Annotated in this window: 49 protein-coding genes and 1 tRNA gene (2 of these 50 cut by a window edge); 23 read left to right on the forward strand and 27 right to left on the reverse strand. The window is 61.9% G+C overall.

What is annotated here, in order from left to right; genetic code table 11:
• Nucleotides 1–340 carry the 5' end (the start) of an alpha/beta fold hydrolase gene (locus FD715_RS01920; protein ID WP_147104356.1) on the reverse strand. The gene continues 515 nt to the left of window position 1, outside the view, so 340 of the gene's 855 nt are visible here — the first part of the coding sequence; it begins with the start codon at nt 338–340; the stop codon falls past the left edge of the window.
• Nucleotides 341–436: 96 nt separating this feature from the next.
• The gene (locus FD715_RS01925) at nt 437–1,807 is read right to left on the reverse strand and encodes a M20/M25/M40 family metallo-hydrolase (RefSeq protein ID WP_147104359.1); all 1,371 of its coding nucleotides are present in this window, start codon (nt 1,805–1,807) and stop codon (nt 437–439) included.
• Between the two features lie 217 nt (nt 1,808–2,024).
• Here FD715_RS01925 and hemA point away from each other — a divergent pair, with 217 nt between their 5' ends.
• The 3 genes from hemA (at nt 2,025) to ispG (ending at nt 5,794) form a co-directional block, all read left to right on the forward strand.
• Nucleotides 2,025–3,248 (forward strand): 5-aminolevulinate synthase, encoded by a 1,224-nt coding sequence (gene hemA / locus FD715_RS01930; RefSeq protein ID WP_147104363.1) that lies wholly within the window; start codon nt 2,025–2,027, stop codon nt 3,246–3,248.
• A 112-nt stretch (nt 3,249–3,360) separates the two neighbouring features.
• On the forward strand, nt 3,361–4,584 hold the full coding sequence (locus tag FD715_RS01935) for a helix-turn-helix domain-containing protein (RefSeq protein WP_147104366.1): 1,224 nt from the start codon (nt 3,361–3,363) through the stop codon (nt 4,582–4,584).
• Nucleotides 4,585–4,660: 76 nt separating this feature from the next.
• Nucleotides 4,661–5,794 (forward strand): flavodoxin-dependent (E)-4-hydroxy-3-methylbut-2-enyl-diphosphate synthase, encoded by a 1,134-nt coding sequence (ispG, locus tag FD715_RS01940; RefSeq protein ID WP_147104369.1) that lies wholly within the window; start codon nt 4,661–4,663, stop codon nt 5,792–5,794.
• A gap of 67 nt (nt 5,795–5,861) precedes the next feature.
• Here the strand turns inward: ispG and FD715_RS01945 are convergent, their stop codons facing one another.
• Both FD715_RS01945 and FD715_RS01950 read right to left on the reverse strand, forming a co-directional pair.
• Complete coding sequence (locus tag FD715_RS01945) at nt 5,862–6,608, reverse strand: DsbA family protein (RefSeq protein ID WP_147104372.1); 747 nt, start codon at nt 6,606–6,608, stop codon at nt 5,862–5,864.
• Nucleotides 6,609–6,611: 3 nt separating this feature from the next.
• The gene (locus FD715_RS01950; protein WP_147104375.1) at nt 6,612–7,952 is read right to left on the reverse strand and encodes a M48 family metalloprotease; all 1,341 of its coding nucleotides are present in this window, start codon (nt 7,950–7,952) and stop codon (nt 6,612–6,614) included.
• A 22-nt stretch (nt 7,953–7,974) separates the two neighbouring features.
• Here FD715_RS01950 and FD715_RS01955 point away from each other — a divergent pair, with 22 nt between their 5' ends.
• From FD715_RS01955 to FD715_RS01980, 6 genes are all read left to right on the forward strand, one after another.
• Entirely contained in the window at nt 7,975–9,117 is a 1,143-nt protein-coding gene (locus FD715_RS01955; protein ID WP_147104377.1) for a pyridoxal phosphate-dependent aminotransferase, read from the forward strand.
• A gap of 63 nt (nt 9,118–9,180) precedes the next feature.
• Entirely contained in the window at nt 9,181–10,389 is a 1,209-nt protein-coding gene (locus tag FD715_RS01960) for an N-acetylmuramoyl-L-alanine amidase (RefSeq protein WP_147104380.1), read from the forward strand.
• 103 nt (nt 10,390–10,492) lie between these two features.
• Nucleotides 10,493–13,003 (forward strand): penicillin-binding protein 1A, encoded by a 2,511-nt coding sequence (locus FD715_RS01965; protein WP_147104383.1) that lies wholly within the window; start codon nt 10,493–10,495, stop codon nt 13,001–13,003.
• A gap of 74 nt (nt 13,004–13,077) precedes the next feature.
• The gene (gene prfB / locus FD715_RS01970) at nt 13,078–14,202 is read left to right on the forward strand and encodes a peptide chain release factor 2 (protein WP_147104386.1); all 1,125 of its coding nucleotides are present in this window, start codon (nt 13,078–13,080) and stop codon (nt 14,200–14,202) included.
• Nucleotides 14,203–14,238: 36 nt separating this feature from the next.
• A complete protein-coding gene (locus tag FD715_RS01975) occupies nt 14,239–15,663 on the forward strand; it encodes an amidase (RefSeq protein ID WP_147104389.1) in 1,425 nt (474 codons plus the stop codon).
• Between the two features lie 2 nt (nt 15,664–15,665).
• Nucleotides 15,666–16,460 (forward strand): DUF2189 domain-containing protein, encoded by a 795-nt coding sequence (locus FD715_RS01980; RefSeq protein WP_147104392.1) that lies wholly within the window; start codon nt 15,666–15,668, stop codon nt 16,458–16,460.
• Here FD715_RS01980 and FD715_RS01985 read toward each other — a convergent pair.
• The 3 genes from FD715_RS01985 to FD715_RS01995 all read right to left on the reverse strand — a co-directional run bounded on the left by FD715_RS01985 (nt 16,457) and on the right by FD715_RS01995 (nt 18,293).
• Nucleotides 16,457–16,675 (reverse strand): hypothetical protein, encoded by a 219-nt coding sequence (locus FD715_RS01985; RefSeq protein ID WP_147104395.1) that lies wholly within the window; start codon nt 16,673–16,675, stop codon nt 16,457–16,459. The two genes, FD715_RS01980 and FD715_RS01985, sit on opposite strands and share 4 nt — an antisense overlap.
• Nucleotides 16,672–17,826: an aromatic ring-hydroxylating dioxygenase subunit alpha gene (locus FD715_RS01990; protein ID WP_223274701.1), complete on the reverse strand. Its 1,155-nt coding sequence runs from the start codon at nt 17,824–17,826 to the stop codon at nt 16,672–16,674. The genes FD715_RS01985 and FD715_RS01990 overlap by 4 nt, the downstream gene beginning before the upstream one ends.
• Nucleotides 17,827–17,927: 101 nt before the next feature.
• Nucleotides 17,928–18,293, reverse strand: coding sequence for a hypothetical protein (locus FD715_RS01995; RefSeq protein ID WP_147104401.1), 366 nt, complete (start codon nt 18,291–18,293; stop codon nt 17,928–17,930).
• Nucleotides 18,294–18,519: 226 nt separating this feature from the next.
• Between FD715_RS01995 and FD715_RS02000 the strand changes: the two genes are divergently transcribed.
• Nucleotides 18,520–19,317, forward strand: a complete 798-nt coding sequence (locus FD715_RS02000; RefSeq protein ID WP_223274702.1) for a helix-turn-helix domain-containing protein — start codon at nt 18,520–18,522, stop codon at nt 19,315–19,317.
• 28 nt (nt 19,318–19,345) lie between these two features.
• Here FD715_RS02000 and ilvN read toward each other — a convergent pair whose 3' ends face one another.
• From ilvN to FD715_RS02025, 5 genes are all read right to left on the reverse strand, one after another.
• Nucleotides 19,346–19,906 (reverse strand): acetolactate synthase small subunit, encoded by a 561-nt coding sequence (ilvN, locus tag FD715_RS02005; protein ID WP_039687338.1) that lies wholly within the window; start codon nt 19,904–19,906, stop codon nt 19,346–19,348.
• A 70-nt stretch (nt 19,907–19,976) separates the two neighbouring features.
• Nucleotides 19,977–21,728, reverse strand: coding sequence for an acetolactate synthase 3 large subunit (locus FD715_RS02010; protein ID WP_039687882.1), 1,752 nt, complete (start codon nt 21,726–21,728; stop codon nt 19,977–19,979).
• A gap of 282 nt (nt 21,729–22,010) precedes the next feature.
• A complete protein-coding gene (locus FD715_RS22980; RefSeq protein WP_147104410.1) occupies nt 22,011–22,784 on the reverse strand; it encodes a methyl-accepting chemotaxis protein in 774 nt (257 codons plus the stop codon).
• A 48-nt stretch (nt 22,785–22,832) separates the two neighbouring features.
• Entirely contained in the window at nt 22,833–23,477 is a 645-nt protein-coding gene (locus FD715_RS02020; RefSeq protein WP_147104413.1) for a response regulator transcription factor, read from the reverse strand.
• A complete protein-coding gene (locus tag FD715_RS02025; protein WP_147104416.1) occupies nt 23,474–24,895 on the reverse strand; it encodes a cache domain-containing protein in 1,422 nt (473 codons plus the stop codon). Before FD715_RS02025 ends, FD715_RS02020 begins: the two co-directional genes overlap by 4 nt.
• A gap of 282 nt (nt 24,896–25,177) precedes the next feature.
• Between FD715_RS02025 and FD715_RS02030 the strand changes: the two genes are divergently transcribed.
• The 3 genes from FD715_RS02030 to FD715_RS02040 all read left to right on the forward strand — a co-directional run bounded on the left by FD715_RS02030 (nt 25,178) and on the right by FD715_RS02040 (nt 29,759).
• On the forward strand, nt 25,178–26,263 hold the full coding sequence (locus FD715_RS02030; protein WP_039687331.1) for a TRAP transporter substrate-binding protein: 1,086 nt from the start codon (nt 25,178–25,180) through the stop codon (nt 26,261–26,263).
• Nucleotides 26,264–26,375: 112 nt separating this feature from the next.
• Nucleotides 26,376–27,332, forward strand: a complete 957-nt coding sequence (locus FD715_RS02035) for a TRAP transporter small permease subunit (RefSeq protein ID WP_147104419.1) — start codon at nt 26,376–26,378, stop codon at nt 27,330–27,332.
• Nucleotides 27,333–27,404: 72 nt separating this feature from the next.
• Nucleotides 27,405–29,759, forward strand: coding sequence for a TRAP transporter large permease subunit (locus FD715_RS02040; protein ID WP_147104422.1), 2,355 nt, complete (start codon nt 27,405–27,407; stop codon nt 29,757–29,759).
• Nucleotides 29,760–29,997: 238 nt separating this feature from the next.
• Here the strand turns inward: FD715_RS02040 and FD715_RS02045 are convergent, their stop codons facing one another.
• The 4 genes from FD715_RS02045 to FD715_RS02060 all read right to left on the reverse strand — a co-directional run bounded on the left by FD715_RS02045 (nt 29,998) and on the right by FD715_RS02060 (nt 32,403).
• Entirely contained in the window at nt 29,998–30,816 is an 819-nt protein-coding gene (locus tag FD715_RS02045; protein ID WP_147104425.1) for an arginyltransferase, read from the reverse strand.
• A 68-nt stretch (nt 30,817–30,884) separates the two neighbouring features.
• Nucleotides 30,885–31,319: an RDD family protein gene (locus FD715_RS02050; protein WP_223274703.1), complete on the reverse strand. Its 435-nt coding sequence runs from the start codon at nt 31,317–31,319 to the stop codon at nt 30,885–30,887.
• 68 nt (nt 31,320–31,387) lie between these two features.
• Nucleotides 31,388–31,795 (reverse strand): DUF2852 domain-containing protein, encoded by a 408-nt coding sequence (locus tag FD715_RS02055; protein WP_147104430.1) that lies wholly within the window; start codon nt 31,793–31,795, stop codon nt 31,388–31,390.
• A 140-nt stretch (nt 31,796–31,935) separates the two neighbouring features.
• Nucleotides 31,936–32,403, reverse strand: coding sequence for a YbaK/EbsC family protein (locus FD715_RS02060; protein WP_147104433.1), 468 nt, complete (start codon nt 32,401–32,403; stop codon nt 31,936–31,938).
• 76 nt (nt 32,404–32,479) lie between these two features.
• On the opposite strand from FD715_RS02060, the gene FD715_RS02065 reads away from it, so the two are divergent.
• The 4 genes from FD715_RS02065 to FD715_RS02080 all read left to right on the forward strand — a co-directional run bounded on the left by FD715_RS02065 (nt 32,480) and on the right by FD715_RS02080 (nt 37,319).
• Entirely contained in the window at nt 32,480–35,227 is a 2,748-nt protein-coding gene (locus FD715_RS02065) for a glutamine-synthetase adenylyltransferase (protein WP_147104436.1), read from the forward strand.
• Nucleotides 35,227–35,502: a hypothetical protein gene (locus tag FD715_RS02070; RefSeq protein ID WP_147104439.1), complete on the forward strand. Its 276-nt coding sequence runs from the start codon at nt 35,227–35,229 to the stop codon at nt 35,500–35,502. Before FD715_RS02065 ends, FD715_RS02070 begins: the two co-directional genes overlap by 1 nt.
• Before the next feature lie 66 nt (nt 35,503–35,568).
• Nucleotides 35,569–36,774, forward strand: a complete 1,206-nt coding sequence (locus FD715_RS02075) for an RSP_2647 family RNA methyltransferase (RefSeq protein WP_147104442.1) — start codon at nt 35,569–35,571, stop codon at nt 36,772–36,774.
• Nucleotides 36,771–37,319, forward strand: a complete 549-nt coding sequence (locus FD715_RS02080) for an RSP_2648 family PIN domain-containing protein (RefSeq protein ID WP_147104446.1) — start codon at nt 36,771–36,773, stop codon at nt 37,317–37,319. Before FD715_RS02075 ends, FD715_RS02080 begins: the two co-directional genes overlap by 4 nt.
• On the opposite strand, the gene FD715_RS02085 is transcribed toward FD715_RS02080, so the two are convergent.
• Nucleotides 37,316–38,011, reverse strand: a complete 696-nt coding sequence (locus tag FD715_RS02085; RefSeq protein ID WP_147104449.1) for a M48 family metalloprotease — start codon at nt 38,009–38,011, stop codon at nt 37,316–37,318. The genes FD715_RS02080 and FD715_RS02085 overlap by 4 nt on opposite strands.
• A gap of 129 nt (nt 38,012–38,140) precedes the next feature.
• Here FD715_RS02085 and FD715_RS02090 point away from each other — a divergent pair, with 129 nt between their 5' ends.
• The gene (locus FD715_RS02090) at nt 38,141–39,301 is read left to right on the forward strand and encodes a calcium-binding protein (RefSeq protein ID WP_189799388.1); all 1,161 of its coding nucleotides are present in this window, start codon (nt 38,141–38,143) and stop codon (nt 39,299–39,301) included.
• Here FD715_RS02090 and FD715_RS02095 read toward each other — a convergent pair.
• The 5 genes from FD715_RS02095 to FD715_RS02115 form a co-directional block, all read right to left on the reverse strand.
• On the reverse strand, nt 39,298–40,485 hold the full coding sequence (locus tag FD715_RS02095) for a VWA domain-containing protein (protein WP_147104455.1): 1,188 nt from the start codon (nt 40,483–40,485) through the stop codon (nt 39,298–39,300). The two genes, FD715_RS02090 and FD715_RS02095, sit on opposite strands and share 4 nt — an antisense overlap.
• A gap of 1 nt (nt 40,486) precedes the next feature.
• Nucleotides 40,487–40,657 (reverse strand): apolipoprotein acyltransferase, encoded by a 171-nt coding sequence (locus FD715_RS02100; protein ID WP_147104458.1) that lies wholly within the window; start codon nt 40,655–40,657, stop codon nt 40,487–40,489.
• A gap of 34 nt (nt 40,658–40,691) precedes the next feature.
• Complete coding sequence (locus FD715_RS02105) at nt 40,692–42,050, reverse strand: DUF2927 domain-containing protein (RefSeq protein ID WP_147104461.1); 1,359 nt, start codon at nt 42,048–42,050, stop codon at nt 40,692–40,694.
• 5 nt (nt 42,051–42,055) lie between these two features.
• Nucleotides 42,056–42,511, reverse strand: coding sequence for a GNAT family N-acetyltransferase (locus tag FD715_RS02110; RefSeq protein ID WP_147104464.1), 456 nt, complete (start codon nt 42,509–42,511; stop codon nt 42,056–42,058).
• A 192-nt stretch (nt 42,512–42,703) separates the two neighbouring features.
• Nucleotides 42,704–43,543, reverse strand: a complete 840-nt coding sequence (locus tag FD715_RS02115) for a MoxR family ATPase (protein ID WP_147104467.1) — start codon at nt 43,541–43,543, stop codon at nt 42,704–42,706.
• Nucleotides 43,544–43,692: 149 nt separating this feature from the next.
• Between FD715_RS02115 and dksA the strand changes: the two genes are divergently transcribed.
• Nucleotides 43,693–44,148, forward strand: coding sequence for an RNA polymerase-binding protein DksA (gene dksA / locus FD715_RS02120; protein ID WP_147104470.1), 456 nt, complete (start codon nt 43,693–43,695; stop codon nt 44,146–44,148).
• A 190-nt stretch (nt 44,149–44,338) separates the two neighbouring features.
• Here the strand turns inward: dksA and FD715_RS02125 are convergent, their stop codons facing one another.
• The 3 genes from FD715_RS02125 to rocF all read right to left on the reverse strand — a co-directional run bounded on the left by FD715_RS02125 (nt 44,339) and on the right by rocF (nt 47,594).
• Nucleotides 44,339–45,388, reverse strand: coding sequence for a hypothetical protein (locus tag FD715_RS02125; RefSeq protein ID WP_147104473.1), 1,050 nt, complete (start codon nt 45,386–45,388; stop codon nt 44,339–44,341).
• Nucleotides 45,389–45,615: 227 nt separating this feature from the next.
• Nucleotides 45,616–46,662, reverse strand: a complete 1,047-nt coding sequence (locus FD715_RS02130; RefSeq protein ID WP_147104476.1) for an ornithine cyclodeaminase — start codon at nt 46,660–46,662, stop codon at nt 45,616–45,618.
• 11 nt (nt 46,663–46,673) lie between these two features.
• Nucleotides 46,674–47,594, reverse strand: a complete 921-nt coding sequence (gene rocF / locus FD715_RS02135; RefSeq protein ID WP_147104479.1) for an arginase — start codon at nt 47,592–47,594, stop codon at nt 46,674–46,676.
• A 105-nt stretch (nt 47,595–47,699) separates the two neighbouring features.
• Between rocF and FD715_RS02140 the strand changes: the two genes are divergently transcribed.
• A complete protein-coding gene (locus tag FD715_RS02140) occupies nt 47,700–48,125 on the forward strand; it encodes an Lrp/AsnC family transcriptional regulator (RefSeq protein ID WP_147104482.1) in 426 nt (141 codons plus the stop codon).
• Here FD715_RS02140 and FD715_RS02145 read toward each other — a convergent pair.
• The gene (locus FD715_RS02145; RefSeq protein WP_147104486.1) at nt 48,106–48,576 is read right to left on the reverse strand and encodes a disulfide bond formation protein B; all 471 of its coding nucleotides are present in this window, start codon (nt 48,574–48,576) and stop codon (nt 48,106–48,108) included. The two genes, FD715_RS02140 and FD715_RS02145, sit on opposite strands and share 20 nt — an antisense overlap.
• Entirely contained in the window at nt 48,573–49,151 is a 579-nt protein-coding gene (locus FD715_RS02150; protein WP_147104488.1) for a YqaA family protein, read from the reverse strand. Before FD715_RS02150 ends, FD715_RS02145 begins: the two co-directional genes overlap by 4 nt.
• A gap of 91 nt (nt 49,152–49,242) precedes the next feature.
• Here FD715_RS02150 and FD715_RS02155 point away from each other — a divergent pair.
• From FD715_RS02155 to FD715_RS02165, 3 genes are all read left to right on the forward strand, one after another.
• Nucleotides 49,243–49,328, forward strand: a tRNA-Leu gene (locus tag FD715_RS02155).
• An 885-nt stretch (nt 49,329–50,213) separates the two neighbouring features.
• Entirely contained in the window at nt 50,214–55,931 is a 5,718-nt protein-coding gene (locus FD715_RS02160) for a cadherin-like domain-containing protein (protein ID WP_147104490.1), read from the forward strand.
• 313 nt (nt 55,932–56,244) lie between these two features.
• On the forward strand, nt 56,245–57,671 hold the 5' portion of the coding sequence (locus FD715_RS02165) for a Hint domain-containing protein (protein ID WP_147104492.1). The gene runs 445 nt beyond the window's last position; 1,427 of the gene's 1,872 nt are visible here — the first part of the coding sequence; the start codon lies at nt 56,245–56,247; its stop codon lies beyond the right edge, outside the window.

The following is a 57,671-nucleotide window of genomic DNA, read 5'->3' on the forward strand; positions in this document are numbered from 1 at the left end:
GGATCGCCTCCTGGCTGTCGAGCGCCATGCGGTGTGCCGTGCGCCCGCCCCGGTCGTGGCCGACGAGGTGGAATTGGTCGAAGCCGAGATATGCCATCAACGCGCGCTGGTCGGCGGCCATGTGGCGGAAGCTCATATCCTCCATTTGGGCGGGCTTTGTGCTCGCGCCGTAGCCGCGCAGGTCGGCGGTGACGACAGTGAAGTTGTGCGCCAGTGTGGGTGCTATCGCGTGCCACATCATGCGGGTCTGGGGAAAGCCGTGCAGCAGGAGGACGGGTGGGCCGTCGCCCGCGACGTCGTAGGCGATGGTGATGCCGTCTTTGGTCGTGAACTCTGCCATGGCGGTGGTCCTGATTGTGAGCGGTGGCGGGGGGCCAGCCCCCGCGCGCGTGTCGCGCGCTCCCACGGGATTTTTTCGAAACAGGGAAGAGGACCGTCAGGTCAGTGCATCGAGTATGCGGGCCCAGCTGCGGATGCCTTTGTGGAAGCTCTCCATGTCGTATTTTTCGTTGGGTGAGTGGATCTGGTCGTCGTCCTTGCCGAAGCCCAAGAGCATGGGCGTGGTGTCGAGGATGTTCTGGAAGTGGCCTGCGATGGGGATGGAGCCGCCGCAGCCGACATAGGCGGCGGGGATGTTCCATTCGTCGGTGAGCGCCTTGCGGGCGGCTTCGAAGGCCGGGTCCGAGGTTTCTGTGACCGAGGCGCGGCCGGCGCCGTGGCCGGTGAAATCGACCTTGCAATCGGCGGGCAGGGCGTCGCGCACCATCTGTCGGAAGCTTTCGCGGATCACGTGAGGGTCCTGATCGCCGACGAGGCGGAAGCTGACCTTGGCGTGGGCTTGGGAGGGCAGCACGGTTTTGAAACCTGCGCCAGTGTAGCCGCCCCAGATCCCGTTGACGTCGCAGGTGGGGCGCGACCAGATCATCTCGATCGGGGTGCGGTCCTGTTCGCCTGCGGGGTCGGACAAGCCCACGTCACCCAGGAACTTGGCGTGATCAAAGGCAAGGCCCTGCCACTGGCTGCGGATGTCGTCTGGCAGTTCGGGCACGCCGTCGTAGAAGCCCGGCACTGTGACGCGGCCCTGGTCGTCGTGCAGCGAGGCGAGGATGCGGGTCAGCACCCGGATCGGGTTCATCGACACGCCGCCATACATGCCGGAATGCAGGTCCTTGTCGGGGGCGGTGATGGTGATCTCTTCGCCCAGCAGGCCGCGCAGCATGGTGACGATGGCGGGCACGCGGGATTCGAACAGGCCGGTGTCGCAGATCAGGGCGAGATCGGATTTCAGCTCGGCCGCGTTCTCCTGCATGAAGGGCACGAGGGAGGGCGAGCCGGACTCCTCTTCGCCTTCGAAGAAAAAGGTGATGCGGCAGGGCAGGGTGCCGTGCTCGGCCTTCCACGCGCGGCAAGCCTCGACAAAGGTCATGAGCTGGCCCTTGTCGTCGGATGATCCACGACCGCGGATGACCTTGCCTGCTTGTGTATCCTCGATCTGCGGATCGAACGGGTCGCGGTCCCACAGATTGAGCGGGTCCACCGGTTGCACGTCATAATGGCCATAGAACAGCAAGTGCGGGCCGTCGCCCGCAACATGACCCACCACCATCGGATGGCCTGGTGTGGTGCGTTTTTCGACATCTGCCCCGATGCTTTGCAGATCGGCCACCAGCCAGTCCGCCGCCGTTTGGCAATGGTCGGCAAAGGCCGGGTCGGTCGAGATCGACGGAATGCGTAGCAGTTCCATTAGCCGTTCCGTGGCTTGCGGCAGATCGCGGTCAATGCGGGACAGAACGGCGTCGAGGGTCATGGCGGGTCCTTTGGTTCGCGTGCTTGCCGCCACACTACGGTGCCTCATGCCTGTGTCCAGTGCTTGATCTGGGTCAAGGTGATCACGGCGCGGGTGAGGAATACCGGACCTGCGACATGACGCGCATTCGATTAGCATTGAAGCGCATAGTCGCAATCTATATTCGTTCTAAAGCGCGGTGTAAGTGCATCGCACCAAGACCAAAATGGAGTTTCGCGTGGACTACACCGCCAAATTGGACGACGCCCTGCAACGCCTGCATGATGAGGGCCGCTACCGGACCTTTATCGACATCGAGCGGCACAAGGGACAGTTTCCGCACGCGGAGTGGACACGGCCAGATGGGTCCAAGTCGCCGATCACAGTTTGGTGTGGCAACGACTATCTTGGCATGGGGCAGAATCCGATTGTCCTGCAAGCCATGCACGAGGCGATTGATGCCACTGGTGCTGGGTCCGGTGGGACGCGCAACATCTCGGGCACGACTGTCTATCACAAGCGGCTTGAGGCGGAGTTGGCGGATCTGCACGGCAAGGAAGCGGCACTGCTGTTCACCAGTGCCTACATTGCCAATGATGCGACTTTAAGTACGCTGCCCAAGCTGTTCCCTGGCCTGATTATTTACTCCGATGCGCTGAACCACGCGTCGATGATCGAAGGGGTGCGCCGCAACGGTGGGGCGAAGCGGATTTTCCGTCACAACGATGTGGAACATCTCCGCGAATTGCTGGCGGCGGATGATCCAGACGCGCCCAAGTTGATCGCGTTCGAATCCATCTATTCGATGGACGGAGATTTTGGTCCTATCGAGGAGATTTGCGATCTTGCCGATGAGTTTGGCGCGCTGACCTATATCGATGAAGTCCACGCCGTTGGCATGTATGGCCCCCGCGGCGCGGGTGTGGCCGAGCGTGACGGGCTGATGCACCGCATCGACATCATCAACGGGACATTGGCGAAGGCTTACGGTGTCATGGGTGGCTATATCGCCGCATCAGCGAAGATGTGTGACGCGATCCGGTCCTATGCGCCGGGATTCATATTTACCACGTCTTTGCCTCCTGCTGTCGCGGCGGGAGCCGCGGCATCGGTGGCCTTCCTCAAGACGGCTGAGAACCTGCGGGCGGACCATCAAGCCCAGGCCAAAGCGTTGAAGCTGCGGCTCAAGGGGATGGGTCTGCCCATCATCGACCATGGCAGCCACATCGTACCGGTCATGGTCGGAAATCCCGTTCATACCAAGATGTTGAGCGATATGCTGTTGGAAGACCACTGCATCTATGTACAGCCCATCAACTTCCCCACGGTTCCGCGCGGCACCGAACGGTTGCGTTTCACGCCGTCGCCTGTGCACGGCCCGAAGGAGATTGATGCGCTGGTGCAAGCCATGGACAAATTGTGGTCGCACTGTGCGCTGAATCGCGCCGAGAGCGCCGGGTAATTCACTAAAATTCGCAAATTGCGTTGCCATGTGGTACCGTCTGTTCAACAACAGAGGCGGGACGAATCGAGTGGGATCGGTTCGTAAATTCGTGGGAAAACGGGGCAGCGGTATGATCGGACGAAAATCCGATATCACCAAAATTGAAGAAAACGTCGAGCCAAAGGGTTTTGACGATTTCGAACTGCGTCTCGGCGACATCATGCGCGGTGAGCGCGCGACGATGGGCAAGTCCCTGCTGGATGTGCAGCGTGAGTTGCGGATCAAGGCGAGCTATATCGCGGCGATTGAAGCATGCAATCCCGATGCCTTTGACACGCCCGGCTTCATTGCCGGCTATGTCAGGTCGTACGCCCGCTATCTGAACATGGACCCCGACCGCGCCTTCAACACGTTTTGCGCAGAAAGCGGGTTTGCCGTGGCGCACGGCATGTCGGCCGAGGCGTCGGTGGTCAAGAAAGCGGCCCGTGAGGATCGCCTGCAAAAGCCGCATGGCGCTGATATATTTGCCGCGCCCGCCACGCCCTTTGTGCCCGCGGGCGAGGCGCTGTTGTCCAATATTGAACCGCGCGCCATTGGCTCGTCGCTGGTGTTGCTCGCGTTGATCGGTGGCATTGGCTTTGGTGGCTATTCTGTCCTGCAAGAGGTGCAACGCGTGCAGGTGGCCCCGGTCGATCAGACGCCGGTTGTGCTGTCCGATCTTGATCCGCTCGACAGCGCCACCCCGGCGACTTTGGATCAGGGCCCTTCCATCGAAACGCCGCGCGCGGATGCGCTTGACCGTCTCTATCGCCCGCAAGCGCTTGATGTGCCGGTCCTCGTCGCGCGCGACGCGCCCATCGCCACGCTGGATCCGCGTGAGTTTGGCACTTTTGCCGCGCCTGAACCTGTTGATGACGTACCCTCCTTTGGTGGGTCGCGCATTTCTGGCATCGACCGCGCGCTCGCGGAAGCAATCGCGCCAACCGTCCCCCAGGTCGTTGAGGAAGCAGCCCCGGCGCTCACCATGGTTGCGGTGCGCCCGTCCTGGGTGCGGGTGCGGTCTGCAGACGGCACGGTGATCTTCGAGGCGACGATGCAGGCGGGCGACAGCTGGGAAGCGCCGCTGACTGAAGAACCGCCGACCCTGCGGACCGGGGAAAGCGGTGCGATCTATTTTGCCATGAACGACAAGTTCTACGGCCCTGTGGGAGACACGGGTGCGGTGACATCCAACCTGCCGCTTGAAATTGCGGGTCTCAAGGAAGCGTATCTGCCCGTCGACATTGCCACAGACGAGGGTCTTGTCCGCTATGCAGAGGCCAAGGCCGCAGCGTTGACGCAAGACACCGAATAGTCACTGCTGCCCCATTGCCGGGCCGGTGCGCACTGTCTATCTTTCCTGACAACAGCAGATGCGAACGGGGCCCCTCATGTCGCTCAACCACATTCGTCCTTGGCGGAATATCTACCGCCGTGAAAGCCGCCAGATCATGGTCGGCAACGTGCCTGTGGGGGGCGACGCACCGATCACCGTCCAGACGATGACGAACACGCTGACCACGGATGTGGCCGCCACCGTCGCACAAGTGCAGGCGGCGGCAGAGGCGGGTGCAGATATTGTCCGCGTGTCGGTTCCGGACGAAGCGTCGTCAAAGGCGTTGAAAGAGATCGTCGCCGAAAGCCCCGTGCCCATCGTCGCCGACATCCACTTTCACTACAAACGCGGGATCGAAGCGGCCGAGGCGGGCGCCGCCTGTCTGCGCATCAATCCTGGCAACATCGGGTCTGAGGATCGGGTCAAGGAGGTTATCAAGGCCGCGCGCGACCACAATTGCTCCATCCGCATCGGGGTGAATGCCGGATCGCTCGAAAAGCACCTGCTGGAGAAATACGGTGAGCCGACGCCTGATGCGATGGTGGAAAGCGGCCTCGACCACATCAAGATCCTGCAAGACAACGACTTTCACGAGTTCAAGATCAGTTGCAAGGCGTCCGACGTTTTCATGGCCGCCGCTGCATATCAGCAGCTGGCAGAGGCGACCGACGCGCCCATTCACCTCGGCATTACAGAAGCGGGTGGGCTGACCACGGGCACCATCAAGTCTGCCATCGGCTTGGGCAACCTGTTGTGGATGGGCATCGGCGACACGATCCGCGTGTCTCTGTCCGCCGATCCCGTGGAAGAGGTGAAGGTGGGCTACGAGATCCTCAAGTCTCTGGGCCTGCGCCACCGGGGGGTGAACATCATCTCGTGCCCGTCCTGCGCGCGCCAGGGCTTTGACGTGATCAAGACGGTCGAGGTGCTGGAAGAGCGGCTGGCCCATATCAAGACGCCCATGAGCCTGTCGATCATTGGCTGCGTCGTGAACGGGCCGGGTGAGGCGCTGATGACCGATGTGGGCTTTACCGGCGGTGGAGCCGGGAACGGGATGGTCTATCTGGCGGGCAAGCAAAGCCACCGGATGGACAACGACCAGATGGTCGATCACATCGTCGAAGAGGTCGAGAAGAAGGCGGCTGAATTGGATGCCGCCAGCGCTGCGGAAGCGCACGCGGCAGAGTAGGGCTCCGTTTTCTTACAAAGAAAACGGGCCGGAATTTTTCAAAAATTCCGGCCCCTTACAGAACGGCTCAGCCGCGTTTTTCGTCGACCAGCGCCTGCATTTCGTCGAAGGGCAAAAAGCCGCGCAGCAACTCGTCTTGCAGCACGAAAGTGGGCGTGCCGGTGATCTGCAGCCGCTGGGCCAGGGCGCGGGTCTGGCGGATTTCATCCGTGACCTCTTCGCTGTCCATATGCGCTTCGATCGCATCGGCATCGAGGCCAAAGGTCGAGGCCATGCGGCGCAGTGTGCGCATGGACACATCGCCCGACATCTCCATCAGCGCGTCGGTGACGCCTTTGTAGGCCTCTGATCCCGCGATCTGCTTGGTTGCGACGGCAAAACGGGAGGCGAGCAGAGATTGCTCGCCCAGGATCGGGAATTCCTTGACGATCAGACGGATATTGCCATCGCTCTCAAGCAGCTTGGCCACTTCGCCATGGGCGCGTTTGCAGAACCCGCAACGATAATCGAGGAACTCGACCAGCGTGATGTCTCCATCAGGGTTGCCGCCCACATAGCTGAACCCATCGTTAAAGATGTCCTCGGCATTGTCCGCCACCAGCGACAGGTCCGCCTGCGCCTGCGCCGTTGCCTGACGTTCTTCAAGCACTTGTACCGCGTCCATGATGACCTGCGGATTGTCCATCAGGTAGGCGCGCACCTCCTCGCGGAAAATCTGGCGCTCTTCGTCCGTCATGTTGTTGAGGTCGAGCGCAAAGCCGGGGAGCGCAAGGGACGCCGCCAGCGCGGCAGAGGAAAGAGTGCGAAGGAACATCTGCTATCTCCGTTGGTTGCGCTTTGCAGCGCGTTCAGAGGCAAGGAGCACATCCTGCGCCCGTTGCCAAGGTCCGGACCCCACGGCCAGTAGACCGGTGGCGCGTTTTGCATGGATCCCGGCATCTTCAAGCCGACCGCGCAGGGCGTAGCGTTCGGCGGTGATCAGGGACGCCATGCCGCGCTGACCGGATTTGGCGTAGGCCACGCTCAGATCACGCAGCATGGAGCCGTCGCGAAAGTCGATCCGCCGGGCCTGCTCCAGCGCGGGCAGAGCCGCGCGGACATTGCCCGCCGCCAGCAGGGCCCGCCCGTAACCGGCCTGCAGCAGCCCGTCATTGGGCCGCAATTGCACAGCGCGCGCCTGGGTATTGGCGGCGGCAGCGAATTGGCGCGTCTCCATCAGGATTTGCCCTTTGAGGTCATAGAGGAAGGGGTCGGTTGGACGCAGTGCAATCGCCCGGTCGATGGCGGCCAGTGCGCGCCGTGTGTCCGAGTTTCGATGCCGCGCCATGGCTTCGCGCATCAGCGCGATGTCCTGGTACCCGGTCTCGCCCAAGCGGTTCAGGGTCCAGCTGGGCCTGCGGGTGTAAGCCGTCAGCTTGCCCTTGGCCCGCATGAACCAGTAGTCCCACGCGGCTGCATCTGCTGACCCGCCGGTGCCATAGGCTGCCGCAAACCCTTCGATGGCCCGCAGCCGGTCCCGGCTGAGCGGGTGGGAGCGCACGTAGGGGTCCTGCCTGCTTTCGCTCAGCGCCTCCTGCCCGCGAAACAGGCGAAACACGTCCAGCATGCCTGTCACGTCGACCCCGGCACTGCGCAGATACCGTGCGCCCGACTGGTCGGCCGAGCTTTCCTCGGCCCGCGTGTGGCGCAGAAATGCCCGCTCCGCAGCGCTTTGTGTGCCGAGACCAATGGCCACGGCCCCTTCGCCCGCCCCGGCCGCTGCGGCCAGAACGGCCAGTGCCTGGCCAAGCCCGGCGGCGGTGCGCGCATTGCCGATATTGGTCATGCGCCGCGTGAGATGTCCGTTGGCAATGTGGGCCGCTTCATGCGCGATCACCGCCTGCAGCATTGCGGCGCGGTCCATCCGGCTGAGCAGGCCCGAGTGGATGTAGATGGCGTCATTGCTGACCACAAAGGCGTTGAGCGACAGGTCGTCCACCACCAGAATCTTGGTGCGCGACGCGCTCAGCCCCGCGGCCTTGAGCACGGGGGCCGCCACCTGCGCCAGCGCGTATTCCATGTCGGCGTCACGCAACAGCGTCACGGCGCGCGCCGGCAGGGCAAGCGCAAGCGACACGATCAGGATTGACGCCACCCGCGCCAGGGTATGAAAGGTCATGGCCCGGATCATAGGAGACCCCATGCGAACCTCAAGACGCAGCGAAGTCGATCCCTTCATTGTGATGGACGTGATGGAGGCCGCGCGCGCCGCCGAAGCGGCCGGACGGCACATCATCCATATGGAGGTGGGCCAACCGGGCACCGGCGCGCCGCAGGCCGCAACCCGCGCATTGGCATCTGCGATGGCGGAGGGGCCGCTCGGTTACACGGTCGCGCTGGGTCTGCCCGCTTTGCGCGCCCGCATCGCGCGGCTTTATGGCGAGTGGTACAATCTGGACCTAGACCCGGAGCGTGTGATCGTCACCTCAGGCGCGTCTGGCGGGTTTATCCTGGCGTTCAATGCGCTCTTTGACAGTGGCGACCGGGTTGGCATCGGCGCGCCGGGCTATCCAAGCTATCGCCAGATCCTGACCGGGCTAGGCCTGACGCCTGTTGATTTGCCGACCAGTGCTGAAAACCGTTACCAGCCGGTGCCAAGCGACTTCGCTGGGTTGGACTTGCAAGGGCTGCTTGTCGCGTCCCCGGCCAATCCCACCGGCACGATGCTCGACCACGCCGCCATGTCCGACCTGATCGGTGCTGCCCAGGAGGCAGGGGCCAGTTTCATCAGTGACGAGATCTACCATGGCATCGAATACGAAGCCAAAGCCATCAGCGCGCTGAACGTCAGCGACGACGTCTACGTCATCAACTCGTTTTCCAAGTATTTCTCGATGACAGGCTGGCGCATCGGCTGGATGGTCGTGCCGGAGGATCACGTGCGTGTGGTCGAGCGGCTGGCGCAAAACATGTTCATCTGTCCTCCGCACGCAAGCCAGGTCGCTGCCCTTGCCGCCATGGATGCGACGGAGGAATTGCAGGCGAACCTCGATGTCTACCGCGCCAACCGTGCGCTGATGCTGGAGGGGTTGCCAGCGGCGGGATTTGACAAGATCGCACCCCCTGACGGAGCCTTCTATGTCTACGCCGACGTGTCGGACTTGACCAAGGACAGCCGCGCCTTTGCTGCGGAAATTCTGGACAAAGCGGGCGTCGCTGTGACGCCGGGCCTAGACTTCGATCCGGTGCGCGGGCACCGCACCCTGCGCTTTTCGTATGCGCGCACGACGGACGACATTGCCGAAGGGCTACGGAGGCTCAAGGAATTCATGTCAAGCCGCTGAACAGGGATTCACGGCGCGGCCCGAACCCGGTAGACTGCCTGCAAAGCAAAAAGGGCAGTGGCGATGCGGGCAGTCTTGATCGCGGTGATGATGTGGATCGGTGCGGCGGCAGTTGCGGCGCAAGACCTGTCGGGTCTGGCGCGCATCGACCCGGCCCGCAGCGAGATTTCAGATGGCTGGTTTGGCGGGGCCGAGGTCACGCTTGGGCTCAGCCAGGGCGTGCCGTTCCGCGTCTTTACTCTGGCCGAGCCGCCGCGCCTCGTTGTTGATTTCCGCGAGGTCGATTTCACCGGCATTGCACCCGAGACCCTGTTGCCAGACGCGGGGCGGATCGCAGCGCTGCGCTTTGGCGCGTTCAAACCGGGCTGGTCGCGCCTTGTCATGGACCTGGCCCAGCCGATGGTTCCCGAAGCCATTGCCATGCCGGTTGATACTGCCTCGGGCCGCGCGGATTTGCGGATCACGCTACGCGATGCGGAAAAAAACACGTTCGCGGCACAGGCCGGTCCTCCGGGTGATGCGGATTGGGGCGTGCAGGCCGCAGCCCCGCCCCCAGCCATTGAGGATGACAGTTTCGTCGTGGTGATCGACCCTGGCCACGGTGGCATCGACCCCGGTGCAGTGCGGGACACCACAAGCGAAAAAGACCTGATGCTGGACATCGGCATCGCGCTTCGGGACGCGTTGCGCCGGGCGGGCGGGGTCGAGGTTGTGCTGACCCGCGATACCGACACGTTCGTGTCCCTGACAGGACGGGTCGCGCTGGCTCACCACGTGGGTGCTGATGCGTTTGTGTCACTGCATGCCGACGCGCTCAGCCAGGGGCAGGCGCGGGGCGCCACTGTTTACACCCTGTCGGAAGAGGCCAGTGATGCCGCCTCTGCCCAACTGGCGGCGCAGCATGATCGGGCGGATATCCTGGCCGGTGTCGACCTGAGCGGCACCGATGATCAGGTGGCCGCGGTCCTCATGGACCTCGCCCGGACTGAAACGATGCCACGCACACACACGCTGGCCACGGCCCTGATCGAGGCGATGGATGTCGCAGGAGGGCCCATGAACAGACGCCCGCGCAGGGAGGCGGCCTTTTCCGTGCTCAAAAGCGCTGACATCCCGTCCGTTCTGGTCGAGGTCGGGTTTTTGTCGGACACGCGCGACCTTGCCAACCTGCGCGACCCGGTTTGGCGCGCCGTGATGGTCGAGGCGCTGGCAACCGGCATCCTGCAATGGCGCGACACTGATCTGGCGATGCAGCCCCTGGTCCGGCAATAGCCGTTCACATCGGCGGGATCACGCATGGGTCAGCTTTTGACCATGTTCGCCACCTCGCGTATACCGGCAGCAAAGCAACCGTAGATAACAGGTGCGAGCGGTCATGTTTCGGTTCATTCTGTCCTTCTTTGGCGGCATCTTCACCACGGTGACGATGGGTGTCGCAATGATCGCGCTGTCGGTCGGTGCCGTGTTCTGGATGTACGGGCGCGACCTGCCCAGCCACGAGTCGCTGGCCCAATACCAGCCCGCCACGATCAGCCGCATCTATTCTGGCGAGGGACAGATCATCGACGAGTTTGCCCAGGAACGCCGCCTGTTTGCCCCCGCCGATACAATCCCGGATCTGGTCAAACAGGCCTTCATCTCGGCTGAGGATAAGAATTTTTACACCCATGACGGCTATGACCTGCGCGGCATCGGCGCGGCGGCTTACGACGCGGTGCGCTCGCGCGGTCAGGACGTACGCGGTGCCTCGACCATCACCCAGCAGGTGATGAAGAACTTCCTTCTCTCCGGCGACCGGCAGGCGGAGCGCAAGATCAAAGAGATCATCCTCGCCGCCCGCGTAGAGGAGGCGCTGAGCAAGGAAAAAATCCTTGAACTGTACCTGAACGAGATTTTCCTCGGCCAGAACTCCTACGGCGTGGCCGCGGCCAGCCAGACCTATTTCAACAAGACACTGCGCGAACTGGAACCGCATGAGGCGGCGTTCCTTGCGTCCTTGCCCAAGGCACCCTCGGACTACCACCCGGTGCGCCGCAAGGACCGGCTGATGAACCGCCGCAACTTCGTCCTCAAGGAGATGAAGGAGAACGGATATCTGGACGAAGCGACCTACGAGGCGGAAAGGGCTATGCCGCTCCGCTCGGTCCAGAACGGCGATTTTGAGAGCTTCAAGGCCGAACTGCCGCCCCGCGACTACTTCACTGATGAAATCCGCCGTCAGTTGAGTGAGGATTTCGGCGAGGGCGAGTTCTTTTCCGGCGGCTACACCGTGCGCGCGACCATTGATGCGGAAATGCAGCCCGTGGCGGCCTTTGCCCTGCGCCGCCAGTTGGAAAGCTACGACCGGGGGCAGGGCCGGTGGCGTGGGACCGGCAAGAGCATAGAGGCCGATCAGTTGGAAGACTGGGAGGCGGCGCTGCGTAGTGTGGCCGTTGCCCGCGACATCGACCTGAACGGTGTCTGGCGGCCCGCCGTCGTTCTGGAGGTCGAGGACCAGCAGCTGCGCCTCGGCATCGAAGGCTGGACAGACGCGGAGCCTGCGCCGGTGGTGCCGCGCGAGGACATCCAGTGGATCGCCGGCAATTTCTTTGACAACTTCGAAGTTGGGGAAGTGGTGCATGTGCGCGCCATGACGGCCGACAATGACGGGTCTTTCATCCGCTGGACCTTGCGCCAGGTGCCGCGTGTGCAGGGCGGTTTTGTCGCAATGGACGTCAACACGGGCCGCGTGATCGCGATGCAGGGCGGGTTCAGCTACCAGAACTCGGTCTTCAACCGCGCCACACAGGCCAAGCGTCAGCCGGGCTCGTCCTTCAAACCGTTTGTCTATGCCGCTGCACTTGACAGCGGTTACTCGCCCGCAACCATCGTCGTGGACGCCCCGATCGAGATCAACACGCCCCAGGGCCTCTGGCGACCACGCAACTCTTCGAACCAGTTCTATGGGCCAACCCCGCTGCGCACCGGGATCGAACGCTCGCGGAACCTGATGACCATCCGTCTGGCGGAAGAAGTCGGGATGGACATCGTTGCCGACTATGCCGAACGGTTCGGGGTCTATGACAATATGAACCGCTTCCTCGCCAACTCTCTGGGGGCGGAAGAAACGACGCTTTACCAAATGGTGTCAGCCTATGCGATGTTTGCCAATGGCGGCGAGCGGGTGGAGCCGACGCTGGTTGACCGCGTGCAGGACCGCTTTGGTCGCACGGTCTACCGCCACGACCAGCGCGAATGCCGTGATTGCACGCAACTGGCCAGCCTCGATCCCGGCTTTGCGCCCCGGATCCTGTCCAACCGCGAGCGGATCATGGACGGGGTCACCGCCTATCAGCTCACCTCGATGATGAAGGGCGTGGTGGATCGCGGCACGGCGTCCAGCACCGTGAAACTGCCGGTGCCCATCGCGGGTAAAACGGGCACGACCAACGACGCCAAGGATGTGTGGTTCGTTGGCTTTTCCAGCGACATCGTCGCAGGCTGCTACATCGGATATGACCAGCCGCGCAGCCTGGGCCGTGGGGCCTCGGGCGGCGGCATGTGCGGACCCGTCTTCAACACCTTCATGCAGGAAGCGATTGCCAAATATGGCGGCGGCGCGTTCGAGGTGCCCGACGAGTGTATGTTCATCAAGATCGACCGCTTCTCCGGCGCACGCCTCGGCGATGACGCTTCGGGTCCCAATGTGGTCAGTGAATGCTTCCGCGACGGGTTCGAGCCCACATTCGGCATCACCTTTGACGGCGGTTTTGCCATGGGTGCGGACCTGCCGCTCTTCGAGGAAGTGGGCGGCGGCGGCCGTCAGGTGACCACCTCGACAGGCCGCAAGGCCGTCGTTGGCCCCAAGGCGAATTTCGGCACGCTCAGCTCCGGCGGTCTCTACTAAGCGCGAGGCGCCAACTGATCTTGTCGCCCCGTCCGGCATGAGCTATCCCAAGGCTCTGTTGGGAAGGGTTCGATATGCGCGCCGAAATTCAAAACGTCGTCGAAGAGATTGAAAAGTCTGTGGCTTTGCTGGCCCAACGGCTGGATGTCGACACGGCCAAGCACCGGCTGGAAGAATTCAACGCGCGGGTCGAGGACCCCAACCTGTGGGACGATCCCGAAGCCGCGCAAAAGCTGATGCGCGACCGCCAGATGCTGGTCGACGCGATGGATACGCACGCCAAGATCAAACAGGACCTCGCCGACAATATCGAACTGATCGAACTCGGTGAGATGGAAGAGGACGAAGAAGTCATTTCGGACGCTGAAAACGCCATCAAAGCACTCGCTGAGACGGCGGCCCAGAAAGAGCTTGAAGCGCTGCTCGATGGCGAGGCGGACGGCAACGACACCTTCCTCGAAATCAACGCGGGCGCAGGCGGCACAGAAAGCTGCGACTGGGCCTCCATGCTCGCCCGCATGTATGTCCGCTGGGCGGAGAAAAAGGGCTACAAGGTCGAACTGCAGTCTGAGTCCGCAGGCGAAGAGGCGGGAATCAAATCCGCGACCTACAAGATCAGTGGCACCAACGCCTATGGCTGGCTGAAATCGGAATCGGGCGTCCACCGGCTGGTCCGGATCAGTCCCTTCGACAGCGCCGCCAAACGGCACACCAGCTTCACATCCGTGGGCGTCTATCCGGTCGTCGACGACAATATCGAGATCGAGGTGAACCCCGCCGACATCCGCATCGACACCTACCGCTCCTCGGGTGCGGGCGGCCAGCACGTGAACACCACCGACTCGGCCGTGCGGATCACCCACGCGCCGACAGGCATCGTCGTGACCAGCTCGGAAAAGTCGCAACACCAGAACCGCGACATCGCGATGAAGGCACTGAAGAGCCGCCTCTACCAAATGGAACTCGACCGCCGCAACGCCGCCGTGAACGAGATGCACGAGAACAAGGGCGACGCGGGCTGGGGCAATCAGATCCGGTCCTACGTCCTGCAGCCCTACCAGATGGTCAAGGATCTGCGCACCAACTTCGAGACATCCGATACCAAGGGTGTCCTCGACGGGGACCTTGATGGGCTGATGGCGGCCACGCTAGCCTTGGACGTGTCGGGCAAGTCCCGGGCAGAGGCGCAGGCGGACTAATCCACTCACCGGCCTGCCAGAGCACAGGGAGGCCACATGATGATCGAACAGGGCGCGCTCGCACTCCGGGCGCATATGGATGCGGGCGACACCAGCGCCGAGGCGATCATGGCCGAAACGCTCGCACGCATCGACAGGCTCAACCCGAGTGTCAACGCCATCGTCTCCCTGCGCGACCCCGACGCGCTGATGGCCGAAGCCCGCGCAGCGGATGCAGCCCCCAAAACGGGCTGGCTTCATGGCATCCCGATGGCGATCAAGGATCTCGCCAACGCAGCAGGTCTGCCCACCTCCATGGGCTCGCCGCTCTTTGCAGGCCAAATCGCGACATCCGATGACATCATGGTTGCCCGCCTCCGCGCCGCGGGCGCGATCATCATCGGCAAAACAAACACGCCCGAATTCGGCCTCGGCTCGCACAGCATCAACCCGGTCTTCGGCCCCACACGCAATCCTTACGATCCGTCGCGCAGCGCCGGTGGGTCATCGGGCGGGGCAGGGGTTGCGCTCGCCACTGGCATGCTCAGCGTCGCAGATGGCTCCGACATGATGGGCAGCCTGCGCAACCCGGCGGGCTGGAACAATGTCTACGGGATGCGGCCAAGCTGGGGGCTCGTGCCGTCCGAGCCGCTCGGCGACAGCTTCCTGCATCAACTCTCCACCAACGGCCCCATGGCCCGCACACCTGCCGACCTCGCCGCACTTCTCGACACCATGGCGGGGTCCGATCCGCGACAACCGCACGGCGTCGATGCGCCGCCAACCCTGCCTCAGATCAGCGGCGGGGCAGAGGGGATGCGCATCGGATGGCTTTCCGACTGGGGTGGCGCACTGACGATGGAGGACGGCATCCTCGCCATCTGCAAAGGCGCGCTCGCCGAAATGGAAACCCTCGGCGTCAGCGTGGAAGCGCTCGATGCCCCTTTCAACCGGGACGCCCTCTGGCAGTCCTGGACCACGCTGCGCAGTTGGGCCGTGGCCGGCAGCCTCGGCGTGCTGCACGCCGATCCCGGCAAACGCGACCACCTCAAGGACACCGCCATATGGGAAATCGAACGCGGCCTCGCCCTGTCGGCGATGGAGGTGCACCGCGCCAGCATCACCCGCTCCGAATGGTTCAAGACCGCCGCCACCCTGTTCGAGCGCTTCGAAGTGCTGGCCCTTCCATCCGCGCAGATGTGGCCCTTCGACGTGACTATTGACTGGCCGCGCAGCATCGCGGGCGACACCATGGACACCTACCACCGCTGGATGGAGGTGGTGGTGCCCGCCAGCCTCCTCGGTCTGCCCGCCATCTGCGTGCCCGCAGGCTTCGGCGGTCCGCACGATCTGCCCATGGGCCTGCAACTGATCGGTCGGCGCGGCAGCGACGCGATGTTGCTTCGACTGGCACAGGCGTGGCACGATGCGACAAACTGGCCCACCCGCCGCCCGCCACCAGACCTGCAAATAGGGATGTGACGATGACTCAAGCCGCCGACCCATACCCCGCCTTGCCCGCCGGTGTTCCGCCGTTTCAGCCGCCGCAACCTGCATTCATCCGAAATGCACTGACGGCGGGCTGGGCCGATTTTCGGGCGGCACCGGGCTTTGGCATCCTGACCGGGCTCGCCGCCGTGGTCGCAGGCTGGGCGCTTCTGGGCCTGACGATGTGGGCCGGGCACACCTTCTGGCTGATCCTCGCCGTCTTCGGCTTTCCGCTCGTCGCCCCGCTTTGCGCTCTTGGCACCTACGAAGCGTCACGCCGCATCGGACGCGGCGAAAGCGCGAGCGTCGGGGATGTCCTCTCACGCCTGCGCCGGGAACGCGGCCGCCAAATGCCGTGGCTGTCCATGCTGATGGTCGTGGCGCTGCTGTTCTGGTTCTTTCTCGGGCACATGATCTTTGCGCTCTTCCTCGGCCTGAAACCCATGGTCAACGTCACCACCTCGTTCGAGGTCTTCCTGACCCCCGACGGCCTGATGATGATGGCGCTCGGCACCGTGGTGGGGGGCATCTTTGCGTTCATCTTCTTTGCGATGTGCGTGCTGGGCCTGCCGCTGCTTCTGGCGCGCGAGGTGGATTACATGACCGCCATCCTCGCCAGTTGGGGCCACGTGCAGGCGCACCTGCTGCCCATGCTCATCTGGGCTGTCGTCATTGTCGTGCTTGTGTTCCTCGCGATGCTGCCCGGTCTATTGGGCTTGATCGTGGTGCTGCCATGGCTTGGCCACGCCTCCTGGCACATCTACGCCCAGATGGCCGCGGGCGAGCGCTAAAGCGGCGTTTCGCGCCCCATCTCGACCAACGTGTCTCTCAACCGCGCCGCATCGGGGTGCGCGGTTTCCATGGCAAAGACATGCGCCTGCGTCAGAAAGAACGCGCGTTCGTCCTCGCTGGGCGCGGCCTCCGCCGCTTCGCAGTAGAGCGCCACCATCGCTTTGCCGTCGCCTGCGGCATGCGCCGCAAGCAATCGCGCCTCCAGCTCGTTCATTCGGCTGCTTGCACCTGCCCGCGATGGGCCATCATCCGGTCCGCCACCCAGGCGTGGAACAGATGGGTGGGCCCGTCCATCGCCGGAGAGAACCGCCCCCCGTCAAAGCCCGGCGCATGGCGCCCGCGCTGCATCCCCTCCACAACAAAGATGTCCTCCTCGAACACCTGCTTCCACTGCGCGGTGTTGCGCGCCCGCAGGTCGGCATCGGTGTCGGGCTGCGCGTAGTACAGATGCACCTTCTCCGTGGTTTGCGCGTGCGAGTCCGGCACCAGAACGATGACAAAGACGTGGTCCCGATGCACGCCCAACAGCACGTTGGGGTAGGCCGTGATGTACTCCGCCGCCGTGTCCCATTTGGCATCCAGCCCCTCGAAATCGGGAAATACCTCGCCCGCGTCACTCTTGAGCTGGCGGTAAACCACTGTGCCCTGACCGGAATAGAGACCCGGCGCTTCGATATGATAGTGATCCTCCAGCCGGGAATAGGTGTTCAGATCCGGATGCACCCAGGGCAGGTGATAGCTTTCGCAGTAATTCTCGACCGCCAGCTTCCAGTTGCACTCAACGGTCAACTCAAACCGGCTGTCGGCGCCCCCGTGATACAGCGGGCGATCAAACTCCGCCCACCGCGCCAGCAGATCGGCGTGGGCCTCCTCAAACGCAGGCGCATCGCCCGACACGTTGATCCACACCACGTCCATCCACACATGGCTACGCACCTCGGTCAGTCCCAGCAGAGCCTTGTCGATACCCTCAACCGTGTTCTGACCCGGCCCGCCAACATGCGGCGTCGATACGAGCCGTCCGTCAGTCGCGTAGCACCAGCTATGATAGGGGCAGCGAATGGCGCCCTCGATCTTGCGGGGCGCATCGAGCAGGATCATGCCGCGATGACGACAGATGTTGTAAAAGACACGAACCTGACCGGCCCGATCCCGCAGCAGCAGCAGCGGCATGCCAAGAAAGGTCAAGGGAACCGCATCGCCCGGTTCGGGCACGTCTGACGCCACGGCCAGACCGGACCAACCCGCCATCAAGAGTGCTGACCGTTCCTCATCGAAGACGGCCGGATCGGTGTAATGCGCATTCGGCAGTCCGCGGGCTGACGCAATGGGCTGGCGCACTGCGTTCATGTCGGTGATGTCCATGCGTATTCCCCCTGTGCGATGCCGCATCAGGATAGTGCGGGCGTGGGTTTAAAACGCGTGGGTTTTCGACAGCATTTTGCTGTCTCCGACATCGGTGCGGGCTAGCCGCGGCGGCGCTGCTGCGGTTGTGCTGCGGGCATGGGGCGCGCGGCAGGGTTCAGTCGGAACGGAATGATCTCTGCCGAGTCAGACACATCCACCTTGGGTTGCTGCGGCTGAGGCGGCATTGTGATCAGGCTGTCGACAACGGGCTTGCCGATACCTTGCTGAACGGGCGTGACGCGGCTGACGCGGCGTACGTTCCGTGTGGCGATCACGTCGAATTCGACGACATCGCCCACGTCAAAAAACGCATCCGGAATGTCCGCACATGCGGCCCCAGACAAAAAGGCGAGATCCCCGTGATCCTCGCACCAGATCACAGCTTTCTCGGTTGCTGGATCGCTCCACAGTATGACACCAATCATTGCTCTACCCAGAGTTGGACACGGTTTATCAAACTCAATTCTGGACATTTGGAACATGACTAAGTCAGCAACGTGCGCTTGCATTTTGTGTCGGTAACAGTATCGTTAGGTTGCAAATTAGCGTCACCGTTGACGCTAAAACGCATCAGTGCACCGGCGACCAGAAGCTTAATGGCGTCACGTTAACGATCAGCATTCAAGACACAGCACGAACGAAGAGACGACCATGCCAGAAATGCGCAGATCACCAGCGGAATTGCGCAGCATGTTCGGGGAAAACCTGCGGATTCTCGCAAGCGATTATCCTTCCATTTCAGAACTGTCTCGACAGCTGGGTATCAATCGGACGCAGTTCAACCGCTATCTGTCAGGAGAGAGCTTCCCCAGACCGGATGTGCTGTCTCGGATTTGCGACTTCTTTGACGTCGATGCGCGGGTGTTGCTTGAACCGGTGCAGAATATCGCGTCCGGCGCTGACCCTCTCACGGGCCCATTTCTCAAGGAATATGTGGGGGTTGGCGTTAAATCGGTGGACGAGGATATGTTCCCGACCGGCTTTTATCGCTTCTCGCGCCGCAGCTTTCTGGAACTGGATCAATACGTGACCGGACTGGTCCGTGTGTTCCGCGACAACGGGGCAACCGTGGTGCGCGGTTACGAAACACGCGCGGCCCTCAGTACGCAGGGCATGTCCGTGACCCGGCAGGCGCGCGAGTTCCGCGGCCTTGTATTGCGGCAGGAGGACGGTGTCAGCGCCCTCATCTCTCGGCGTGGCGCCCATACGGCGTCGTTCAATTATCTCAGCCGCGTGACGTCGTTCGAAAACAATTTTTGGGTCGGCTACATAACGCGCACGATCAAGGAATCTATCGGCGACGAACGAATCGTTCGGATGGTTTATGAGTATCTGGGCACCGATTTCGGCCCTGCGAAAGAAGCCGCGCGTCGCGCGGGATACTGCACGGCAGACGAATTGGCGCCGTTTGAACGGCGCCTGCTCAAGGTCGGTGAGCCTTTCGCATAGGTTTTTGGCGAACCGGCCTGCTCGCGAATTAGTCGCCGCGGGGCAGGGCAGCGACACCCGTACGGGCCACTTCGACCAGCCCCAAGGGGCGCATCAGATCGGCAAAAGCGTCGATCTTGTCCGGCGCGCCAGTGATTTCGAACACGAAGCTTTCCAGCGTGCTGTCGACCACATTGGCGCGGAAGATGTCGGCAAGACGCAGCGCCTCGACCCGCTTGTCGCCTTGACCGGCCACCTTGAACATCGCCAACTCGCGTTCGACCGAGGGGCCTTCGACTGTCAGGTCATGCACCTCATGCACAGAAACAATCCGGCCCAGTTGCGCCTTGATCTGTTCAATCACCTGCGGCGTGCCCACCGTCACGATGGTGATGCGCGATAGGTGCCCAGTGTGATCCACCTCGGCCACGGTCAGGCTTTCAATGTTGTATCCGCGGCCCGAGAACAAGCCGATGACACGGGCCAGAACACCCGGTTCGTTTTCGACCAGTACGGCCAGCGTGTGGCGTTCTTCCACGTCCGAGAATGTTGGGCGTAGGTTATAGGCTGAGTGGCTGGTTGAGCCTTTTTTGATCTTTAGTGCGGACATCGTCTTTTCCTTGTCGTAGCCGGAAATTTACAAAATTTCCGGACCGTTTTCTTTGTAAGAAAACGGCGCGTTACACCAGCACCGAACCTTTGGCATCAATCACACCCTGCGTCTCGGCCTCGCCCAGCAGCATCTCATTGTGCGCCTTGCCCGACGGGATCATGGGGAAGCAGTTCTCGTGCTTCTCCACTAAACAGTCGAACAGAACCGGACCGTCGTGATTGATCATCTCCATGATCGCATCATCCAGATCATCGGGGTCTGAACACAGAATGCCCTTGGCCCCAAACGCCTCGGCCAGCTTCACGAAATCAGGCAAGCTTTCCGACCAGGAATGCGAATAGCGCTCGCCATGCAGCAACTCCTGCCACTGGCGCACCATACCCAGACGTTCGTTGTTCAGGATGAACTGCTTGACCGGCAGGTTGAACTGCATCGCCGTGCCAAGTTCCTGCATGTTCATCAGCCATGACGCTTCGCCCGCGACGTTGATCACCAGCGCTTCCGGATGCCCCATCTGAACACCGATGGAGGCGGGGAAGCCATAGCCCATTGTGCCGAGACCGCCCGAGGTCATCCAGCGGTTCGGATCCTCGAACCCAAGATACTGCGCGGCCCACATCTGGTGCTGTCCCACTTCGGTGCAGATATAACGGTCGTGATCCTTGGTCAGCGCCTCAAGCCGGGCCAGCGCGTGCTGCGGCTTGATCGTCTTGCCGGTCTGCTGGAACTTCAGGCAATCCACGGCCTTCCATTCTTCGATCTTCGACCACCATTGCGCGACGGCGGATTGGTTCGTCTTGCGTCCGCGCGACTTCCAGACCTTCAGGATGTCTTCCAGCACGTGGCCCACATCGCCCACAATCGGGATGTCCGCCTTGATCACCTTGTTGATCGAAGACGGGTCGATGTCGATATGCGCCTTCTTCGACTTGGGGCTAAAGGCGTCGATGCGCCCCGTGATCCGGTCGTCAAAACGCGCGCCGATGTTGATCATCAGGTCGCAGTCGTGCATCGCCATATTGGCTTCATAAAGCCCGTGCATGCCCAGCATGCCCATCCAATGCTTGCCGCTCGCCGGGTAGCAGCCCAGCCCCATGAGGGTTGAAGTGATGGGAAAGCCCGTCGCATCCACCAACTCACGCAGAAGCTGGCTGGCACCGGGGCCGGAGTTGATCACGCCACCACCGGTATAGAAAATCGGGCGTTTGGCTGTCTCAATGGCCGCAACCAGCTCCGTGATCGCCTCCATGTCGCCCTTAACCTGCGGCTGGTAATGCGAGGTCGATGGTTTCGGCGGCTGATACGTGCCTTGCGCAAACTGCACATCCTTGGGGATGTCGATCAGCACAGGGCCGGGGCGGCCAGCGGTCGCCACATGAAACGCCTCGTGCAGTACGCCGGGCAGCCTGTCCGTCTCTTTCACCAGCCAGTTGTGCTTGGTGCAAGGGCGGGTGATGCCCACGGTATCGGCTTCCTGAAAGGCGTCCGACCCGATCATAAACGTCGGCACCTGGCCCGTCAGCACCACAATCGGGATCGAATCCATCAGCGCATCAGTGAGGCCCGTTACCGCATTCGTCGCACCGGGGCCCGAGGTCACAAGACACACACCCGGCTTGCCGGTGGCGCGCGCATATCCTTCGGCGGCATGGACGGCGCCCTGCTCGTGGCGCACCAGAATGTGCTTGATCGAGTTCTGCTGAAAGATCTCGTCGTAAATCGGTAGCACAGCGCCACCGGGATATCCGAATACCGTGTCCACACCCTGGTCGATCAGGGCTTGGACGACCATTTTCGCTCCGGTCATTTGACGTGTCATGTTCCGCGTGCTCCGATATTGCGGTTTGTCATTGCGCATAAAAAAACCCCCGGGTTTCGGGGGCGCATGGGTGCCGGTCTGGATTTCCGTTACCGGCCCATGCGCGTGTCCAATACGATGACGACTAGTTCGGTCATACCTGACGGTCCTTCAATGCGTGGGCGGACATTATGCATGGCTCCAAGGGGCGTCAACAGCCGAAAACCAGAAAAATCTGTCCCGAGGTCAGAAAAATGCGCAATTATCTTGCGCAAACCCGCGGGCTGCCGAAAGGAAGCGAATTTAGCGGCGGGGTGACGGCCCCAAGTCAGCCGAATTGCCGGTCATGGCGGCAATGTCGCGGCGGGCCGTCGTGGCCAGCATCTGGATCTCTTCGGCCAATGTCTTGAACTCAACCGCGATCACGCCCAGGCCCCGGCCCGCATCACCAACGCGCGCGGCCTCAACCGAGGCGTTCAGCGACACCAGCCGCACATGCTTGCCGATCTGTTCCAGACGCCCCAGGGTCTTGGTGATGGCCTGACCGGCGGCAGCGGCATGTTCCAACTCCTGATGCCGCGTGGCATCCAGATCGGCCCACAAGCCGTCACAGAACGCGGTCACCTTTTCAAAGAACCCACCGCGCCCCACGCGCAGATGCTCGGCCAGCGCATCGCGCATCTGACGCACATCATCGCCCTCGGCGGCAATCACAACCGCATGGGTCAAATCCCGCATCTCGACAAAGGCCGCGACAGAGCGCGGGTGTGCTGCGCCATGCTGGCCAATCCAGTCACAAACCCAGCCCGGAACAGCCTGTAACGGGTCGCTGCCCTGCACCAGCGACGCTGCACGCGCCACCGCTTCACCCTGTTCCCGCAGAACAACGCGCCACTGCGCCCGCGTCTCCGCATCCTCGGGACCCAGCGGATTGACCCGAAACAGATAGCTGCCAAAAAGTGCTGCGCGGATCGTACGCGCACGGGTCGTCGCAATCAGATCAATGGCCGATCTGCGCTGCGCAAATCGTTCCGCGTCCGTTTCGGCAACCAAAGGGTTCGGCAAGGGGTGCACCATATACCCCACTTGCCAGCAATGAATGTAGAAATGGTTAGTGCCGGGCGGCTACAGCGCGTTTCCCGTCCCCTGCAGCACCCCATGCTCCAACGCATAGCGCGTCAAACCAGCGGTCGAGGATATGCCGAGCTTCCGCTTGATATTCTTGCGATGCGTCTCGACCGTCCGGACGGAGATATCGAGGGCAATCGCCACCTCCTTGTTCGACAGCCCCTGCGCCAGTTGCAAAAGGATCGTCTGTTCGCGCCCCGTCAGCGCACCCGCCGTGTCGGACCGCTTGGGCGCAATGGCCCCCTCGGCACCCGTACACAGGTACCGCTTGCCCTTCATCACGGTCTCGACCGCTTCGGCAATCTCTTCTGTCGGCACGTCCTTCAGGACATAACCCATCGCCCCATGGCTCAGCGCGGATGAAATATATTCGGGACTGTCATGCATCGACAGGATCAGGATGCGGGTGCCCGGACGCTTTTCCAACACCAGTTCCGTTGCCGTCAGCCCGCCCATCTCGGGCATGTTCAAATCCATCAGGATCACGTCGGGGTCAAAATTGTCCAACTGGTCCATCAGCATCCGCCCGTTGTTGAGGGTGCCGACAACGCTGATCCCGTCCTGATCCTCCAACACGGATTGAATGCCTTGGGCGACCATCGGATGATCGTCAACGATGAGAACGCGAATAGTGTCGGTCATGCGCGTGCGCGCTCCTTCTTGGTCGTCGCGGTTTCGGGCCGCAACAGATGGGTCAGGGGAACAGTCGCCTCGATCATCGTACCACCATCGGGCCCGGCACCTGAAAGAATACGCAAGGTGCCGTCCAGCTGCTCGACCCGTTCCTGCATGTTGCGCAATCCGATGCCCGAGGATCGGCGGCTCAGCGTCCGGTCCAGCCCGACACCATTGTCGGAAATGCGCAGAGTCGCGCCGCGCTTGTGACCGCGGATGTCCACTGACACATATGTCGCCGCCGCATGACGCTCGATATTGGTCAGCGCCTCCTGCGCAATCCGGTAAAGCGCGATCTTGGCGTCCTGATCCAGACGGTTGCGGAACACCACCGTGTTGAATTCCGTCTCCACCCCGGTCCGGGTCGCAAAATCCTCCACCAGCGCCTTCAGCGCCGGACCCAGTCCCAGATCATCCAGTGCACCGGGGCGCAGATCGCGGCTGATCCGGCGCACCTCGGAAATGGCGGTGCCGAGGTTTTCGATCCCTTGGGTCAGTGGCGTGGTCGGATCACCATTGCCCTTGTCCAGACGCCTGCGCGCACTGTCGAGCGCATAGCGCACCCCCACAAGGATCTGGCTGATCCCGTCGTGCAATTCGCGCGCCACACGGCCGCGTTCCTCTTCCTGCGCGTCAAACACGCGCTGGGTCAGCTTCTTCAGCTTGGCATCCGCCAGACGGCGTTCGCGGATGTTCAATGCCATGCCGGACCCAAACACCATCAGCAGCGCGGCCAGTGTGATGCCTGATATATAGTAGAAGGTGCGTTGCACCCGCGTCTCCACGTCCGCGCGCGCCTCGGCCACGGATGTCAGAACATCGTCGATGAACACGCCTGTACCCACAGCCCACCGCCAGGATGGGAAGGATGTGACATAGGTGATCATCTCCGCCTCTTGCCCGTTTGACGGCTTGGGCCACAGATGGGTCAGGTATCCGTCGCCCTGCCGCGCAATGTCGATCAGGCGCGCCACTACGCGCGTGCCATCGCTGTCGGTCAGCTCCAGATGATTGCGGTTGATCATGTTGGTCTGGCGCGGGTTCACAAGGTTCGTGCCGTCATAATCATAGACAAAGAAAAACCCCTCATCCCCGTAGATCATCGCCGACAGGATCTGGGCCACCTGATCCTTCGCCTCCTGATCATCGGGGGCAGCAGAGCCATAGATAAAGTAAAACCCGTTGCGGGCCTGCGTGACGTAGTTGCGCAACTCACGCTTCTTGGCCTCGATCAGTTGCGATTCCAGCGCCTGTATCTCGCGCTCGGCCAGCGCACGGGACTGCACGGCCACAAGCAAGGCAATAGCCGCCACCGCAAGGATCAGAGGCACCGCCGCCACAAGGGACAGCTTCTGCGCATAGCTCAGGCGCATATGGGAAAACATGTCGCGCACAGTCTGATTCGATACGCGGAATGGCGCTCGAATCAAAGGGGCAGGGCATGTTTTGATCGCGCTAACAGGATGACTTCGGTGTGTTTGGGCCGTGTCCGGGGTATGTAGCGATGGTGAAATTGGTGAAAAATCCTGACCAAAATCGGCAAATTGCCAGCTTTCTACGCAGTACTAGGTATTTTCATCGCGGACCTCATCACTAATGTGGCCGCACTCGAAACGATCCGCCCGCCCTGGGAGGGGATGGGTGTTATAATTGGGAGGAGTATCTCTATGGATCGTCGTTCTTTTCTAAAGACATCGGCACTGGGTGGTTCGGCTGCCGCCGCCACGACGCTGGCTGCACCGGCTTACGCGCAGGGCAAGCGCACGCTGACCATGGTCACCTCGTGGCCGCGCGGCTTTGCCGTTCTGGATGATGCGGCAACGTATCTTGAGCAATTCGTGGGCGCGATGTCCGATGGCCAGCTGACCATCGAAAAGAAAGCGCCCGGTGAGCTTGTGGGCGCCTTCGAAGTGTTCGACGCCGTGTCGTCGGGCCAGGCGGACATGTATCACTCGGCTGACTACTACTTCATCGGTCAGCACCCGGGCTACGCCTACTTTACCGCCGTGCCCTTCGGCGGCACCGCGCAGGAAGTGACCAACTGGTACGAGCACGGCGGCGGCCAGGAGCTGCACGACGAGCTGGGCGAAATCTTCAACCTCAAGGGTCTGCTGGCCGGTAACTCCGGGTCGCAATCCGGTGGCTGGTTCCGCAACGAGATCAACTCGGCGGCCGACTTCAACGGCCTGAAGTTCCGTATGCCTGGCCTCGGCGGCAAGGTGCTCGGCAAGCTGGGCGCATCCGTACAGAACATCCCCGGCGGCGAACTGTATCAGGCGCTGTCCTCCGGTGCTCTGGACGGTCTGGAGTGGGTTGGCCCGATGGCCGACGAACGCGCCGGCTTCCAGGAAGTGGCGAAAGTCTACTACACCGCCGGCTTCCACGAGCCGGGCTCGGCGCTGGCCGCCAACGTCAACCTCGACGTCTGGAACGACCTGACACCGCAACAGCAAGCGATCCTGACCAACGCATCGCGCGCCACCACGCACTACCAGCTGGCCGAAACACTGGCCAACAACGGTGCGGCCCTGGCACGCCTGCAACAGCAGGGCGTCAAGACGCTGCAATTCTCGGACGACGTCTGGGACGCATTCGGCGCCGCCTCGGCAGAGGTCATGGACGAGAACATGGGCGACGAGCTCTTCGCGAAAATCCGCGCCTCGTTCGAAGCCAGCCTGGCCAACTCGGCCAGCTGGATCAACAAATCCGACGGCTACTACGTCCAACAGCGCGTGCGCGTGCTGGGCGGCTAAGCCGACACCATCAAAATCAGCCAAGGGCCCCGATGATCGGGGCCCTTGGTCCACGTGAGGAACTGAGGCGATCCGCGGACTGTGACAGGACCGTATCGCAGGGGGCACATCCATGGAAAACGAGAACGGGGCGGAAGCCGCGGGCACCTTTGCAGCGATCATAGACGGCGTTCTGTGGTTCTTTCAGAACCTCGCAATGGCCTTCTACAATATCGCCTACGCGATCACCCACCCGGGGTCGTGGCTGGACTGGGTCACCTGGGCCAACACCGACGAAGACAAGCTGTCGCTGATGAAGTTCGTCTACTACGGCGGCTCGGTCGAGTTCTTCTTCGCCATCCTCGCGATCATCGTGGTGGTCACGGCCATCGGCCTCTGGCGCAACGAATTCATGTGGGGCTGCGTGCGGGTGATGGAAGGCATCGCCAACACATCCGGCCGCTTCTTTGCCTGGGCAGGGCTCTTGATGGTGATCCAGCAGATCATCATCGTCTTTATGCAGCGGATCTTTACTCGACCGGACATCTCGTTCGGCTTCGGCATCCCGCTGCAATTCGACATTTCGTGGTTCGCCGAAGAACTTAAGCTGTACAACGCTCTGGTCGTCTGCATGTGCGTGACCTACACGTTCGTGCAAGGCGGACATGTGCGGGTCGACCTGGTCTATTCGGCCGTCAAACACCGGACCAAGCGGGTCATCGACATGTGCGGCTGCATCCTGTTCATGATGCCGTCCGCCACGCTGATCTGGATGTACGGCTGGTACTTCATGTGGCGGCACCTGGTCACACCGAAACCGGCGGCCAGCTGGGACCTCGAGCGGGCAGAACGCTCGGCCCGGGCCGTGCGCTGGAATGTCGAAACCATCGGGTTCAGCCCCAACGGCTTCAACGGTTACTTCCTGTTCAAGATCCTGCTGGTGGCCTTTGCCGGGCTCGTCTTCCTGCACGCAATTGCGTTCTTCTACCGCTGCTTCCTGGAATGGAAGGAGGGCGAGGAAAGCGAAGGCAAGTACCTCGACCGCGACACGCTGGGCGAGGGCGAAGAAGCCTATGAGGGGACGCACTGATGAGCCTGCAGCACCCCAACACACCCAAGACGCGTGCGCTGCACGCCCAAGAACCGAAGTAAGGGCTGACCCATGTTGTTTGGACTTGATGGCGTAGAGATCGGCCTGATCATCGTCTTTATCTGCCTCTTCGGCGGCATTCTTTCCGGCTTTCCGGTGGCCTTCGCCATCGCGGGGGCGGGGGTCATCTCCTTCGGGATCATCGCTGCACTCGACAGTGCGGGGCTGCTGATTCACCAGGCGATTGACGAAAGCACGCAAGCCTACCGCGACCTCGTGAATTCGGGGATCAAACCCGACACGATCAGCGTCTTCCGATACCCGGACTTGCCGCGGATTGGCGAGCCGGTCTTCCCCAGCGGCTGGGAAGTGGCGCTGGACCGCAACGTGTCCTTTGTCGTGAACCGGATGAACGAACGGGTCCTTGCGGGCCAGTCGATCGAGACGCTGCTTGCGGTGCTGATGTTCGTCCTGATGGGCATCACGCTGGAACGGTCGAAAATCGCAAACGACCTGCTGACCACCATGGCGCGCGTCTTTGGCCCGCTGCCCGGCGGTTTGGCGGTGTCCATCGTGGTTGTTGGCGCGTTCCTCGCGGCCTCCACCGGGATCGTGGGCGCCACGGTCGTGACCATGGGTCTGCTCGCCCTGCCGACCATGCTGCGCAACAACTACTCGCCCGAGATTGCAACAGGGGTCATCGCGGCCTCAGGCACGCTGGGGCAGATCATCCCGCCCTCCATCGTGATCGTTCTTCTGGGCACGCTCGCCGGTGACCTCTATTCTGCGGCGCAGGAAAACCGCGCGCAGCTTGCGGGCTGTACCGACGCGCTGACCTATCTGGGCGAACCTGCCGTTGTGTCCGTGGGCACGCTGTTCCAGGCGGCGCTTTTGCCGGGGATCATGCTGGCGCTGCTCTATGCGCTCTATGCGTTCGGCTTTGCGCTTTTGAACCCGGATAAGGCCCCTGCAGTCGAAATGGGCGCCACCAACGCCGAACCGATCACCCGCAACGAAGCCTTCACGTGGTTCCTGGGCGCACCTGTCCTGATTATCGTGGGCACGATCCTGCTGGGCAACCTCAACATCGTGGGCAGCCAGTCCACGCAGGTCTCCGCCTTCTCCGACATTGGCCAGGCGGCCAGCCTGCGCACCAATGTGGGTGAGGAATGCAAGGCGTCCATGATCGAACTGCACGGACAAGCGGCATGGGACGATGCTGTGGCCCAACAGGAGGAGATTGACGCCGCCGGTGGTGTGCAGCAATCGCAGCGCCTCACGGATGAGGAGTTCGCCGCAGCCGTCGACGCCAAGGTCGCCAACGCAGCGCCAATTGGTACAGGCACAGCGATCCTGCTGGTGCTGCTGGGCCTGATCCTGACCACGGCCAAGGGCATCGCGCCCAGCCGCGAAAACCAGCCGCTGCTGATCGGTGGTATCGGCGTCGTGCTGGCGCTGCTTGTGGACATCATCCTGCTGGGGCCGACCAACAGCTCGGGCTTCTATGTCTTTGCCATGGCCATTCCCTTTGCGCTGATCTTCTATGGCGTGGTTGAGGGGGTGAAGCGTTGTGCCCAGAACGAGTTGGTGCGCGTGGTCTTCCCGCCGCTGATCCTGATCGTGGCTGTGCTTGGCTCGATCCTGGGCGGCATCACCAACCCGACACCTGCAGCCGCACTGGGGGCAGGTGGGGCGATCATGCTCGCCGCCTATCGCAAGCTGACGGATATGGACCGCAGCCCCAAGGTGATCATCTGGTCCACGCTGGCCATCGTGATCTGTATTCTGGTGGGGGTGAACTTCGATCTACGGATCAACCAACCGAACGTATCGGCCCAAAGCTGGTTCGCCTTCTTCGTGGCCTATGGCGCCTATCTCTACGCTCTGTTCGGTCTGCTGTTCTCCTGCTGGATCCTTTACACCTCGGGCGTCCTGACCCCTGTGGTGCGCGAAACGGCCAAGGTCACGTCGATGGTTTTCACCATCCTCATCGGCTCTCAGCTTCTGAACCTCGTGGTGATCTCCTTCGGGGGCGAGCATTACATCCAGCAGTTCCTCAAGTCCTTTGACAATGAGTTCACGGTCTTCCTGATTGTGATGCTGGTGCTGTTCATCCTGGGCTTCGTTCTGGACTTCCTTGAGATCATCTACATCGTGATCCCCATCGTGGGGCCTGTGATCTACGGCGGCACGTTCGATCCCAAATGGGTGACGATCATGATCGCGGTGAACCTGCAGACGTCCTTCCTGACGCCGCCCTTTGGCTTTGCGCTCTTCTATCTCAGGGGGGTCGCGCCGAAAGAGGTCACGACCGGCCACATCTACCGCGGGATCATCCCCTTCGTGTTGATCCAGGTGGCGGGGCTCGCGCTCCTGTGGACCTTCCCGGGTATCGTGACCTTGATCCCGGACCTGATCCCGAACTGATCCAAAGGAAAGGGCGGCCCAGAGGCCGCCCTTGCTTCATCATGAGGGGGCCAGCCCCCGTCGCCTTTGGCGACTCCCCCGGGATTTTTTGAAACAGGGAAGTGCGCAGCGTCGTCGGCCGGATCATGATTGACCGTTTGCGAGGGACGCCAACCGTTAAAAACGAGTTAATTTTACACCTTAAGGTGTTGATTTTGTTGATGCTGAATTTTGTCCCCGCGGGGACAGATCCGCAGTGTCAGCGCGTTGGGCGCGTGTCCGGCAGCGAGATATTGGCCACCTGTTCCGCGATGGGATCCGTCGACAACGGGTGCGTGTCGGGGCTGAAGTTTTCCGGATCCCGCATCTTCTGCCAGCGCCCGCCGAGGTACACCTCGAGTCCAGAAAACTTCGACTTGTAGCCCATCTTCTGGCTGCCGGGCACCCAATAACCCAGGTAGACATAGGGCAGGTTCGCCTCGATCGCGATCTGAACGTGGTCCAAAATCATGTATGTCCCGAGGGAGTGGCGCTGCATATCGGGGGCATAGAAACTGTAGACCATGCTGAGCCCGTCGCTCAGCACATCTGTCAGGCTCACCCCAATCAGATCGCCGGACGTCTTGTCGAGATATTCGATCACGCGGCTGCGGATCGGGGTCTCCTCGATCATTGCGGCGAATTCGAAAACGTCCATGTCGGCCATGCCACCATCTGCGTGGCGGCTGTCGAGATAGTCGCGGAAGAGGGCGTATTGATCCTCCGTCGCCCAAGGGGACGTTGCTCGACGTTCGAGGTTTTCGTTCCGCTTGGCGGTGCGTTTCTGACTTTTCGAGGGTTTGAACTCGGACACATCAATCCTGGCCGACAGGCACGCAGAGCAGTCGGCGCAGGAGGGGCGGTAGAGCACGTTCTGCGAGCGACGAAAGCCCTGCTGGCTTAGGCTGTCATTCAGTTTTTCTGCGTTTTCACCCTGCAATGCGGTGAACAGCTTCCGCTCCATCCGACCGTCCAGATATGGGCAGGGCTGGGGTGCAGTCACGTAAAACTGCGGAGCAAGGGGAAGCGTGTGGCGCATCGGGGTCCAATACAGGTTTGGCCAGATGATACCAGCGCCAATTGTGCTGACAAGTGTGTAACGTGCCGTCAGGCGCGGGCGCGGCGGTTCAGCGCTGCGCTGCCCATCACGATGTCCGTCAGGCCCTGGCCGCGGTTCGATGTCGCCATCAGGACGATAGAGACAAGTTGCAGCGGCGCGACCGCCCAGCTCACGGTGTAGCCCAGCGTGTGCAGAAAGGCCTGTCCCAAATCGAAACGGGCGCCGGACGCATCGCGCAGCTCGATCGCCATCAGACGCATGCCCCATGTGGCCGAGCCTGTGGCGAGCGTGATGGTGCGGTACATGAAGCTGACCACAGCGTAGAGCCCCATGAACACGAACAGCGCGAGAAAGGCCGTGAAGGGCACGATCAGCAGGCTGAAGAGGGCGATGATGATGGTGTCGATGATCCACGCCATAAACCGCTTGCCCGCTACATCGCGGTAAAACTGAGGCTGTGTGATTGGATCGGCGAGGTGCATTCGAGTGCTCCGATTGGGCATGAGTGCGGCCCCGGATTACGCCGGGGCCTTGTCTTGGGGTCTGGTGCTTAGTCTTCGGACTTCGCGGCCTTGGCGCGTTCGTCCATGAACTGGTCGAACTCGGCCTTGTCCTTGGCTTCGCGCAGGCGTTCGAGGAAGGCCTCGAAGTTGTGCTGCTCTTCTTCCAAGCGGCGCAGCGTATCGGCCTTGTAGGCATCAAAAGCCGAGTTGCCGGTCGAGCGCATCGTGGTCATCGCACCACCCATGCGGCGCGGCGTGCAGGATTTCGAGAACATGCGTTTGCTCCAGATCATGTAGGCCAGCAGGGCGAGGCCGACGGGCCAGAAAAAGATGAAACCGAGGACCATGGCCGCGATCCAGGCACCCTTGCCGCGTTCGTCAAGCCAGCGTTCGGTCTTGGAAAACCAGCCGCCTGCGCTGTGTTGGGCGGGGGCAGTGGTGGACATGGACGTCATTTTCAAACCTTTCGCAAAGGCGGGGTCGGCGCCCCGATGATGTGTGTGACTGTATGTGAAGCCGTTTCACATCATAGAAGATTGGGGTTGTGACCCAACGTTGCAAGGGTTGATGTGAATGTTTTTTACATATACTGAAATTACGAGGTAAAATCAGATGTTTGCGCGCCGGAAAGCCGTGCTAAATCATCTGGCGCGGCCCGAAAAACATGGTGTGGCGTGCCTGCAGCGGCCCAAACAGCGTCGAAATCACTCAGCTTAGGGTCGAAAAAGGCGCGGATCGGGTTGATATGGCCCACCGGTGCCACCCCGCCGATGGCAAAGCCTGTTTGGGCGCGGATCAGGGCGGCGTCGGCCTTTCCTAGCGCTTCACCGGCAACCTCTGTCGCCTTGGCCGCGTCGACTGTATTGCCGCCGGCGGTGATGAACAGGATTGCGGTCCCGCTGTCCTCGCCCCGAAAGATGATGGATTTGGCGATCTGGTCGATCTCGCAGCCGATAGCGGTTGCCGCATCCGCCGCCGTCCGGGCGAGCGGTGTTTCCATGATCTCGGTATCAATGTCCGCCGCCTCAAGAGCGGCGCGGACACGTTTCAGGCTCTTGCTCATTGCGCGACCCTGTCCCGAGCGCGCGGCGCATGCAAGAGGCATTGACGCGGCCGTGCGCGGCTTTGATGGTGCGCCCATGCGCTTGTCCGACCATATCACCCGCGTTCCGCGCCCCTTTGATCCCGAACGGGGGGCCGCGGCCGCGGAACTTGTGCCCGCGATCACTGACGATCTACGCGACGTGATTGTCGGAACCGCCGGATGCAGCCCCTATCTGGCCGGGTTGATCGAGAAAGAGGCCACCTGGCTGCCACAGGCGATGGACGACACAGATGCGGCGCTGGTGCAGGTGTTGTCACCGCCCGAAGCGGACCTCAATGCATTGAAGCCCGCCTTGCGCCAGGCCAAGCGGCGGGTGGCGCTGCTTGCCGGTCTGGCGGATCTGGCGGGGGCGTGGTCATTGGAAGATGTGACTGGCGCGCTCACGCGGCTCGCCGACATGGCGTGTGACGCGGCCCTGAGCGCTGCACTGGCCGAACAGGTGCGCCGTGGCAAATTGCCCGACACGGATGTGGGGGTGTTTGTTCTGGCCATGGGCAAGATGGGCGCGGGTGAGTTGAACTACTCCTCGGACATCGACCTGATTTGCCTGTTTGACGAGACGCGCCATGATCCCGCCGACTATGCCGCTATACGCAAGGCATGCGTGCGCGCGGTGCAGGACATGTGCAAGGTGCTGAGCGATCTGACCCCGGACGGCTATGTCTTTCGCACCGACCTGCGGCTGCGGCCAGACCCATCGGTGAACCCGGTGGTCCTGTCGGCGGGCGCGGCGGAGCGGTATTACGAAAGCCTTGGACGCACATGGGAGCGCGCGGCCTATATCAAGGCGCGGCCCTGCGCCGGCGACATCGCGGCGGGGGATGCGTTTCTGGAGGAGTTGCGCCCCTTTGTCTGGCGCCGCCATCTGGACTTTGCAGCCGTGCAGGACGCGCATGACATGCGCCTCGCCATCCGCGCCCACAAGGGCACCGGCGGGCCAATCACACTGCCGGGCCATGATATGAAGCTGGGCCGTGGAGGAATTCGTGAGATTGAGTTTTTCACCCAGACCCGTCAACTGATTGCAGGGGGGCGGGACGCTGACCTGCGGGTGCGCGACACCGTGACCGGCCTGAAGCGGCTGGCCGAGAAGGACTGGGTGACAGCAGGCACGCGCGACATGCTGATCGATCACTACCGCTTTGCCCGCAGGGTTGAGCACCGCGTTCAGATGCAGCGCGACGCGCAGACCCACAAGCTGCCGGGCAGCGATGAGGGCTTCGAACGGCTGGCCGCGATGATGGCGACGGACCGTGCGGCGCTTGAGGCAGAGTTGCGCGACCGGCTGTCCGCCGTTCATGCCGAAACCGAGGGGTTCTTTGCCCCCGACGCGGCTGAGCCTACCCCGACTGTCGCGCTGGATGCCGCCATGCAATCGCGTTGGCGCAACTATCCCGCGCTGCGCAGTGCCCGTGGGGCGGCGCTCTTTGACCGGATCGAGCCGATGCTGATGGAGCGGCTGGGCGCTGCCACGAAGCCGCAAGAGGCGCTCGCGGCCTTTGACGGCTTCCTTGCCGGTCTGCCCGCCGGGGTGCAGCTGTTTGCGCTGTTCGAGGCGAACCCGCAGCTTGTCGATCTGCTGGTGGATATTGTGGGCACGTCGCCTGCCTTGGCGCACTATCTGTCGCGCAACGCCGCGGTTTTGGATGCGGTGATCGGCGGCAGTTTCTTTGCCCCGTGGCCAGGGCTGGATGCGCTGACCGGGATGGCGGTGGACCGCCTCGCTGCGGAAGATGATTACGAGGCCAAGCTCGACGCCATTCGGGCCTGGGCCAAGGAATGGCATTTCCGGGTGGGTGTGCATCACTTGCGGCAACTGACCTCGGCTATTGAGGCGGGCAAGCAGTACAGCGATCTGGCGCGCGCCAGCATCGCCGCCCTTTGGCCCGAGGTGCAGGCCCAGTTCGCCAAGCGCCACGGGCCGCCGCCCGGGCGTGGAGGCGTGGTCCTGGGGATGGGCAGCCTGGGTGCCGGGCACCTGACGCCGCAATCCGATCTGGACCTGATCGTGGTCTACGACCCGCTCGACGATGAGCAGTCCGAGGGAAAACGCCCGTTGCCGGTCGGCAGCTACTATGCGCGGCTGACGCAAGCGATGATCACGGCGGTGACGACCCAGACGGCGCAGGGGCGTCTCTATGAGGCTGACATGCGCCTGCGCCCCTCTGGCAATCAGGGACCCGTAGCAACAAGCTGGCCATCCTTTCAGCGCTACCAGCGTGAGGATGCCTGGCTGTGGGAGCATCTTGCGCTTGTGCGGGCCACGGTCGTCGCGGGCCCAGAGGCGCTGGCCGGGGATATAGCCGCCTTTCGTGAAGAGATCATGCAGCGGCCACGGGACAAGGGCGAGGTTCTGGCCGAGCTGGCCCAGATGCGCGCGCGGATTGCGTCGGCCAAGCAGCCAGCGTCGATCTGGGATGCCAAGATCGGGCCGGGCCGCTTGCAGGACATCGAGCTTTTGGCGCAGACCGGTGCCGTTCTGATGGGCGAGCTGCGGTCGGGTGTCAGCGCTGGTCTTGACGCTTGTGTCGCCGCAGGTGTGCTGAACGACGCGGACGCACAACATCTGGCGCAGACCCATGCGCTACTCTGGACCGTGCAGATCGCGTCGCGTCTGCTGAGCACGCAGGCCGTGGACATGGATGATCTGGGTGCGGGCGGGCAGGATGTGTTGCTGCGGGCGGTTGGCTGCGATGTGCGCGACGTGGCAGAGCACAGATTGGCAGACGTCACGGCGCGCGCGGCACAGATCATAGAACAGGCGGTGGGGACATCAGAGTGATGCAAAAAGGTGATGATCTGGACCCCAAGGGCCTGATCTTTGAAGCATATCGCATTGACGGGATTTCGGGCCCCGAATGCCGGACCATCTTTCTGGACTGGGCGTTGAGCGTGCCCGGCACCCATGTGCCTGCCGATCTGATCGCAGCACTTTTGCAACGGTACGAGGGCGCCTATCCCGACCACCCGATGACCCAAACGCTGAAAGAAGGGCTGGAGAGGATCGGACAGCCGCGGCGCCGCGGCGGGTGGCGCAGTCGGCCACGGGATGCGTAACGCGTCAGCGGTCTCGCGCATTTCCGGCCTTTCGCAGTCCTGCCATTGGCACTAGAGGGTAGCGGCATGACTGCCTCTCCCATCTCCGACCGCCCCGTGTTGCGTATGCGTCCCAAGACGGACGCGCGGCGCATTCGTCATGGGTTCCCGTGGGTCTATTCCAACGAAGTGGTTCTGGACCGCCGGACGAAAGGCCTGGCGCCGGGCACGCTCGCGGTGCTTGAGGATGCCAACCGCAGCCCGCTTGGCCTCGTGGCGGTCAACCCGCTGTCAAAGATCGTTGGGCGTGTGCTTGACCGTGATCCGGCGGCGTCGGTGGACGCAGACTGGATGCGCGCGCGCATTTCAGGGGCGCTGGCCTTGCGGGAGCGGCTCTTTGATGCGCCGTTCTACCGTCTGATCCACGCCGAAGCGGATGGCCTGCCCGGTGTCATCGTTGACCGCTTTGGTGACGTGGCCGTGATCCAGCCCAATGCCGCCTGGGCTGAGATGTATCTGGACCTGATCGCGGCTGCGCTGGTTGAGGTCGCGGGCGTGACGCACCTGATCAAGAATGCCAGCGGACGGACCCGCGCGCTGGAGGGGCTGGACGATCAGACCGCTGTCCTGACCGGGCAAATGCCGGATGCGCCGATCCCGGTGCCGATGAACGGCGCCACCTACATGGCCGACGTGGCGGGCGGGCAGAAGACGGGCCTGTTCTTTGATCAGCGGCCCAACCACGCCTTTGCCCAGTCGGTGGCCAGCGGCGCGCGCATGCTGGATGTGTTTTCCCACGTGGGTGGGTTCGGACTGGCCGCGCTTGCCGGTGGCGCGGCCCATGCGACTTGCGTGGATGGCTCTGCTGCCGCCCTGGAACTGGCCGGGCAGGGGGCATCTGCCATGGGCGTCACGGACAGGTTTGCCACACGACAGGGCGATGCGTTCGATGTGCTGAGCGCGCTGCAGGAAGAAGGCGCGCAATTCGATCTGGTGATCTGCGATCCACCTGCGTTCGCGCCCTCGAAACAGGCGCTGGACGCGGGCCTGCGCGCCTATGAACGGGTGGCGCGGCTCGCGGCGCCCCTCGTGGCCGAGGGCGGCATCCTGGGTCTCTGCAGTTGTTCCCACGCCGCCGATCTGGCCAAGTTCCGCGCCGCCTCCGCCCGTGGCATCGGGCGGGCCGGGCGGTCGCCTGCGCTGCTGCATACGGGCTTTGCCGGGCCGGACCACCCGCAACTGCCGCAACTGGCGGAAAGCGGCTATCTCAAGGCGCTGTTCTTCCGCCTATGAAAGTGCTGATCGACGCCAATGTCCTCTACCCGACAGTCATGCGCGAGGTGGTGCTGGGCGTGGCCACAGCCGGACTGTTTGAGCCACAATGGTCCGACCGAATTCTTGAAGAATGGGCGCGTGCCGCCGCGCGGCTCGGGCCTGAAGGTGAAGTGCAGGCACGCGGTGAGATCGCCATGCTGTCGGCGCGTTGGTCGCGCGCCAATGTCCGATATGCGCCTGAACTGGAGGCGCGTTTGTGGCTGCCGGACCCGGCGGACGTGCACGTGCTGGCCGCTGCAATCGCAGGATCGTCCGACATCATCCTGACATCAAACGCCAAGGATTTTCCGCGCAATATTCTTGCCGAAGAGGGTCTGTCGCGCGCTGATCCTGACGGGTTCCTGCTGGGATGCTTCGAGGCGCAACCAGAGGCGGTGTCACGCGCAGGCCATGCGGTTCTGACCGAAGCAAGACGCCTGTCCGGCGACGATTGGACCATGCGTAGCCTGATGAAGAAAGCGCGCCTGCCACGTCTTGGCAAAGCGCTGGAGAGGCACGGTTAAGGCGCGGGCACCTGCGCCCATTTGGCTTCCAGATCTTGCAGCGCCTTGATCCGTTCTGTGGTTTTCGGATGGCTCATCAGCCACGCGGGCACGGCACCTGAGTTCGACTTCGTCAGCTTTTCCAGCTTTTCGAACAGGGAAATCTGTGGCCCGATCCCGATGCCGGCCTTGGTCAGCAAGGCGGCGGCATAGGCGTCGGCTTCGTATTCGTCGCTGCGCGACAGACGCGCCGCCAGCAGGGTGGTCAGTGCGTTGGCGATCAGCACGCCGATGCCGGGGATGAAACGCGACAACACCATTGCAAGCGCCGTGCGCAGCGCGTTCTGCCCCGAAAAGTCGATCATCCGGCGGCGGCTGTGGCCGAGCGCCACGTGCCCCAACTCGTGCGCAATCACACTCGCCATTTCCGAGGCGGACACGGCCCCTTGCCGGAACTTGTTGTAGAACCCGCGCGTGATGAAAATGCGGCCATCGGGGGCGGCGAGCCCGTTGACCGGGTCAATCTCGTAGATGTGAACCCTGATCCGCTCAAGATCCAGCGCGGCGGCCATCTGGTCGCACATCTGGCGCAGCATCGGGTCGGCCAGTTCGGTCGACTGTGCATCAAGCTCGCGCGCCGTGCGCCAGACCGAAAAACGGTACATGACCAGGCCATAAATGATGGCCAGCAGGATCGGGGTAAACTTGATCATAGGCCAGATATGGGGCTGTTTAGGCCTGTGGGCAATATGCAACGGGCTGCGCCCAAACGCCCTGTCTCTGTTTCGCGTCAGGGTTGCGTAAATTACCGTCTACATGCTGCTGCAAACTGGGGATCGGATATGGAATTCGCGTTGCTTGGCCTTATTGGGCTCGCTGCGGTCGTTTTCGGGGTTGTCGACGACGATGACCCTGATGACCAAAATGGTGATGCCGAAACACCGGTGCCGGAATCCGGTGCGGGTGGCCCGGACGTGCCGGATATTGTTGTGGATGGTACGGCCCAAGCCGACGAGTTGATCGGTGGTTCAGTGGACGAATTCATTCGCGGCTTTGCGGGCAACGACACGATTGATGCGGGTGCAGGTGATGACCGCGTCGCTGGTGGGCAGGGCGAAGACTCCCTGATCGGTGGCAACGGCAATGACACGTTGCTTGGCAGCCTTGCTGACGACACGTTGGAAGGTGGCGCGGGCGATGACGTGCTGGACGGTGGCTTTCGATGGGATCGCCTGCTGGGGGGGGACGGAGACGACTTGCTGCTGGGTGGTCCCGGAAACGACTCCCTGGATGGGGGCGATGGCGACGATACGATCGATGGTGGTGAAGGCAGCGGCTTTATCCGAGGCGGTGAGGGCGATGATCTGATTTACGTTGGCACAGACTACACCGGATTGGATTTCAGGTCCGGTCAGGTCATCTCCGGCCCTGGCGATGACACCGTTTATGCCGGTTTGGGCCAGGATGAGATCTCCACCGGTCTTGGGGATGACGTGATATTCGTCACTGACAACGACGGTAACGTTTCAGGCCAAAGGGAGGATTTTGTCACGCCGGGGCCGGGGGCTGACCACGTCATTGTCACGGCAGATGAACGTGCAACGGACACGAACGGTCCTTTGATCTTTCTTGCGGATTCCTTTGACGGGAGCGTGGAGGCGCAGGATGTTGTCGAATTTCGAGATGATGGCACGAGTGCCGGCGTTGTTTCATTCCATCTTGGTGCGCCCGGCGACGACGATCGTGATGTCTTGGACGTGTCGGAGCTTGAACGGCCGGGTGGCGGGCCAATCACTGAAGCCGACATTCAGATGGAAATTCAAGAAGATGAAATTGCCCCGCTGACCTACGATCTTAATCTGATCATTCGAACCGGCGATGAGGGCGAACGTGTAGGTGTCATTCTGTTTTGCGTCTCATTCGAGGAGTATGGAGACAACCCGGGGTCGGCCACTTTCGATGAGGCTGCATTCTATCGGCACATCGGGCTTCTCGCCGCCTAGCGCGTCAGCGCCCGCATGCCCCTGCTGAGCCCTTCGAGCGTCATGGGGACCATGGCGTCCTTGCCAAAGATCTCCTGGATCATGCCGATGGAGTGGGTGTAGCCCCAGTATTTCTCGGGCACCGGATTGATCCAGAGGTTTGACGTCCACTGATCCCGCGCGCGGGCGAGCCAGACCTGACCCGCTTCCTGGTTCCAGTGTTCGTTGGCGCCACCGGGATAGGCGATTTCGTAGGGGGACATGCTCGCGTCGCCTACGAAGATGCACTTGTAGTCGGGGCCGTATGTGCGCAGCACTTCATGGGTCGGTGTCTGAGCGTCCCAGCGGCGGCGGTTGTCGCGCCAGACCCCTTCGTAAAGGCAGTTGTGGAAGTAGAAGTATTCGAAATGCTTGAACTCGGACTTGGCGGCCGAAAACAGCTCCTCCACGATCTTCACATGGGGGTCCATCGACCCGCCGACATCTAAGAACAGCAGCACTTTGACCGCGTTGCGCCGTTCTGGGCGGGTTTTGACGTCGAGATAGCCGTGTTCTGCCGTGGCGCGGATGGTGCCGTTCAGGTCCAGTTCCTCGGCAGCGCCATCGCGCGCCCAGCGACGCAGGCGCTTGAGAGCCACCTTGATGTTGCGCGTGCCCAACTCGACCGTGTCGTCCAGGTTCTTGAATTCACGCTTGTCCCAGACCTTCACCGCGCGCTGGTGGCGGCTTTCCTTCTGGCCGATACGCACGCCTTCCGGGTTGTAGCCATAGGCGCCGAAGGGCGAGGTGCCAGCGGTGCCAACCCACTTGTTGCCACCCTGATGGCGACCCTTCTGTTCTTCAAGCCGTTTCTTGAGCGTTTCCATGAGCTTGTCGAAGCCTCCTAAAGCTTCGATCTCCTTGCGTTCTTCCTCGCTCAGATGTTTTTCTGCCAGCCTTTCCAGCCAGTCCTGCGGGATGTCCACGGCCTCCAGCACCTGATCAATGCTGATCTGCTCCAGCCCTTCGAACGACGCAGCAAAGGCCCTGTCGAACTTGTCGATGTTGCGCTCGTCTTTGACCATCGCCACGCGGGCGAGGTAGTAGAACGCCTCGACATCATAGGTGGCAAGACCGGCCTTCATACCTTCGAGAAAGACAAGAAACTCGCGCAAGCTGACCGGCACGCCGTTCTTTCGCAGGCTTTCGAAGAAGGGCAGGAACATATCAGCCCCGCATCGCGCGGTCGATCATGACGGTGGCGATCATGCCCACGATGACAAAGGCCAGCGCGTAGCCCACGGCATATTGCAGGATGTCGAGCCGGTTGCCGTTGCGCTTGCTTGCCGTGTATCCGCCGATCAGAGCGCCCAAAAGGGCCGCCACGATAACGATCATTTGCCTTGCCTCTCAATGCCTTGGGGCGGCAAGTTCACCCTTTCAGCGGGCTCAGCGAAGAGATCTCTCGCAGCTTGGCCCGCACCGCCCAGTCCGAGCCGAATCCGTAGCGCGCCCACCCCAGGCTGTCCAGCCTGACGGTGCGTGCCTCGGCGACGCGGCCCTGCAGGTCCAGCGCTTCGGCGCGCAAGAGCAGAAGGGTCGACAATAGTGCTGCGTTTTCGTTGCGCGCCGCCCGGTCGATATGCGGGGCAAGCGTGACCATGGCGGTATCACCGTCGCCGCGGCTGATGGCATATGCCGCCAGTTGGGTCGCGACATAGGCGCGGTGCAGGTCGGCACCGGGGGTTGCGGCATAAAATTGGTCGGCAGCCCGGAAATGAGACTGCGCAGTCTTTGGATCGGTCGACAACAGCAAGCGGCCGTTGGCGTAGTGGGCGAAGGCGCGGCGGTGATCGCTCCATCCCATCGCTTGCGCGATGTCGAGTGCGCGTTCGGCAGCTTCGCGGCGCTGTCCGGTGCTCGCACCGGGGCCAAGTGCGGTTTGGACTGCCTCGCTCCACGCGCGCGGCGTGCGGGTGGCGTAGTTTGCGGGCAGGTTCTCACCACCCGGATTGATGCGGGCAAAGATCTGCGGCAAGCGCTGTGCCACCTGTCCGCGCGTCATGCCGGAGCGGAGTTCGGGTGCGTAATACGCCTTGAGCATCAGCATGTCGAAGCCGGTCAGGACCGTGTGAACGTTGTCGTCGTTGAACACGCTGTCGGGCAGGCGGTACAGGTCGTTGAGCGGGCCGATGGCCTGCGCCAGTTCCTCGTGCAGGCAGTCGCGCACCTCTTGTGGGCTGGCGTCATTGGGCAGGAAGATGGCCAGCCGCTCACGCGTGCGCAGGTTCGACCAGCTTGTGCGCGGCGTGCGACGGTTGGGCTTGTATTCCGAGATGGTCGTGATGTTGGGCACGACGAAACAGGCGGCGTGGGGCAGGGCCTTGCGGATGTCGTTGCGCGACACCGCTTCGATGGTGATGTTGGCCGGATTGCCGGGCGCGGCCTCGTAGATGTCAATGTCCGCCTCGGTCCGCAGGCGGTGCATCAGGCGGCGCAAGTCGGTGCCCAGTGAGGCGGGGGGTGCCCCTGTCACGCGGACCGATATGGGCCCTTCGAACCGGGTAAAGACCGGCAACGCGCGTCCCGATTCCAGCTGAAAGCTCAGTTCGATGAAGTCGAGCGCCAGATCGTTGTTGGACCGGATCGGCTTGTCCGGGCGCGGCGCACCAAAGGTTTTCATCGGCGGCAGGTCGGTGCCGCCCGGCAGGGCGCGGGTGGGCGTGTCGCCGGGTGTGACCGGCACACAAGCATTGAGCAGCAGGACGAAGGGCAAAACAAACCGGCGCATCTGTTCTATCCCCGGTCGTACTTGATGAACGGGGTCAGCGTGCCCACGCGGTCGTAGAGTTTGCGTGCTTGCGTATTGGTGTCCTGCGTCAACCAGTAGACTGAGGGGGCACCTGCGGCATCTGCAGCAGCATACACCGCCTCGACCAGCGCGCGGCCGACGCCAAGCCCGCGAACAGACGGGTCGGCATACAGGTCCTGCAGGTAGCAGACGTTTTCGACTTTCCAGCCGTGGCGGTGAAACAGATAGTGGGCGAGACCGACGGCTTTGCCGTCAACTTCGGCGATCAACCCGTTGAAGTCTTGAGGATCATCGCCCAGCAGGCGGTCGAAATAGGTATCGAATATGTCTTTGGGACGAGATGTTTCGTAAAACGCGAGATACGCGGCCCACAGATCATCCCACGCCGGGCGATCCGACAACAAAAGAGGGCGCACTTTGAGTGCGTCTGTGCCTGTCATTGCTACTGCCTGCCTGCTTTTTAGCATTTTGGATGCGGGCGTTTTCGCCTCTCATCACGGTTAACGTATGGAGCAATTCAGGCAAAAGAAAGGTTTTTTGTCTTCTAATCAGACGGGTGTCGGGCGCGCATGCGGAATGTGACCCAAAAGACTCGCCTTTTGGGTCAGGTGCTTACGCAATGGGCTGTAACGTCAGCGTTGGCCGCGCGCCATGAAGGCGAGGCGTTCGAACAGGTGTACATCCTGCTCATTCTTCAAGAGCGCGCCGTGCAGTTTCGGCAGGGCCGAGGTGCCGCCAGATTTCAGGTCTTCGGCGCTCATATCCTCGGCCAGAAGCAGCTTGAGCCAGTCCAGCACTTCGGAGGTTGAGGGCTTTTTCTTCAGCCCCTGCTGTTCGCGGATTTCGAAGAACTGCGTGAGCGCCGTGGTCAGCAGGGCTTCCTTGATCCCTGGGTGGTGAACGGCCACGATCTGCTTCATTGTCTCCATATCCGGGAAACGGATGTAGTGGAAGAAACAGCGGCGGAGAAAGGCGTCGGGCAGTTCCTTTTCATTGTTGGAGGTGATGATGACGACCGGGCGTTGGCGGGCCTTTATCGTCTCGCCGGTCTCGTAGACGAAGAACTCCATCTTATCGAGTTCCTGCAGGAGATCGTTCGGGAATTCGATGTCGGCTTTGTCGATCTCGTCGATCAGCAGGACGACTTTTTCGTCGGCCTCAAACGCCTCCCAAAGCTTACCTTTCTTGATGTAGTTGCCGACGTCGTGGACCTTGTCCTCGCCCAACTGGCTGTCGCGCAGGCGGCTGACGGCATCGTACTCGTAGAGGCCCTGCTGGGCGCGGGTGGTGGATTTGATGTTCCACTCGATCAGCCGCAGGCCCAGGCCGCGTGCCACCTGTTTGGCCAGCTCGGTCTTGCCGGTGCCGGGTTCGCCTTTGACGAGTAAGGGCCGTTCGAGTGTCACGGCGGCATTTACGGCGATGGTCAGGTCGTCGGTCGCGACATAGGCGTCGGTGCCCTGGAATTTCATGTGTGTTCACCCATTTGCGGCAATCTCTTCATCACGCAGCTTTTAGCCAATCTGGGGCGGGAATGGGTAGTGACAATCCCATGTCCCTCGGATAGACGCTGCGGCAGGGAGCTGGTCGGGGCAAGCACAGGACCAACTGGGGAGCCGCTATGGCCAACGTCAGTCGTATTGAGGGGAATGAAATGAAACAGGAAGTATTCCTGCCGGATGACTATCGTCCGGCCGAAGACGAGCCGTTCATGAATGACCGGCAGGTCGAGTATTTTCGCCGCAAGTTGCTGAACTGGAAATCCGAGCTGCTGGCGGGCAGCCGCGACACGATCGAAGGGCTGCAGGACGGCACGCGGAACATTCCTGACGTGGCCGACCGCGCGTCCGAGGAAACGGATCGCGCGCTGGAGCTGCGCACCCGTGACCGGCAGCGCAAACTCGTGTCCAAGATCGACGCGGCGTTGCGCCGGATCGACGAGGGCGAATATGGCTACTGCATCGTCACGGGCGAGCCGATTTCGCTGAAACGTCTGGACGCACGGCCCATCGCGACCATGAGCCTTGAGGCGCAGGAACGTCACGAGCGGCGTGAAAAGGTCCATCGCGACGACTAAACGGTAGGTCGAATTTTGGGGCGTTCTGCGCCCCGAAAGTGCGCAACCATCAGCACGTGGTGCGCGCGGTTGGATACACTTCTGCGGTGTTTTTGCCAACTGCGCCATGCCCAACCAATCCACGTTTTTTGCTTCAGTGCCCTGAGCAACTCGGACCCGAGCCAAACCTCTGCACTTCGCAGCCAGACGGTCAGAACTGGATATCAAAGCCCGCTTTGACGCCGTAATTCTGGCGTGCGCGCCCACCGAGACCCTCCACAAAGCTGTCGATGACAAGCGAGCTGCCCGCGTCGGTCACATAGCTGAAACCGACATTGACGCGGCCGTTGCGCTTGCGTTCGACAGGCATAAGGAAAGTGCTGTAGCCATAGCGCCGCGTCGACGTATCAGACAGCGCGCCACCGCCTTTGATGATGAAACGCGCGCCATTCATGTGCCGCACGATGTGCCTGAAATCCAAGCCCACGCGGATATGGCGCATGCTCAAGCTCTGGCCGGTACCGGATCCACCTTGGCCGGGCGCGACCTCGTCCACCACGTGTGACACGAGCACGTTCGGGGTCAGCGTGGTGGCATCGTATCGTAGTTTTCCGGACAGCCGCAGCTGTGCCAGACCACGACGGGTGTCGGGCTGCCCGCCACCTTGCCCCGATAGGCTGATGCCGTCCGAGGCCTGCCCAACGAGCAGCCTGCCGTCGAAAAACAGCGGGTGGTTGGCATTGCGCGCCAGGAAGTAGGAGCCGGCCATTGCGCCAGTGCCTTTTCGGTCGGAACTGGCGCCTTTCTGTGCCAGATAGTCCGCCTCAATCATGCCGCCGACGATCAGGGTCGGCGCGACATAGGCATGTACACCCATCGCGCCAAAGCCGTATTTGTCGGTGCGCAGACCGTCTTCGCCCCATCGCCCCGTGGCGCGCGCCCACAGCCGCTGGTTCACGCCACTGGAAAAGGTCAAGGTGCCCTCGTCGTCTGTGATGTCCGCGTTCAGCGCGCCAGATCCCGCGCCCGATATAAAGGGCGTCAGGTCGGGCTGGTGCCGGATCAGCCTGTTCATGCGGGCGATTTGCAGCTGAAACATCAGCTTTTCTGCTTCGGCCGTGTCTGCCCGGGCGTGGCCCTGAAGCCCGGCCGTGGACATGAGTGCCACCAGCACGAGCACGACGTGGCGCAGTGCAGACTTCGCGCGCAGCACTGCTAAGGCGGCCGCATGCAAAGCATTCTGAGCGTGGGTCTTGTTCATCACAAAAGCACCTGGGGCAGATAGATCGGTATGGAAGGCAGCGGCCTGATGTGCAGTCGGATTTCAGGTGGCTGATATCCGCCTATCTACACACGCTTGGATTGATCTGTCAGCCGAAAGATGGGCTGAAGCCCACGGTGCAAGGCTCATTTATTGTGTCAGTTGGTAATACAATGAGATACGGGCGCGCCTTTTGGCCCGCGCGTTCGCCGTTGTGAGCCGATGGGTTATCCCTTTGCCCGTGTCAGCATTCCGAAGAGATCTCGCGGGTCATCCGGGTCGGCCAGCAGGTCGAGTGGGTGGTAGAAGGGTGTGCCGTTGATCCGGTCGCGGACGTAGCGCAGGGCGGAGAAGTCTTCGATCGCGAAGCCGACGCTGTCGAAGATGGTGATTTGTTTGTCGGACGTGCGGCCCTGGGCCTGGCCGGTGAGGACCTGCCAAATTTCGGTGACAGGGTGGTCTGCGTCGAGTTGCTGGATGTCGCCCTCGATCCGGGTTTGGGGCGGGTATTCGACGAAGATGTCACCGCGTTTGAGGATGGCGGGTGCGATTTCCGTTTTGCCCGGACAGTCGCCGCCGATGGCGTTGATGTGGACGCCTGCGCCGACCATGTTGTCGTTCAGGATCGTGGCGTAGGCTTTGTCCGCCGTGCAGGTGGTGAGGATTTGGGCGCCTTCGATGGCGTCCTCGGCTGTTTTGCACTGCGTGACCTTCAGGCCGGTCCCGGCGAGGTTGGCGGCGCATTTTGCGGTCGCGGCGGGGTCGATGTCGTAGAGGCGGACCTCTTCGATGCCTGCGATGGCGTGCATGGCCAGCGACTGGAATTCCGACTGCGCGCCGTTGCCGATCATGGCCATGGTCTTGGCCCCTTTGGGCGCGAGGGTGCGTGCGACCATGGCGGAGGTGGCCGCTGTGCGCAGGGCTGTAAGCATGGTCATTTCGGTGAGCAGGACGGGATAGCCGGTGTCCACATCTGCCAGCAGCCCGAAGGCGGTGACGGTTTGCAGCCCGTCGGCGGTGTTCTTGGGGTGGCCGTTGACGTATTTGAAGCCGTAGGTTTCGCCGTCTGAGGTTGGCATCAGCTCGATCACCCCTTCGGCGGAGTGGGAGGCGACGCGGGGCGTCTTGTCGAAGAGCTCCCACCTTTTGAAGTCGGCTTCGATATAGTCCGCCAGCCCGCGCAGCATATCGGCCACGCCGATGTGATGGATCAGTTGCATCATGTGATCGACGGAGACGAAGGGGACGAGGGCCTTGTCGGAGGGTTCTTGCATTGTCTGTCTCCTTAATAGGCGCGGGTGGGGCGGTCGAAGACGCGGCGGCCGAAGGCGGAGGCGGTGAGGTCCACCATCAGTTGTGCGGTGCGCCCGCGTTCGTCGAGGAAGGGGTTGAGTTCCACGATGTCGAGCGAGGACATAAGGCTGCTGTCGCAGATCATCTCCATCACCAGGTGCGCTTCGCGGATGGTCGCGCCGCCGGGGACGGTGGTGTCCACGGCGGGGGCAACGGATGGATCAAGGAAGTCGACATCAAGGGAGACGTGGAGGAGGCCGCCCGCTTTTGCGACCCGGTCGAGGAAAGCCGCGAGGGGCTTGGCGATCCCGTGTTCGTCGATGTGGCGCATGTCCACGTAAGTGACATCGGTTTCTTCGATGGCGGCGCGTTCTTCAGCATCGACGGAGCGGAGGCCGAGCATGGCGATGTTTTCGTGGCGGACCGGGTTGGGGACGGGTGGAAAGCCGTCGAACCCTTCGCGGCCCGTGACGTAGCCCATGGGTGTGCCGTGCAGGTTGCCGGAGGCTGTGGTGGCGGGCGTGTGGTAGTCGGTGTGGGCGTCGAGCCAGAGGACGAAAAGCGGGCGGTTGGCTTTCGCGGCGGCGTTCGTCATGCCGCGGACGGTGCCGAGGGCGAGGGCATGGTCGCCGCCCATGAAGATGGGGATGGTGTTTGGTGTAACCGCTTCGGCGCGGTCGGACAGGGCCGCGGTCCAGGCGATGGTTTCTTGCAGGGCGTGCAGGTGGGTGCCGGTGGTTTCCGTGAAGGCGGCGGGGGTGACGTTGCCGGTGTCGGTGACGCTGTGGCCGAGGTCTGACAGTGCCGTGTGGAGGCCAGCGGTGCGCAGAGCGTCTGGGCCCATAAGGCAGCCTTGGCGGCGTTTGCCGCTGTCCATGGGGACGCCGATCAGGTCGATTGTTTTGGGTGTCATCTGAGCCCTCGCGTGTGGTTGCGTGAGATGTCTGATCAATTTGTGTCGTGGACAAGCGGTCAAAGTGGACGTATCGGAACCTAGTTGATCATAACGGAGGTTTGAATGGACGATACTGACAACCGTTTGATTGCGGCACTGCGCCATGATGCGCGGGCGTCACTGTCGGATCTGTCTATTAGGCTGGGCCTGTCCCGCACCACTGTGCGGTCGCGGATCGAGAAGTTGCAGGCGCGGGGAGACATTGTGGGCTTTACCGTGGTGCTAAAGGCCGACACGGCGCGCGATCCGGTGCGGGGTCTGATGATGATCGGGATCGAGGGGCGGGGGACCGAGCGGATCATCCGCCAGCTTCAGGGCATGGTCGAGGTACGGGCCGTGCACTCGACCAACGGACGCTGGGATGTGATTGTCGAGATCGGGACTGAGACGCTGGAGCGGTTTGACACCGTGCTGTTCGACATACGGCGGTTGGATGGGGTCGTGGCGAGCGAGACGTCGTTGCTGCTGTCTACGCGGAAGTCGGCCTGACGCGGAGGGCGGCGATCCAGAGGCCTGTTATCACCAGCGACAGCACCATATTCCAGCCCGCCATGGACAGGCCTGCGAATTGCCACGCAATCTCGTCACAGCGGATGAGGGGGGCGGACATGATCTGGTCGAAAAGCGCGTCGGGGTCGAGCCCGCCAACCGCACCTGCGGAGCAGCTTGAGGGACCTTGCCACCAGCCTTGTTCGACGCCCACGTGATAGCCCCCGATCCCGGCGGTGACGAGAGCAGCAGCGGCGCCGAGGGCGATCAGGGTGGGTAGGGGTAGGAAAAAGGCAAGGGCGCCCAGCAGGATGGCGGCCACGTGGGGGTAGCGTTGCCAGATGCACATCTGGCAGGGTGCGAGGCCGCCGAGATGCTGGAACGCATAGGCGCCCAAAAGCAGCGCGGCAGAGCCGCCTGCGGCAAGCATCACGTAGGCGTTTCTTGTCATAGTGCCCCCACGGCCAGGAACCCGCCGATGAGGATTATGATGAAGAGCGTGAACATCAAGCCCAGGCGGCGTTCTATGAAATCACGAATTGGTGCGCCGAAGTGCCAGAGCAGGCCGGCAACAAGAAAGAAACGCAGGGCGCGGGCGAGGATTGATGTCGCAACGAAGGTGGCGAGCGGCATGGAGGTCCAGCCCGACATGATCGTGATCACCTTATAGGGGAAGGGCGTAACCCCGGCGGTGAGCACAGCCCAGAAGCCCACGTCGTTGAACCGGGTGTTGAAGGCCTCCATTGCGTCCGCCTTGCCCAGAGCGGCGAGGATCGGTTCGCCGATGGTCTCAAACGCGAAGGCGCCGATGGCGTAGCCCAGAAGTCCGCCGAGCACCGATGACACCAGAGCCACGCCTGCAATCAGGAAGGCACGATGCGGGGCTGCGAGGATCATGGGGATCATCAAAACGTCTGGCGGGATCGGAAAAACCGAGCTTTCGATGAAGGCCACGAAGGCCAAAACCCACAGCGCCCTCGGGTGGTTGGCCCAGCCCATGGTCCAATCGTAAAGTCCACGTATCATGTATGGCGGCAGATCATGCGGGCTGCGCCACGTCAAGGCGTCGCTTTGCCCTTGCCCCCGCATCGGCAGTTCGGTATCCGAAAGCTCTGAGGCCCAAGTGGCGGAATGGTAGACGCAGGGGATTCAAAATCCCCCGCCCTTGCGGGCGTGCCGGTTCGAGTCCGGCCTTGGGTACCAGCCTCATCCCTTCGTTGCCCGCGAACGCCGCGCGGGCGCTTGACGGCGCAACTGCCGCGCGGACGTCTGCGGCAGTCGTTGTGTAATCATTTGCCCGGGAACGATTCGTCCAAAACCCGTTCCTTGTTCGCCGTTGCGCACCATTTCAGGAAATCTTTCAGGATTGACGACAGTTCGTGAACGTATGTTATTCAAAAAGTGCTACAACCCAGGCTGGTTAACATCGGTTAACTGTTTCTATGCCAGAAACTCGACGTTGAAATTGCCGACTCTCCGGAAGTCACTGAAATTCTTTCTGTGCAAGTGCTTAAGCGATAATTCGCGCATACGTTTAAGTATGCTGTCTTAACTGTTTCAACTCTTGGTGGTGACACTGTTCGCCATAGGGGCGACACTGCTGTGCAGATTGAGGCAATGCTGACTTTTTTCAGACATTTTTCCCTTTTTTTGCCTCAACTGTGTCCGTAAGAACAATATTGCCCAACTGGGGGGCGATGTCTGTAGGTCAAGGGGGCGACCGCACAACACGCACTGGAAAAGTGCGGGAAATGTGTGTTCGCTGAGGTTGCGGAAGCAACATCTGATGCATGTGCGCGTCGGGCTATGCGCTCGTCCGCGCTGCTCTGTGAACCTTCATTTTCCCTCATTTTCGGATGGCACATGTGCGGGTCGCCCAGTGTCCGACCGCATCGCCGTCCTCCGGGCATCGAGTGAGTGAATGATGGAGACGTGTCCATGTGCCGGCCCAAGCAAAACAAAAGGTCAAATACCATCGCTGCAGGCCCGAGTGCCGCAGGGCAAGGCGTGCACGTGTCCTCTGTTCATTCTGTGTTGTTTTCGGTCGCGTTTCGTGCTGCGCGCAACCCTGCCTAGGAGGCCTGGCCCATGACCAAGTTTATTGATTTCAACAATCTGCCCGCGGGTACGGTGATTGATGACGAGTTTTCGGCGCAGGGTGTGACCGTTTCCGCAGCAGGTGGCTCGGGCAAGGCAATGATCTTTGACACGGCCGATCCGACGGGGGGCGACAGTGATCTGCGGACGACAAACCTGGGCAAGGCGCTGATCATCTCAGAAGATGGTGACCGCAATGATCCCGACGATAATGCGAATGGCGGTAAGCTCAACTTCGTCTTTGATGACCCGTCGTCGGTCAACCGCCTGACGTTTCTTGACATCGAAGAAGGCGCGCGGGTCAAGTTTTTTGATGCCGACGGGCGTCTGATCAAATCGGTCGCCGTCGACGATACGGATGACAACGGCCAGGCCATTGTTGATTTCGATGTCCATGGTGTGACGCAGATGGAGGTCACACTGAGCGGCTCGGGTGCGATCGACAACCTCGTGTTCGACACGACCGGCGACGGCGTGGTCGAGGGCGACAATGACGCCAATCTGATCGACGCAGACTACGCGGATGACCCGGACGGTGACATGATCGACGCAGGCGATGCGCTGCTGCCGGGTGAGGGGCCGGATGACGACATCGTAGACGCGTTGGGTGGCGATGACACGATCAAGTCCGGCGACGCGGATGACGAGGTTTATGCCGGGTCCGGTAATGACAGCGTGCTGGGCGGCGACGGGGACGACCTGATTTTCGGCGACAGCAACTATGCCGGTCCGGGTGCAGGTGTATCCCAGCGCGAAGTGTTCGAATGGGAGAAGTCACCCTTCGGCGATGGCAATCATCTGGGCAATTTCACGCAAGACACCGGCAATGTCGAGGTGTCGTTTAAGATCCTATCGCAGTCAAACGTGTCGCGCACGATCCAGTCCAATGACGACCAGAACGTGTCGAACATTGATGGTGACGGCAACCGGATCGACGACAACAGCTCTCTTGACAACGTGCTGAATGGCAACGGCAATTCAGCCGACTACGAGCTTTCATTCTCGAACCCGGTCGAGGACGTGTCATTCCGTATCAACGACATCGACGGCGACGGTGTCGTGCGCATCAAGGCTTATGATGCCGCCGGACAGCAGATCTTCGTCAATCTTGAGGGCGGCGACAGGCTGACCCTGAAAGACACAGATGGTGTTGCGGGCAACGACACTGCGGACAGCAACGGTGGTTATCTGGCCGACACGTCTGACGAATACTCGGTGCTGGTCAGCATTCCGGGCCCGGTGGCCCGCATCGTGATCGAGCATGACCAGGACGGCGGCAACAACTCCGGTATCAACATCACCGACGTCTATTTCGATGCGCCCATCGTTGATGATGGCGCGGCGGGCAACGACGTGCTGCAGGGCGGCGCGGGCGATGACACGATCTTTGGCGAGGACGGTGATGACACGCTGAAGGGCGAGGATGACGACGACAGCCTGGTCGGCGGGGACGGCGCTGATCGCCTCGAAGGCGGTAAGGGCAATGACACGCTGGATGGCGGTGCCGATGACGATATGGTGTTTGGCGCGGGCGGCGATGATGTCATCATCGGCGGCGCGGGCGATGACCTGCTGGACGGTGGCGCGGATGCCGACACGATCTTTGGCGGTGCAGGCGACACGGTTGACGGCGGTGCCGATGGGTTCAACAGCGACCCGCTGCTGAACACGGACAGGGATGTGCTGGACCTGACGGGTCAGGGGCCGTTCTTCCTCGACAACGTGACGACGGACAGCAATGGCAACGGCATCAACGGTACGGTGGTTTTTGTCGATGGTGACGGCAATCCGAACGGGTTGACCATCGCCTTTACCGAGATCGAAGAGGTCATCGGAGACGAGATCAACCGTGGACCTGACGCTGTGGATGACACAGCGACAGTGGACGAGGACGGCAGCGTCGACATCAACGTGCTGGGCAATGACAGCGATCCCGACAGCGGCGATGTCATAAGTGTGACCGACGCCACCTCGCCCGATGGTGATGTCGTCATCAATGCCGACGGCACCTTGACGTTCAGCCCGAATGAAAACTTCAACGGTCCGACAACGATCACCTACACGATCTCTGACGGGAACGGTGGTGAGGACACGGCGACGGTCAGTGTCACGGTAAACCCGGTGAATGACGCACCTGATGCCGTCAACGACACAGCCACGACGGATGAGGACACGGCCGTCACCATTGACGCGTTGCTGAACGACACGGACGTGGACGGCGATGCGCTCACGATCACAGGGGCATCTGTGCCAGCGGATCAGGGCACCGTGAGCGTTGTGGACAACAAGCTGTTCTACACGCCTGCGCCGAACTTCAATGGCGATGCGACCATTTCCTACTCCATCTCGGACGGGAATGGTGGCACCGACACAGCCGAGGTCACTGTCACCGTGACCCCGGTGAATGACGATCCGGTTGCCGTTGATGATCTGGCCGACACGATGGAAGACGAGGCGGTTGTCATCGACCTGATCGGCAACGACACCGATGTGGATGGCGACACGCTTAGCTTGGCCTCTGTTTCAGTTCCGGCGGATCAGGGCAGCGTGGTCGACAATGGCGACGGCACGGTCACCTTTACGCCCGCGCCGAACTTCAACGGCACAGCGACCATCGACTACACCGTATCCGACGGCCAGGGCGGCACGGCTGACGGGCAAGCCATCGTCGGCGTTGGGGCTGTCAATGACGGTCCGACGGCGGTTGATGACACGGCGAGCACGGACGAAGACACGCCTGTCACCATCGACGTGTTGGCCAATGACACCGACCTTGATGGCGACGCATTGACCATCACGGGTGCGACTGTCCCTGCCGACCAGGGCACCGTTGAGATTGTCGATAACAAGCTGCTCTTCACGCCCGCCGAGAACTTCAACGGCGATGCGACCATCAGCTATGCGATCAGCGATGGGCATGGCGGTACAAGCTCTGCAGAGGTTGCGGTTACCGTGAACCCTGTGAACGACGATCCTGTGGCCGTCGACGACATCGAGACCACGGACGAAGATGTTGCGGTTGTTGTTGATCTTCTGGGCAACGACACGGATGTCGATGGCGACACGCTCAGCCTTGGGACCGTAAGCGTTGATCCGACCGAAGGGTCTGTCGTTGACAACGGCGATGGGACAGTGACCTTCACCCCTGCGCCGAATTTCAACGGCCCCGCCACGATCACCTATACCGTCATCGACGGAAACGGAGGCGAGGATACAGGCGAAGCCGTCGTGTCTGTTGGCGCCGTCAATGACGGTCCGGTGGCCGAGGATGACACGGCAACGACTGATGAAGACACCGAAGTCACCATCGACGTGGTCGCCAACGACACCGATGCCGACGGCGACGATCTGACGGTCATTTCAGCCGTCGTGCCGCCGGAGCAGGGCTCGGTGGAGATCGTGGACAACAAAGTGGTATTCACGCCCGCTGAGAACTTCAACGGCGATGCGACGATCACGTACACAATCTCAGACGGGAATGGTGGCACGGATGTGGGCGAAGTGGCGGTTACGGTCACGCCGGTCAACGACGCGCCCGAAGCCGTGGATGATGCCGCCACCACGCCGTTCAACACGGAAGTGACCGTCAACCTTCTTGCCAACGACACGGATGTGGATGGCGACACGCTGCGCGTGACCGAGGCGACATCGGCCGATGGCAGCGTCCGCATCAACACTGACGGGACGCTGACCTTTACCCCGACCGATGGGTTCGAAGGGGATGCGGTGATCGACTACACGATCACGGATGATCAGGGTGGCTTTGACACTGCGCAAGTCGTCGTGACGGTCGAGCCGAACCCGTTGGACGGCATCGTTGAGGGTACGGACGAAGGCGAGCTGATCGACGAGACCTATGAGGGCGATCCCGAAGGCGACAAGGTTGACAGCGGGGACAACATCTTTTCCGACGATCCCGCAGATGAAGATGACGACATCATCGAAGCGGGCGGCGGCAACGACACGATCATTGCCGGGCAGGGCGACGATGTGGTCGACGGCGGTGACGGCGATGACCTTATCGACACCGGCAACGGCGATCTGAAGCCTGACCTTGGGTTCCCCAACGACGACGGCACGCCTGTGCCGGGCTTCCCATTCGGCTTCCCTGCAGATGAAGATCCCGACGACGACCTCGACTTTGTAGATGGTGGTGCGGGCAACGACACGATCAGCACCGGCGACGATGCCGACACGATCATCGGTGGCGCGGGCAACGACGTGATCGACGGTGGCATCGACGATGACGAGATTTCAGGCGACGAGGGCGCGGATCGCATTGTCGGCGGTGAGGGCAATGACCTCATCAAGGGCGGCATTGGCGACGACACGATCTATGCCGGGAACGATCCCGAACTGGGCCTTGATCGGCTGAATATCGAGGATGATGGCTCAAACCCGTTCTTCCCGGCAGACCCACGTCCTGACAACGGTAGGGACACGGTGTTCGGTGGCGACGGCAACGACCTGATCTTTGGCGCGGACGACGATGACGCGCTTTATGGCGAAGAAGGCGACGACACCATCGACGGGGGCATCGACGATGACCTGATCGACGGCGGTATCGGCAATGACAGCCTGCTGGGCGGTAAGGGAAATGACACTATCGATGGTGGTGACGGTGATGACTTTATCGACGGGGGCCGCAACGCGGACACGCTGAACGGTGGTGACGGCAACGACACCATCCTGGGCGAAAACGGCGCTGACTCCATTGATGGCGGTGCTGGCAACGACCTGATTGATGGCGGCACCGGTGATGACACGCTGAAAGGCGGCGCAGGCGACGATCGGATCCTTGGATCCACCGGCGACGACGTGATTAACGGTGGTGATGGTGCGGACACGATTGACGGCGGCAATGGTGGCGCAGACATCATGTCCGGTGGCGCCGACGAAGACCTGTTCATCAACGTCGATGCCGGGGAATTTGTCGACGGCAACGAAGAGGTCACAACCGGCCGCGACTTTGACACGCTGGACCTGCGCGGCTCGGCGCCGCCCAATGGGTCGCTTCAGGTGGTCGAAGACTTCCCCGGCGCGGAAAGCGGTGTGGTCAACTATTTCGATCAGAACGGTGATCCTGCCGGTCAGCTGACCTATCAGAATATCGAAAACATCATTCCCTGCTTTACGCCCGGCACGCTGATCGCGACGCCTGTCGGCGAACGCCTGGTCGAGGACCTGAAAGTCGGTGATCGGATCATCACCCGCGACAACGGCATCCAGGAAATCCGCTGGGTCGGTCACCGTGAGATGTCCGGAGAAGAGCTGGCCGATGCGGCACACCTGCGTCCGGTTCTGATCCAGCAAGGCGCTCTGGGCAAGGGCTTGCCGGAACGTGACATGCTGGTGTCGCCGCAACACCGGGTGCTCGTCGCCGACAAGAAGGCAGCGCTGTACTTTGATGAGAGCGAGGTTCTGGTCGCGGCCAAGCACCTGACGGGCATGGATGGCATCGACGTTGTGGACGTGTCGCACACGACTTACATCCACGTGATGTTCGACCAGCACGAAGTGATCCTGTCGGACGGCGCATGGACTGAGAGTTTCCAGCCCGGCGACATGACACTGGGCGCGATGGGCGAAACGCAGCGGGCCGAGATCCTCGAACTGTTCCCCGAACTGGAGACAGTGGACGGTATTGCCAGCTACGCATCCGCCCGTCGGAGCCTTAAAAAACACGAGGCAAAGCTGCTCACCCAGTAAGGGCCGCCTGGGAAAACAATCGAATCATGCAGCTCCTCCGCGATCTTTCGCGGGGGTGCAGGAAACGGGGCAGTGGGGGCTGTGCCCGTTTCTTGTGTTCAATGACCTCGATTCGGGCAGATTGTTTCCGTGACGCTACCGTATGGTGCCGCAATGCGGCATCGTTACGTCACAAAGGCGGTCAGGTTTACTATTTCTGCCTTTTTCCCCCTGAATTTTCGCCTCATTTGAATTAAACCGACGGCTCGGGTGTTAGATCTGTGGGGGCAGGTCACTGCCCAGTTAACTCGTACGTCTTCAAGAGGCAGCTGCCATGGCTAACATCAACGGAACGTCCAACAACGACACCCTGCAAGGGACCAATGACGACGACACGATCCGCGGCTTCAACGGCCAGGACTTGGTGTCGGGCGAAGGTGGCGATGACAGCATCCTTGGCGGGGGCGGCGACGATACCCTGTTTGGTGATGTGGGCGAGGGCACGGCGCCGGGCAATGATGCCACGCCCCTCGTGATTGCGCGCGGGAACCGGGTCACTCAAAACAGCCGTGACAACGATCCCGGTGACTCTGCGGTGTATCGCAATGTGGCCCAATTGGAAGATGGCACGCAGGTGTCCGCGCGTCTGGTGCTTGTGTCGAAATCCGATCCAAACCTGACCGTGGACCTGTCCGGCCCAACCGGTGCCGAGATTCTCATGAACGGCAATGGTAGTGGCGACACCGCAAGCTTCCGCCTTGAATTCTTTATTCCAAGCAGCCCGAACGCAACCTCCGGCACACCGGTTGCATTGAACTCCACCGCGACGGTCAATGATCTTGACCGGAATAGCCCTGGCGACCAGGAAGCTGTCACAATCGACGCAAGCAGCTTTACCGCCTTTGCGACCTCCAGCGACTCCGTCCTGAATGTGATTGAAAGCGGGGGGCAGGTGACGGCCGAAGGGCGCGGCAACAATGACCCCGACGATCAAGAGGCGTGGTTCTCGGCCTCTTTCGAGAACCGGACGTTCATTGAATTCACGCTTGAGGCGCGGTCGTCCAACTCCGGCTTTTCCTTTTCCGGTGACCTAATTGACGACTCGGTCGTCACACCGATTGAAGCGGGCGATGACACGATTGACGGTGGCACCGGCCAGGACGTGATTTTTGGCCAGGGCGGCAATGACAGCCTGTCCGGCGGCCAGGGCGATGACGATATTGACGGCGGCGAAGGCAATGATGTGCTGGATGGCGGTCAAGGCCAGGACGAGCTGATTGGCGGTGCAGGTAACGACACGCTGGTCGGCGGCACTGGTGACGATACCCTGCTGGGTGGTGCGGGCGAAGACCTGATCACCCTTGGCCCCGACAACGACAGGGCCGAAGGCGGCACCGGTTCGGACAGGTTTATCTTTGACGGGCTGGGCAACCATAACATCGTCGGTGGCGAAGACGCCGATGGATCGGACATTGACGTTCTCGACCTGACGGGCGTGCGCGCAAATGTGCTGCCGGATGGCCCGGGTTCGGAATCGGGTACGGTCGAGTTGCTGGATGAAAACGGCAACGTGGCCCGCCGTGTCACGTACTCCGAGATCGAGCAGATCATCATCTGCTTCACCCCGGGCACGCGCATTGCGACGCCAAGAGGCGAAGTGCCGGTTGAACAGCTGGAGGCGGGCGACCGCGTCTTTACCCGGGACAACGGGGCGCAACCCCTGCGCTGGGTCGGCCGTCGTGATCTTGGCCCGGAAGAGAT

This window comes from Tateyamaria sp. syn59 (assembly GCF_007995245.1).
Classification (GTDB): Bacteria; Pseudomonadota; Alphaproteobacteria; order Rhodobacterales; family Rhodobacteraceae; genus Tateyamaria.

Excerpts from the sequence above, each read along its gene's own strand:
- FD715_RS01960 (WP_147104380.1), top strand. The coding sequence starts at position 9,181 with ATGCGGGCAGTCTTGATCGCGGTGATGATGTGGATCGGTGCGGCGGCA.
- FD715_RS01950 (WP_147104375.1), bottom strand. The coding sequence starts at position 7,952 with ATGACCTTTCATACCCTGGCGCGGGTGGCGTCAATCCTGATCGTGTCG.
- FD715_RS02070 (WP_147104439.1), top strand. The coding sequence starts at position 35,227 with ATGCAAAAAGGTGATGATCTGGACCCCAAGGGCCTGATCTTTGAAGCA.
- FD715_RS01990 (WP_223274701.1), bottom strand. The coding sequence starts at position 17,826 with ATGGACATCACCGACATGAACGCAGTGCGCCAGCCCATTGCGTCAGCC.
- FD715_RS01980 (WP_147104392.1), top strand. The coding sequence starts at position 15,666 with ATGACTCAAGCCGCCGACCCATACCCCGCCTTGCCCGCCGGTGTTCCG.
- FD715_RS02080 (WP_147104446.1), top strand. The coding sequence starts at position 36,771 with ATGAAAGTGCTGATCGACGCCAATGTCCTCTACCCGACAGTCATGCGC.
- rocF (WP_147104479.1), bottom strand. The coding sequence starts at position 47,594 with ATGACACCCAAAACAATCGACCTGATCGGCGTCCCCATGGACAGCGGC.
- FD715_RS02130 (WP_147104476.1), bottom strand. The coding sequence starts at position 46,662 with ATGCAAGAACCCTCCGACAAGGCCCTCGTCCCCTTCGTCTCCGTCGAT.
- FD715_RS02100 (WP_147104458.1), bottom strand. The coding sequence starts at position 40,657 with ATGATCGTTATCGTGGCGGCCCTTTTGGGCGCTCTGATCGGCGGATAC.
- FD715_RS02150 (WP_147104488.1), bottom strand. The coding sequence starts at position 49,151 with ATGATACGTGGACTTTACGATTGGACCATGGGCTGGGCCAACCACCCG.
- FD715_RS02095 (WP_147104455.1), bottom strand. The coding sequence starts at position 40,485 with ATGTTCCTGCCCTTCTTCGAAAGCCTGCGAAAGAACGGCGTGCCGGTC.
- FD715_RS02105 (WP_147104461.1), bottom strand. The coding sequence starts at position 42,050 with ATGCGCCGGTTTGTTTTGCCCTTCGTCCTGCTGCTCAATGCTTGTGTG.
- FD715_RS01955 (WP_147104377.1), top strand. The coding sequence starts at position 7,975 with ATGCGAACCTCAAGACGCAGCGAAGTCGATCCCTTCATTGTGATGGAC.
- ilvN (WP_039687338.1), bottom strand. The coding sequence starts at position 19,906 with ATGTCCGCACTAAAGATCAAAAAAGGCTCAACCAGCCACTCAGCCTAT.
- FD715_RS01995 (WP_147104401.1), bottom strand. The coding sequence starts at position 18,293 with ATGATTGGTGTCATACTGTGGAGCGATCCAGCAACCGAGAAAGCTGTG.
- ispG (WP_147104369.1), top strand. The coding sequence starts at position 4,661 with ATGTCGCTCAACCACATTCGTCCTTGGCGGAATATCTACCGCCGTGAA.
- FD715_RS02055 (WP_147104430.1), bottom strand. The coding sequence starts at position 31,795 with ATGACGTCCATGTCCACCACTGCCCCCGCCCAACACAGCGCAGGCGGC.
- FD715_RS01975 (WP_147104389.1), top strand. The coding sequence starts at position 14,239 with ATGATGATCGAACAGGGCGCGCTCGCACTCCGGGCGCATATGGATGCG.
- FD715_RS02010 (WP_039687882.1), bottom strand. The coding sequence starts at position 21,728 with ATGACACGTCAAATGACCGGAGCGAAAATGGTCGTCCAAGCCCTGATC.
- FD715_RS02085 (WP_147104449.1), bottom strand. The coding sequence starts at position 38,011 with ATGATCAAGTTTACCCCGATCCTGCTGGCCATCATTTATGGCCTGGTC.
- FD715_RS01935 (WP_147104366.1), top strand. The coding sequence starts at position 3,361 with ATGATCGGACGAAAATCCGATATCACCAAAATTGAAGAAAACGTCGAG.
- FD715_RS02090 (WP_189799388.1), top strand. The coding sequence starts at position 38,141 with ATGGAATTCGCGTTGCTTGGCCTTATTGGGCTCGCTGCGGTCGTTTTC.
- dksA (WP_147104470.1), top strand. The coding sequence starts at position 43,693 with ATGGCCAACGTCAGTCGTATTGAGGGGAATGAAATGAAACAGGAAGTA.
- FD715_RS02160 (WP_147104490.1), top strand. The coding sequence starts at position 50,214 with ATGACCAAGTTTATTGATTTCAACAATCTGCCCGCGGGTACGGTGATT.
- FD715_RS02140 (WP_147104482.1), top strand. The coding sequence starts at position 47,700 with ATGGACGATACTGACAACCGTTTGATTGCGGCACTGCGCCATGATGCG.
- FD715_RS01945 (WP_147104372.1), bottom strand. The coding sequence starts at position 6,608 with ATGTTCCTTCGCACTCTTTCCTCTGCCGCGCTGGCGGCGTCCCTTGCG.
- FD715_RS02035 (WP_147104419.1), top strand. The coding sequence starts at position 26,376 with ATGGAAAACGAGAACGGGGCGGAAGCCGCGGGCACCTTTGCAGCGATC.
- FD715_RS02050 (WP_223274703.1), bottom strand. The coding sequence starts at position 31,319 with ATGCACCTCGCCGATCCAATCACACAGCCTCAGTTTTACCGCGATGTA.
- FD715_RS02025 (WP_147104416.1), bottom strand. The coding sequence starts at position 24,895 with ATGTTTTCCCATATGCGCCTGAGCTATGCGCAGAAGCTGTCCCTTGTG.
- FD715_RS02075 (WP_147104442.1), top strand. The coding sequence starts at position 35,569 with ATGACTGCCTCTCCCATCTCCGACCGCCCCGTGTTGCGTATGCGTCCC.
- prfB (WP_147104386.1), top strand. The coding sequence starts at position 13,078 with ATGCGCGCCGAAATTCAAAACGTCGTCGAAGAGATTGAAAAGTCTGTG.
- FD715_RS02030 (WP_039687331.1), top strand. The coding sequence starts at position 25,178 with ATGGATCGTCGTTCTTTTCTAAAGACATCGGCACTGGGTGGTTCGGCT.
- FD715_RS01925 (WP_147104359.1), bottom strand. The coding sequence starts at position 1,807 with ATGACCCTCGACGCCGTTCTGTCCCGCATTGACCGCGATCTGCCGCAA.
- FD715_RS02110 (WP_147104464.1), bottom strand. The coding sequence starts at position 42,511 with ATGACAGGCACAGACGCACTCAAAGTGCGCCCTCTTTTGTTGTCGGAT.
- FD715_RS02145 (WP_147104486.1), bottom strand. The coding sequence starts at position 48,576 with ATGACAAGAAACGCCTACGTGATGCTTGCCGCAGGCGGCTCTGCCGCG.
- FD715_RS02000 (WP_223274702.1), top strand. The coding sequence starts at position 18,520 with ATGCCAGAAATGCGCAGATCACCAGCGGAATTGCGCAGCATGTTCGGG.
- FD715_RS22980 (WP_147104410.1), bottom strand. The coding sequence starts at position 22,784 with ATGGTGCACCCCTTGCCGAACCCTTTGGTTGCCGAAACGGACGCGGAA.
- FD715_RS02125 (WP_147104473.1), bottom strand. The coding sequence starts at position 45,388 with ATGAACAAGACCCACGCTCAGAATGCTTTGCATGCGGCCGCCTTAGCA.
- FD715_RS01965 (WP_147104383.1), top strand. The coding sequence starts at position 10,493 with ATGTTTCGGTTCATTCTGTCCTTCTTTGGCGGCATCTTCACCACGGTG.
- FD715_RS02115 (WP_147104467.1), bottom strand. The coding sequence starts at position 43,543 with ATGAAATTCCAGGGCACCGACGCCTATGTCGCGACCGACGACCTGACC.
- FD715_RS02065 (WP_147104436.1), top strand. The coding sequence starts at position 32,480 with ATGCGCTTGTCCGACCATATCACCCGCGTTCCGCGCCCCTTTGATCCC.
- FD715_RS02060 (WP_147104433.1), bottom strand. The coding sequence starts at position 32,403 with ATGAGCAAGAGCCTGAAACGTGTCCGCGCCGCTCTTGAGGCGGCGGAC.
- FD715_RS02045 (WP_147104425.1), bottom strand. The coding sequence starts at position 30,816 with ATGCGCCACACGCTTCCCCTTGCTCCGCAGTTTTACGTGACTGCACCC.
- FD715_RS02020 (WP_147104413.1), bottom strand. The coding sequence starts at position 23,477 with ATGACCGACACTATTCGCGTTCTCATCGTTGACGATCATCCGATGGTC.
- FD715_RS01985 (WP_147104395.1), bottom strand. The coding sequence starts at position 16,675 with ATGAACGAGCTGGAGGCGCGATTGCTTGCGGCGCATGCCGCAGGCGAC.
- FD715_RS02040 (WP_147104422.1), top strand. The coding sequence starts at position 27,405 with ATGTTGTTTGGACTTGATGGCGTAGAGATCGGCCTGATCATCGTCTTT.